50 protein-coding genes (2 of these 50 only partly in view) are annotated in these 57,671 nt (G+C 63.3%); 23 read left to right on the top strand and 27 right to left on the bottom strand.

The features are described from left to right. The 3 genes from M1D44_RS20735 to M1D44_RS20725 all read left to right on the top strand — a co-directional run. On the top strand, window positions 1-79 hold the 3' portion of the coding sequence (locus M1D44_RS20735; protein ID WP_316852315.1) for a hypothetical protein. It extends 299 nt beyond the left edge of the window; only the last 79 of its 378 coding nucleotides appear in the window; its start codon lies off the left edge, out of view; it ends in the stop codon at window positions 77-79. 428 nt (window positions 80-507) lie between these two features. After that, window positions 508-1,161 (top strand): hypothetical protein, encoded by a 654-nt coding sequence (locus M1D44_RS20730; RefSeq protein ID WP_316852314.1) that lies wholly within the window; start codon window positions 508-510, stop codon window positions 1,159-1,161. Window positions 1,162-1,375: 214 nt separating this feature from the next. Further along, window positions 1,376-1,828, top strand: coding sequence for a hypothetical protein (locus tag M1D44_RS20725; RefSeq protein WP_439004454.1), 453 nt, complete (start codon window positions 1,376-1,378; stop codon window positions 1,826-1,828). A 52-nt stretch (window positions 1,829-1,880) separates the two neighbouring features. Here the strand turns inward: M1D44_RS20725 and M1D44_RS20720 are convergent, their stop codons facing one another. From M1D44_RS20720 to M1D44_RS20705, 4 genes are read right to left on the bottom strand one after another with little or no spacing between them, the layout of a single operon-like run. Then, on the bottom strand, window positions 1,881-4,274 hold the full coding sequence (locus tag M1D44_RS20720) for an exo-beta-N-acetylmuramidase NamZ domain-containing protein (protein WP_316852312.1): 2,394 nt from the start codon (window positions 4,272-4,274) through the stop codon (window positions 1,881-1,883). Next, window positions 4,229-5,491: a putative glycoside hydrolase gene (locus M1D44_RS20715; RefSeq protein ID WP_439004455.1), complete on the bottom strand. Its 1,263-nt coding sequence runs from the start codon at window positions 5,489-5,491 to the stop codon at window positions 4,229-4,231. The genes M1D44_RS20720 and M1D44_RS20715 overlap by 46 nt, the downstream gene beginning before the upstream one ends. After that, complete coding sequence (locus M1D44_RS20710) at window positions 5,484-6,272, bottom strand: polysaccharide deacetylase family protein (RefSeq protein WP_316852310.1); 789 nt, start codon at window positions 6,270-6,272, stop codon at window positions 5,484-5,486. Before M1D44_RS20710 ends, M1D44_RS20715 begins: the two co-directional genes overlap by 8 nt. A 53-nt stretch (window positions 6,273-6,325) precedes the next feature. Next, complete coding sequence (locus tag M1D44_RS20705) at window positions 6,326-6,919, bottom strand: rhomboid family intramembrane serine protease (RefSeq protein WP_316852309.1); 594 nt, start codon at window positions 6,917-6,919, stop codon at window positions 6,326-6,328. A gap of 180 nt (window positions 6,920-7,099) precedes the next feature. Between M1D44_RS20705 and polX the strand changes: the two genes are divergently transcribed. Both polX and M1D44_RS20695 read left to right on the top strand, forming a co-directional pair. Further along, entirely contained in the window at window positions 7,100-8,848 is a 1,749-nt protein-coding gene (gene polX, locus M1D44_RS20700) for a DNA polymerase/3'-5' exonuclease PolX (RefSeq protein WP_439004456.1), read from the top strand. A 119-nt stretch (window positions 8,849-8,967) separates the two neighbouring features. After that, a complete protein-coding gene (locus M1D44_RS20695; protein ID WP_235193258.1) occupies window positions 8,968-9,327 on the top strand; it encodes an HPF/RaiA family ribosome-associated protein in 360 nt (119 codons plus the stop codon). 23 nt (window positions 9,328-9,350) lie between these two features. Here M1D44_RS20695 and phbB read toward each other — a convergent pair whose 3' ends face one another. Genes phbB through M1D44_RS20675 form a run of 4 tightly spaced genes read right to left on the bottom strand, consistent with a single transcriptional unit; the run spans window position 9,351 to window position 12,358 of the window. Next, the gene (phbB, locus tag M1D44_RS20690) at window positions 9,351-10,097 is read right to left on the bottom strand and encodes an acetoacetyl-CoA reductase (RefSeq protein ID WP_112187810.1); all 747 of its coding nucleotides are present in this window, start codon (window positions 10,095-10,097) and stop codon (window positions 9,351-9,353) included. A 7-nt stretch (window positions 10,098-10,104) separates the two neighbouring features. Beyond that, on the bottom strand, window positions 10,105-10,611 hold the full coding sequence (locus tag M1D44_RS20685) for a hypothetical protein (protein WP_024978925.1): 507 nt from the start codon (window positions 10,609-10,611) through the stop codon (window positions 10,105-10,107). A gap of 8 nt (window positions 10,612-10,619) precedes the next feature. Continuing rightward, on the bottom strand, window positions 10,620-11,276 hold the full coding sequence (locus M1D44_RS20680; protein WP_316852307.1) for a nitroreductase family protein: 657 nt from the start codon (window positions 11,274-11,276) through the stop codon (window positions 10,620-10,622). Between the two features lie 44 nt (window positions 11,277-11,320). Then, on the bottom strand, window positions 11,321-12,358 hold the full coding sequence (locus M1D44_RS20675; protein WP_316852306.1) for a zinc-dependent alcohol dehydrogenase family protein: 1,038 nt from the start codon (window positions 12,356-12,358) through the stop codon (window positions 11,321-11,323). Between the two features lie 127 nt (window positions 12,359-12,485). Between M1D44_RS20675 and M1D44_RS20670 the strand changes: the two genes are divergently transcribed. The 5 genes from M1D44_RS20670 to M1D44_RS20650 all read left to right on the top strand — a co-directional run bounded on the left by M1D44_RS20670 (window position 12,486) and on the right by M1D44_RS20650 (window position 16,569). Next, window positions 12,486-14,036 carry a bifunctional aminoglycoside phosphotransferase/ATP-binding protein gene (locus M1D44_RS20670; protein WP_316852689.1) on the top strand — a complete coding sequence of 517 codons (1,551 nt, stop codon included), beginning with the start codon at window positions 12,486-12,488 and terminating at the stop codon, window positions 14,034-14,036. Window positions 14,037-14,160: 124 nt separating this feature from the next. Continuing rightward, entirely contained in the window at window positions 14,161-14,709 is a 549-nt protein-coding gene (locus M1D44_RS20665) for a hypothetical protein (protein ID WP_316852305.1), read from the top strand. A 22-nt stretch (window positions 14,710-14,731) separates the two neighbouring features. Further along, complete coding sequence (locus M1D44_RS20660; RefSeq protein WP_112187801.1) at window positions 14,732-15,196, top strand: CBS domain-containing protein; 465 nt, start codon at window positions 14,732-14,734, stop codon at window positions 15,194-15,196. Window positions 15,197-15,230: 34 nt separating this feature from the next. Next, window positions 15,231-15,914: a dienelactone hydrolase family protein gene (locus M1D44_RS20655; RefSeq protein ID WP_316852304.1), complete on the top strand. Its 684-nt coding sequence runs from the start codon at window positions 15,231-15,233 to the stop codon at window positions 15,912-15,914. A 4-nt stretch (window positions 15,915-15,918) separates the two neighbouring features. Beyond that, entirely contained in the window at window positions 15,919-16,569 is a 651-nt protein-coding gene (locus M1D44_RS20650) for a phosphoribosyltransferase (RefSeq protein ID WP_024978932.1), read from the top strand. Between the two features lie 31 nt (window positions 16,570-16,600). On the opposite strand, the gene mgtA is transcribed toward M1D44_RS20650, so the two are convergent. From mgtA to M1D44_RS20615, 7 genes are all read right to left on the bottom strand, one after another. Then, window positions 16,601-19,207 carry a magnesium-translocating P-type ATPase gene (mgtA, locus tag M1D44_RS20645; protein ID WP_316852303.1) on the bottom strand — a complete coding sequence of 869 codons (2,607 nt, stop codon included), beginning with the start codon at window positions 19,205-19,207 and terminating at the stop codon, window positions 16,601-16,603. A gap of 73 nt (window positions 19,208-19,280) precedes the next feature. Then, window positions 19,281-20,771: an efflux transporter outer membrane subunit gene (locus tag M1D44_RS20640; protein WP_316852302.1), complete on the bottom strand. Its 1,491-nt coding sequence runs from the start codon at window positions 20,769-20,771 to the stop codon at window positions 19,281-19,283. Then, window positions 20,768-21,853, bottom strand: a complete 1,086-nt coding sequence (locus M1D44_RS20635; RefSeq protein ID WP_024978935.1) for an HlyD family secretion protein — start codon at window positions 21,851-21,853, stop codon at window positions 20,768-20,770. The genes M1D44_RS20640 and M1D44_RS20635 overlap by 4 nt, the downstream gene beginning before the upstream one ends. Then, the gene (locus M1D44_RS20630) at window positions 21,850-22,548 is read right to left on the bottom strand and encodes an ABC transporter ATP-binding protein (protein ID WP_428984237.1); all 699 of its coding nucleotides are present in this window, start codon (window positions 22,546-22,548) and stop codon (window positions 21,850-21,852) included. Before M1D44_RS20630 ends, M1D44_RS20635 begins: the two co-directional genes overlap by 4 nt. A 2-nt stretch (window positions 22,549-22,550) precedes the next feature. Then, entirely contained in the window at window positions 22,551-23,687 is a 1,137-nt protein-coding gene (locus M1D44_RS20625; RefSeq protein ID WP_316683034.1) for an ABC transporter permease, read from the bottom strand. A gap of 144 nt (window positions 23,688-23,831) precedes the next feature. Continuing rightward, window positions 23,832-24,479, bottom strand: a complete 648-nt coding sequence (locus M1D44_RS20620) for a response regulator (protein WP_024978938.1) — start codon at window positions 24,477-24,479, stop codon at window positions 23,832-23,834. Then, window positions 24,476-25,822 (bottom strand): PAS domain-containing sensor histidine kinase, encoded by a 1,347-nt coding sequence (locus M1D44_RS20615; RefSeq protein ID WP_024978939.1) that lies wholly within the window; start codon window positions 25,820-25,822, stop codon window positions 24,476-24,478. The genes M1D44_RS20620 and M1D44_RS20615 overlap by 4 nt, the downstream gene beginning before the upstream one ends. Before the next feature lie 295 nt (window positions 25,823-26,117). Between M1D44_RS20615 and M1D44_RS20610 the strand changes: the two genes are divergently transcribed. Then, window positions 26,118-26,918 carry a helix-turn-helix domain-containing protein gene (locus M1D44_RS20610; protein ID WP_024978940.1) on the top strand — a complete coding sequence of 267 codons (801 nt, stop codon included), beginning with the start codon at window positions 26,118-26,120 and terminating at the stop codon, window positions 26,916-26,918. 85 nt (window positions 26,919-27,003) lie between these two features. On the opposite strand, the gene M1D44_RS20605 is transcribed toward M1D44_RS20610, so the two are convergent. The 6 genes from M1D44_RS20605 to M1D44_RS20580 are packed head-to-tail and all read right to left on the bottom strand — an operon-like array spanning window position 27,004 to window position 30,734. Then, on the bottom strand, window positions 27,004-27,651 hold the full coding sequence (locus M1D44_RS20605; RefSeq protein ID WP_024978941.1) for a BON domain-containing protein: 648 nt from the start codon (window positions 27,649-27,651) through the stop codon (window positions 27,004-27,006). A gap of 30 nt (window positions 27,652-27,681) precedes the next feature. Beyond that, window positions 27,682-28,044: a TraR/DksA family transcriptional regulator gene (locus M1D44_RS20600; protein WP_112187788.1), complete on the bottom strand. Its 363-nt coding sequence runs from the start codon at window positions 28,042-28,044 to the stop codon at window positions 27,682-27,684. 46 nt (window positions 28,045-28,090) lie between these two features. Next, window positions 28,091-28,621 (bottom strand): flavodoxin family protein, encoded by a 531-nt coding sequence (locus tag M1D44_RS20595; protein WP_024978943.1) that lies wholly within the window; start codon window positions 28,619-28,621, stop codon window positions 28,091-28,093. 45 nt (window positions 28,622-28,666) lie between these two features. Beyond that, window positions 28,667-29,320 (bottom strand): BON domain-containing protein, encoded by a 654-nt coding sequence (locus M1D44_RS20590; protein WP_024978944.1) that lies wholly within the window; start codon window positions 29,318-29,320, stop codon window positions 28,667-28,669. A gap of 33 nt (window positions 29,321-29,353) precedes the next feature. Next, entirely contained in the window at window positions 29,354-30,193 is an 840-nt protein-coding gene (locus tag M1D44_RS20585) for a universal stress protein (protein ID WP_024978945.1), read from the bottom strand. Between the two features lie 40 nt (window positions 30,194-30,233). Next, window positions 30,234-30,734 (bottom strand): universal stress protein, encoded by a 501-nt coding sequence (locus tag M1D44_RS20580; protein WP_024978946.1) that lies wholly within the window; start codon window positions 30,732-30,734, stop codon window positions 30,234-30,236. A 285-nt stretch (window positions 30,735-31,019) separates the two neighbouring features. Here M1D44_RS20580 and M1D44_RS20575 point away from each other — a divergent pair, with 285 nt between their 5' ends. Continuing rightward, complete coding sequence (locus tag M1D44_RS20575; RefSeq protein WP_024978947.1) at window positions 31,020-31,487, top strand: CBS domain-containing protein; 468 nt, start codon at window positions 31,020-31,022, stop codon at window positions 31,485-31,487. Window positions 31,488-31,539: 52 nt separating this feature from the next. Here M1D44_RS20575 and M1D44_RS20570 read toward each other — a convergent pair whose 3' ends face one another. Further along, on the bottom strand, window positions 31,540-32,766 hold the full coding sequence (locus tag M1D44_RS20570; RefSeq protein WP_024978948.1) for an MgtC/SapB family protein: 1,227 nt from the start codon (window positions 32,764-32,766) through the stop codon (window positions 31,540-31,542). Window positions 32,767-32,918: 152 nt separating this feature from the next. Here M1D44_RS20570 and M1D44_RS20565 point away from each other — a divergent pair, with 152 nt between their 5' ends. The 6 genes from M1D44_RS20565 to fliD all read left to right on the top strand — a co-directional run bounded on the left by M1D44_RS20565 (window position 32,919) and on the right by fliD (window position 44,240). Next, window positions 32,919-33,929, top strand: a complete 1,011-nt coding sequence (locus M1D44_RS20565) for a zinc-dependent alcohol dehydrogenase family protein (protein ID WP_316852301.1) — start codon at window positions 32,919-32,921, stop codon at window positions 33,927-33,929. A gap of 81 nt (window positions 33,930-34,010) precedes the next feature. Further along, the gene (locus M1D44_RS20560) at window positions 34,011-34,466 is read left to right on the top strand and encodes a universal stress protein (protein WP_024978950.1); all 456 of its coding nucleotides are present in this window, start codon (window positions 34,011-34,013) and stop codon (window positions 34,464-34,466) included. 244 nt (window positions 34,467-34,710) lie between these two features. Then, window positions 34,711-34,944: a hypothetical protein gene (locus M1D44_RS20555; protein WP_316852300.1), complete on the top strand. Its 234-nt coding sequence runs from the start codon at window positions 34,711-34,713 to the stop codon at window positions 34,942-34,944. Window positions 34,945-35,021: 77 nt separating this feature from the next. Further along, entirely contained in the window at window positions 35,022-35,915 is an 894-nt protein-coding gene (locus M1D44_RS20550) for a class II glutamine amidotransferase (protein ID WP_024978952.1), read from the top strand. 243 nt (window positions 35,916-36,158) lie between these two features. Further along, the gene (gene uvrA, locus M1D44_RS20545; protein ID WP_316852299.1) at window positions 36,159-42,008 is read left to right on the top strand and encodes an excinuclease ABC subunit UvrA; all 5,850 of its coding nucleotides are present in this window, start codon (window positions 36,159-36,161) and stop codon (window positions 42,006-42,008) included. Window positions 42,009-42,203: 195 nt separating this feature from the next. Continuing rightward, window positions 42,204-44,240 carry a flagellar filament capping protein FliD gene (gene fliD / locus M1D44_RS20540; RefSeq protein ID WP_316852298.1) on the top strand — a complete coding sequence of 679 codons (2,037 nt, stop codon included), beginning with the start codon at window positions 42,204-42,206 and terminating at the stop codon, window positions 44,238-44,240. A 49-nt stretch (window positions 44,241-44,289) separates the two neighbouring features. Here fliD and M1D44_RS20535 read toward each other — a convergent pair whose 3' ends face one another. From M1D44_RS20535 to M1D44_RS20515, 5 genes are all read right to left on the bottom strand, one after another. After that, window positions 44,290-44,565: a hypothetical protein gene (locus tag M1D44_RS20535; protein WP_112187778.1), complete on the bottom strand. Its 276-nt coding sequence runs from the start codon at window positions 44,563-44,565 to the stop codon at window positions 44,290-44,292. A 97-nt stretch (window positions 44,566-44,662) separates the two neighbouring features. Continuing rightward, window positions 44,663-45,598, bottom strand: a complete 936-nt coding sequence (locus M1D44_RS20530) for a hypothetical protein (RefSeq protein WP_316852297.1) — start codon at window positions 45,596-45,598, stop codon at window positions 44,663-44,665. After that, window positions 45,595-46,644 carry a DUF2515 family protein gene (locus tag M1D44_RS20525; RefSeq protein ID WP_316852296.1) on the bottom strand — a complete coding sequence of 350 codons (1,050 nt, stop codon included), beginning with the start codon at window positions 46,642-46,644 and terminating at the stop codon, window positions 45,595-45,597. The genes M1D44_RS20530 and M1D44_RS20525 overlap by 4 nt, the downstream gene beginning before the upstream one ends. A gap of 25 nt (window positions 46,645-46,669) precedes the next feature. Continuing rightward, on the bottom strand, window positions 46,670-49,735 hold the full coding sequence (locus tag M1D44_RS20520; RefSeq protein WP_316852295.1) for a type VI secretion system Vgr family protein: 3,066 nt from the start codon (window positions 49,733-49,735) through the stop codon (window positions 46,670-46,672). Window positions 49,736-49,884: 149 nt separating this feature from the next. After that, entirely contained in the window at window positions 49,885-50,643 is a 759-nt protein-coding gene (locus tag M1D44_RS20515) for a hypothetical protein (protein ID WP_316852294.1), read from the bottom strand. 261 nt (window positions 50,644-50,904) lie between these two features. Between M1D44_RS20515 and M1D44_RS20510 the strand changes: the two genes are divergently transcribed. The 5 genes in view from M1D44_RS20510 to tagF are tightly spaced (at most 52 nt apart) and all read left to right on the top strand, a layout consistent with a single transcriptional unit that may run on beyond the window. Beyond that, window positions 50,905-51,762, top strand: a complete 858-nt coding sequence (locus M1D44_RS20510; protein WP_316852293.1) for a M15 family metallopeptidase — start codon at window positions 50,905-50,907, stop codon at window positions 51,760-51,762. A 25-nt stretch (window positions 51,763-51,787) separates the two neighbouring features. Further along, window positions 51,788-52,057, top strand: coding sequence for a PAAR domain-containing protein (locus M1D44_RS20505; protein WP_024978961.1), 270 nt, complete (start codon window positions 51,788-51,790; stop codon window positions 52,055-52,057). 11 nt (window positions 52,058-52,068) lie between these two features. After that, a complete protein-coding gene (locus tag M1D44_RS20500; RefSeq protein ID WP_316852292.1) occupies window positions 52,069-53,553 on the top strand; it encodes a hypothetical protein in 1,485 nt (494 codons plus the stop codon). A gap of 52 nt (window positions 53,554-53,605) precedes the next feature. Continuing rightward, the gene (gene tssM, locus M1D44_RS20495; protein ID WP_316852291.1) at window positions 53,606-57,565 is read left to right on the top strand and encodes a type VI secretion system membrane subunit TssM; all 3,960 of its coding nucleotides are present in this window, start codon (window positions 53,606-53,608) and stop codon (window positions 57,563-57,565) included. Then, window positions 57,562-57,671 carry the 5' end (the start) of a type VI secretion system-associated protein TagF gene (tagF, locus tag M1D44_RS20490; protein ID WP_024978964.1) on the top strand. 886 nt of this gene lie beyond the right edge of the window, so the window shows 110 of its 996 coding nt (coding positions 1-110); the start codon lies at window positions 57,562-57,564; its stop codon lies off the right edge, out of view. The genes tssM and tagF overlap by 4 nt, the downstream gene beginning before the upstream one ends.

Raw genomic sequence — 57,671 nt, 5'->3', positions numbered from 1 at the left:
CATGACGGTTACGGTGGAAACCATCACCAATCCGCTGCGAGCGTATTCCCCCGCCATGCCACCCCAACACGTCGGATAACCCGGAGCGCGCAAACATGCGTACGACCTATTTCTGTGCGACCGATTGCCCGTGCCCGCATATCGCCGTCGACCCGGCCTGCCGCGAGTCAGTGGAAGAGATTCTCCGGGCGTATGCAGCGCTCTTCTGGTTCAACCTCTACCTCAGGTGCCCTGACTTCTCCACCGGAGATGGCATGTTTCCGCGGGAGCCAGACGTTCGCCAGAGATATCTGGCTGTGCATTCGAAAGTCTTTACACACTGGGCCACGGCAGCCAATCGCATGGGCATCACCACCGCGAGGTTTCGTGACGTCTGCGCGAACGTGCGCGCGGCATGGATTGGACCAGACGACCCGCTGCGCGCATGCCGTTCCCGAGCCGACGTTCTGTCCGACCACCCAGAGTTGGATCTGGACTAGGCGCCGACCGGCCTGCTCAGCAGATGCGATGAGGGCACTGTTCTCGGAAGAAGGTCTTTGGCTCAGGCAGCCAACCGCCTCAGGAAAGCCGCCCAATCTGCGGCATACGGCAAGCCGCTCCAGAGACTTGCGTCAGGTCAACTCCGGCAATAACGAAGTGCCTACCCTGCAGTCATGTCAACCGGAGATCGTGATGCCACAGCCTACTGATGCAGCCCGTAACTTCGCCTGCGCGACCCTGCGCAATGCCAGCCGCGCGGCCGAGTTCTTTGTCGATAGCCAGCTTCATCTCGCGCGCCTTCGCGTCAAGATGGCGGAAACCGCGCTGCAGAATCTGTCCCAGCTGGAGGGCCAGTTGGACACAGTCAAAGACTGGAGCACACTGGCCTCGGCGCAGAGCGCCTATATGAAGCTCCAAGCCGACCAAAGCGCAAATGCAGTTCGGCAGTGGGCCGACTTCCTCAATGACACACAGCGCTCTTATCTGCGCCAAGCGACGGACTGGAACGATCAGTTCCAACATCGTCCCGGAACGACTGCAACTCCTGCACAACTGTTGATCGCGTCCCTGGACTCTTGGCAGACGTTGGTCAACACCTTCAACGTGATAGCCGCGTCGGCTACGCAAGCCCGATCAACGTCACAACCACAAACGACGCCCAAGAGCGCGCGAGGCGCATGAGGGCTGTCCTGGCGAATGGAAATACGCCCGCCCAAAGCATGTGCCATGCAGGCGTCGACGAAAGAGCACGGCTTGATTCCTGTCAACGAGCGTCTCTGGCAGCTATCTATTCTTGAAATAGCCATCGAGCAAGCACGTGGTGGATGGAACAGGTTCTTTGATCCAACGGTTGGACTTGATTTGTTTGCAGGAGCACAAAATGCGCGGAAAACTCATGATGACTTTGCTCGTTGTCGCGGCAGCTTCCACGTCGGCGTACGCACAAAGTAAGCCCGACACAGCACCGAACAGCGACGGACAAAGGGCCGGCAAGGTGGATCCCTACACGGATGGCGCCAAACAGGCCAAGCCCGACCCGTACACGGAAGGGTCGAGGAGCGGCAAGTTTGATCCCTACACGGAAGGCGCAAAGGGCAAACGCGACGCATATACCGACGGCGCCAAGCAAGCCAAACGCGACCCGTACACGGAAGGATCAAGGCGCGGCAAGTTTGACCCCTACACGGAAGGCGCAAAGAGCAAACGTGACCCCTATACGGACGGGGGCAAACAAGCCAAGCGCGACCCGTACACAGAAGGATCAAGGAGCGGCAAGTTTGATCCGTACACCGAAGGCGCAAAGGGCAAACGTGACCCATACACGGATGGCGGCAATAAGACGAAGTAGCAGCGTCTGGTATTGCCTTGTCGAATTCCGTCGATGCGCGTAGCTGCCATCGTCAATACAGCAGATACGCCGCTCGCTCGGGAAGAAAGGCATCGGTCTGTGCAATGTAGGCGTGCTCGATCGCGTCGAGCGAAACACCATCACGCAGCATCGCCCAGACCGTCTCCGAGCCAACCGAAGTGCGGATCGCCTCCAGTTTGAAATGCTGTGGATAGCGCTGCGACAGCACCCGGGCCAGCGCTAATCCGATGCGACCCGGGCGCGTGAGCGCAGACGTGCGGTGGATCGCCACACCCGAGCACGAGCGGCCATGGTATGGCCCCTCCGCGGGAACAAAATGGACGGGCGTATAGGTGGCACCGGTATCCAGCGCATTGAGTTCTCGCGCGACCTCAGCGCCATCCATCCACGGTGCCCCGACCATGCCAAACGGCGCCGACGTGCCTCTGCCCACGCTGACACTTGCGCCCTCGATCAGCCCCACATCCGGATATCGCTCCAAGGCAGCGAAGTCACGCAGGTTTGGCGATGGCGGAACCCAACCCAGCCCGGTATTGGCAAAGCGCATTGCGCGGTCGTACTGCTCCATGGCCACGACATGCAGTGCTGCGCCGATGTGCAGCTCGTCGTTCAGCAACCTGGCAAGCTCGCCGATTGTCATGCCGTGCACAAGCGGCAGAGGCACGTAGTTCGTCAATGAGCGGTTCGCCGTATCTGATACCGGCCCACCCACGAGATCACCGCCTATCGGGTTGGGACGGTCCAGCACCAGCACTGGGATGTGGGCCTTCGCCGCGGCTTCCAGCGTCGCCCCCAGGGTGGCAAGGTAGGTAAAGAAGCGTACGCCCGCGTCCTGGAGGTCAAACACCAGGACGTCGATATCGGCCAGCGCGCTGCGTGGTATGTCCTTGCTGTTGCCGTAGAGGCTATGGACGACCACGTTGGAGCGTGTATCGATCGTGTCACCAAAGCGCGCATCGAGATCGGTGCCGATGCCATGCTCTGGCGCAAAGATGGCGCTCAGCCGCACATCGGGTGCCTGACTCAGTACATCGACAGTCCGCCGCCCCTGCGCGTCAAAGCCACTGTGGTTCGTGACCAAGCCGACCCGTTTTCCGACAAGCGGTGCGAAGCCGTTGGCCTCCAACACGTCGATACCGGATCGCACTGGTCCGACCGCCATGGGTAAGCGGCGTCCGGCACTGATCACTGCATCAGCCATGGTCGGGGCGCGCACCGAGATCTGTTCGCCGGAGAGCAGCGGCGCCGTGCTCGATACCAGATTCAGCACGGCTTCACGCAACGGCGTGGCGTTACCCCGCTCGTCCGGATACAGCCGGCTCGTGAGCACAATCACGAATCGGCGCGTGACCAAGTCGATCCATAACCCAGTTCCGGTATAGCCCAAGTGCTGGACGAGTCCGACACGCGGCGCGCGATAGCGGTTGGGGATCAACGGCGCCTGGACTTCCCATCCCAGCGTGCGCGTCCCCTCCACTGCAGTCGAACCGTCCGGCGTCAACAGCAGGGCAACGTTGTCCGGCTGCAAGATACGGCGATCCCCAACGCGGCCCCCGTTGAGGAGCATCCTGGCGAACTGCGCGAGATCATCCGCCGTAGAGAACAAGCCCGCGTTGCCGGCGACACCGCCCAGCGCCGCGGCCGTCGGATCATGCACTTTGCCGCGAAGCCATCGCCCGTTGCGAATGATGGTCGGCGCAATGCGCGTGATCGCCTTGCGGCTCGGACGGAACGCGGTGTCGCGCATGCCAAGCGGTCGAAAGATGTTCTGCGCACACCATGCGTCAAGCCCGATCCCACTGACACGCTGGACGATCTCGCCCAAGGTGACATAGTTGAGATCGCTGTAGATGACACGTTGCCCTGGCTCTGCAATCGGCGGCATGATCCCGATGGCGTGAAGCACCGTGGCGGGGCCCCGGAGTTCGGATCGGGCAGCCAGGCCGGGAGGCAGGCCTGAGGTGTGCGTTAGCAACTGCCGTATTGTGATGCGCGCCTTCCCTCCGTCCGCGAAGGCTGGCCAGTACCGGCTGGCAGGCGCATCCAGGTCCAAACGTCCGCGCTCTGCCAACTGCAACACCGCCGTGGAAGTGGCCACTGCCTTGGTAAGGGATGCCAGATCGAAGATCGTGTCTTCGGTCAGCGGCTCAGCGGCGCGTCCGACGGACCTCTGACCCAGCGCGATACGTTCGCGCACCCCGCTGGCATCACCGACGGCCACCACTGCCCCGGCCACATTGGCATCTGCAATCTGCGCGGCCAGCACGGCTTCCAGCTCTCGCATGGGCACAGGCGTGCCCAGCGGCCCTGGCGCGTTGATGGTGGGCTCGGCGCGCCCGCTTTGCATGCAGGCAAACAGCACCGCAGCCAGCACCGCGGCTATCGCGGCAAATTGGCTGGATCGTAACGATTGCGCGCATTCCATAACATCCACCCGTTGGTATCTTCCGCATCGGCAGCGTCGACTTGGGCGCGGATCATCTCGGCATTGAACTCACGACGATCAAAAGCATAGTCCCGGAACGCCTGGAGCCATGGCCGGAACCTCACCCCCGGCAAACCTGTACGCCGCTTCGCTTCAGCCAGAGAGTGCGAGACGATCTCGCCGGGATTCTCGGTGGGTTTTCTGACGCCCGGCAAGCCCCAAGTGAAACCGGACGGATAGAGCATGGGCGAGATGTAGTCGACCACAGCACCCAATGTGTTGATCTGCTGGCCGATCGCCGTGTCGTCGGTGTTCCAGCAGACGTAGCCGAAAATATCCGCTGCCAGGTAAATGTTGTACGGCCGCAGCCGCTCTCTCGCCTGCGCAAGAAAACCTGTCACGGCCGCAACCCGGTGTGCTTGCGTGTTGGCCTGATGGAACTGCAAGCCATTGGCGTCCGGAAAACGCAGGTAGTCGAACTGGATTTCGTCGAACCCGAGTCTTGCAGCCTCTTCCGCCACGTCAAGTGTGTTGGCCCAGGCGGCTTCGACACCGGGGTCGATCCATTGTTGATCTTCACGATCGTGCCAGACCGCTCCATCTCGATCTCGCACGGCCCATTCGGGGTGCACCCGGGCCAACGGGTCGTCCTTGAAGACAACGATGCGCGCAATCAGATACAGGCCACGTAGACGAAGTTGCCGAATCACGGCGGCGAACTGGTTGAAGCGGGCTGCACCGTTTTTCTGTTCGCGGGCCGCGCCTACTGCCACACGGGCCGCGCTCGGGTAAGGTGTATCGCCCCGGTCGCCCTTCATGTCGATCACCAGCGCGTTGATGGCCGTCTCGCCCTGAAGTGCGACAGCCGCATCGCGCAAGGATCGGTTGGATACGCCCTGTACCGACAGATAGACCGCCCGGGGCTTGATCTGCTTGAGCACGATCTCGCCTGCGGCCTGCGCGCCGCCAAGCACCCGCTCGGCACGTGCGTAGCCGGGAGCGCGGACACTGAGCGTCGCGCGTGCATCCACTGCCGATGTCGGAATGGCGGCCAGGCCAGCAGCATCGGTCGTTCCGCTCTGCCCCTGAACGAATGTGATCGCGCCTTCCACAGGACGGTGGGTCTGTGCGTCTACCACCCTGACCTCGGTTGCGCCGGCAAGCGGCGCGCAACAGAGCCACGCCGCTGCAAGCCAGTGGCGCAGGCGGCTATTCATGATTGCCCCCGGCTGCATTGAGAATGTTCGTCATGCATCGCGCTCCACAGCCATCGGTGATCAGGTATCGGGGCAGTGCGAGGGCGGGTTGCTTCGCCCGCAACGGTTGCGCGTCCAGCGTGAAGGCTGCGGTATAGCCCTCCTCTTGCGCGATGCGTTCCAACTCAGCATCGTGGATGCCGAAAGGCCAAGCAAGCAAATGCACCGGAACGCCGATCTCCGTTTCGATGCGCACCTTTGCACGGCGCAACTGATCGTGGGCGAACTTGACGAAATCATCGGCGCTGCGGTGCATCCGTTCCACCCGGAAGTTCGGATGCCAGTAGGTATGAGACTGCACGTCAAACTGGCCGGTGCGGGCCAGCTCTCGCAACTGTGGCCAGGTCATCGCGTATGCGGCATTTGAGATGGCAGACGGGTACACAAATAGCGTTACGGGAATGCGCCGGCCGCGCAGCGCGGGCCACAACGTCTCGTAGACAGACCGATGGCCGTCGTCCACCGTAATGGCCACAGCCTTCGCCGGCAGTGCATCGTGCTCGCCCTCTTGCCAGCGCAGGATGTCTGCGAGCGAAACGATGCGATAACCAGCCGCCTCGATCGCCTGTAGATGCGCTTCGAATGTCTGCATCCGAACCGTCATGGTGCTATCCACCGTCGATGCAAAGCGGTGATAGACGAGCACCACCACATGTGGCTCCACGGCCGCCATATCTGCGTTGGCACTAGGGCACGCAAACATCAGAAGCGCCCAGCACAACGAGAAGACCCAGGTGTTCATCAGCCGCAGCTCCGAAGGAATATGGATAGTGCGCCTCGCCCGCCCCGCCCGGCCTATGATTCGCGGGGTGTGCCGTGCAGCCAATGCCAGAGCAGCACTCCGCTGCCCGCCATGCCGCCCAGATGGGCAAAGTGCGCGACATCGACTTCGGTTCCACTCACGCCCAGCGTCAGTTCCACGATCGCATAGAGCGTCGCAAACACCCACGCAGGCATCGGGATGGGTGGGATCAACGGAACAATCATGCGATTGGGAAACAGGACGGCGAAAGCGAGAAGCAATCCGAATACGCCACCGGAAGCGCCAATGACCGGACCCGCCGGCAGAACGCTGAAGGCGGTAAAAGCGATTTGGGCGAACGCCGCGCTCAAGATGCTGGATACGTAGAGCAGCCAAGTCCGAGGCGTGCCCACGGTGCGTTCCACGTCGCGCCCGAACATGTAGAGGCCGAACATGTTGAGCGCCAGATGCGCCCCGTTCGCATGCAGGAAAGCGTATGTCAGCGGTTGCCACGGCATGAATCCGCTGCGCAGGCCGGCCCCTGATATGCCGAGCGGCCAGAGCGCAAAGGTACGCAGCAGCGCGTCTCCCGCAAAGAGCTCTGCACCGAACACGGCCACGTTGATGAGGATGAGCAGCTTGATCATGAAGGCACCCCTGATCTCTGCCCACGATACGGCCGCGCGCGTTGGCCGGATTGATCTCGCGCAAGCCGGTTCGACAGTGTGTCGTGATCCGGCAAAGCCACGCATTCCGTTTGATGTGCCGCAAGGCCCTGGTATGGCCAGATGAAACGATGGAGCTACGAGCACACAAGAGGATGTCCCATGCCATTGGCCGCTTCCTATCAGTACCCCGCGAATCAGGCCATCGCCGCGATCTTTAACGAAATCGCTGATTTGCTGGAGGTTGAGGAGGCCAACCCGTTTCGGGTGCGCGCTTACCGGAATGCTGCCCGCATGGTCGAAGGCATGACGGAAGGCGTTGACGCCATGCTGTCACGCGGCGCCGACTTGACCGCCTTGCCCGGTGTCGGGGTCGACCTCGCGGCAAAGATGCGCGAGATCGTCGAAACGGGAAGCTGCGCCATGCTCACGCGCGTGCGCACCGAGGTTCCATCGTACGTACTTCAACTGCTCCAATTGCCCGGCCTTGGCCCAAAGCGGGCCCGTGCGCTGCAACACGAACTGGGCATCACATCGTTGGACGAGTTGGCTCGGGCTGCGGCGGCGCACCGCATTCGCGAACTGCATGGCTTCGGCGCCCGAAGCGAACTGCGGTTGCTCGAAACCCTCAACGCGCGTCTGGCACGCGATCGCCGTTATGGCTTGGCAATCGCCAAGCCATGTGCCGACGCATTGACGCATTACCTGCTGGCAAGCGGCCTGGTCGACCAACTCGTCGTGGCCGGCAGCTACCGCAGAGGGCGAGACACCGTGGGGGACCTTGATCTGCTCATCACGGGAAGAAAGCGCGCGCAGATCGTTGAGCATCTCGTGCACTACAACGAGGTTGCCACTCGGATTTCTGCGGGGCCCACCCGCGCCAGCGTCGTCCTGAAAAATGGCATGCAGGTGGACTTGCGCGTGGTGCGGCCCGACGCTTTCGGCGCGGCGCTTGTGTATTCCACCGGCTCGAAGGCCCATAACATCGCGCTGCGCAAACTTGCACAGACCCAGGGGCTGAAGATCAACGAGTACGGTGTTTTCCGAGGAAAGGAGCGTATCGCCGGCCAGACGGAGGCATCGGTCTACCGCGCAGTCGGGTTGCCCTGGATCTGCCCCGAGCTGCGCGAAGACCACGGGGAGATCGCGGCCGCGCAGTCCGGCTTGCTGCCATCCCTCCTTGAGCAGAGCGACATCAAGGGGGATCTTCATGTCCACACATCCGCCAGCGACGGCACCGCCAGCCTCGAAGCCATGGCAGCGCAAGCGCGTCTGCTGGGCTATCAATACCTGGCAGTGACCGACCATTCGCCGCGCATTGCCGTGACACACGGGCTTACGGCAGATCGCCTGGCCGCACAAGCCGATGCCATCGACCGGTTCAACGCCGAGCACAAGGGTTGGCCCGTGCTGCTCAAGGGGGTTGAAGTCGACATCCTGGAGGACGGGGCACTGGACCTGCCCGACTCGGTGCTGGGGCGCCTGGACCTTGTTGTGGGCGCCATCCACAGCCATTTCAGTCTGCCGGTCGATCAACAGACCTCGCGCATTCTCCGTGCGCTCGACCATCCCCACTTCAGCATCCTTGCCCACCCGCTGGGCCGCCTGATCGGCGAGCGCAACGCCTGCAATGTTGACCTCAAGCGGGTTCTGACAGCCATCGCACAGCGCGGCTGCTACGTTGAGGCCAATGCCCAACCCACGCGACTGGATTTGTCCGACATTGGATGCCGCCTGGCAAAGGCGGAAGGTGTGCTCGTGAGCATTGCGTCTGACGCGCACAGCCCCGCCGATCTGATGAACCTGCCCCTTGGTGTCACGCAAGCTCGCCGCGCATGGCTGGGGCAAGCGGACGTACTCAATGCGCACGCGCTCGACACCCTGCTGCCGTTGTTGAAGCGAACCATGTGATGACCGCATGCGCACACCACCTCGGACAGTCTGTATTTGCACCGCAACATGCCGTACGCCGTGCCCCTCGGGTTGATCCGAGTCAAGGTGCCGGAAATCGTGCGGTCAAGAATGGACACATGAATTTCCACATCAGTCACCAGACCAACCGGAGCCAAACCATGAGCGTCCCAGTCGACATTTCTTTCCAGGGTATTCCGCATTCCAAGGCCGTCGAAGAAGCGGTTATCAACCATGCAGACCGCTTGAAGCGTATTCATGCCGATCTGATGCGCTGCCGCGTCAGCCTTGCCGTCGGCGCCAAGCATCAGCACCAGGGCAAGCCGTTCGACGTCAACGTCCACGTGTTCACACCGCATCAGACGCATGTTTCGAGCAACACCTCCAACGAGGACCCATACGTCGCACTTCACGAGGCCTTCTCGCACGTGGAACGAATGCTCGTGGAAGCCAGTAGCAAACGCTCGTCACAGTCTTGAGGCGTCGTGGGCATGCACGCGCACTATTGCATGTGCATGCCACCATTCACGGCCAGGTTGGCACCGGTAACGTAGGCCGCGTCCTCGCCGCACAGAAAGGCCACCAAGGCAGCCACTTCTTCCGGCCGGCCGAGGCGGCCCACCGGAATCTGCGGAAGAATCCGCTCTTGCATGATCTCGTGGGGAATATCGCGCGTCATTCGCGTGGCGAGATAACCGGGCGAAATCGTGTTGACGGTCACGCCCTTTGCGGCGCACTCAAGTGCCAGCGCCTTGGTGAACCCATGTATGCCAGCCTTGGCCGCCGCGTAGTTCGTCTGCCCGAATGCGCCCCGCGATCCGTTGACCGACGAGATGTTGATGATGCGGCCCCAACCGCGCTCGATCATGCCTTCGTATAGCGGCTTGGTCATGTTGAAGACGGAGTCGAGATCGGTGGCCAGCACGTTCCGCCAGGCATCCAGCGTCATGCGCTTGAAGGTCGTATCCTGGGTGATACCGGCGTTGTTCACCAGAATGTCGACCGGGCCCACCATGGAGAGCACATCCGATGCGCACCGCTGGCAAGCGTCGTAGTCAGCCACATCCACCGCGAACGTCTGAAACAGACGCCCCTGGGCATGCTGTTCCGCCATCCATGCGGTCACATGCGTATTGCCCAACGAATGCGTTACCACAACCCGATGCCCTTGCGCGTGAAGACGGATGGCAATGGCCTCGCCCAACCCGCCCATACCACCGGTGACGAGCGCAATGCGTTGTGTTGTCATGACGGCCTCATCGCGTCGTCGGACGTGCGCCAGTGCGAGGGCAATCGCGCTTGCACAGCAGCCACCGGTCTGTTTCCGGTTCGATACGCAACCGCACAACGGTATCGACCGGCTGTGCGCCGGCGCGAATGCTCAGGGTCTGCATCACACCCCGATACGCGGCCGTTATCTGATAGTGCCCGCGAGGCAACCGCATATACAACAGGGGGCCCTCCGTGCGCACGCGCAAACGGAGCTTGCCGCGATCATCGGCAACCGAAACATCCACATCCGACAACGCCTCGCCGGTTCTGGCCGACACCACGTTCAGCCGCACATTGAAACGACGTGCCATCGCGTGCATGGTGTCGCGCTCGTCGCTCCCCACGCCACCTGACACATAGGCGATCTCGTTCTGTACGCGGACCTCCGGCGCTGCCGCAGCATCCGGCCCGACTGCACCAGCGTGCGCGCTGGCGGCCAAAACCAACGCGGCGAGAATGCCGTGTGGCAAAAAACGACCTGCTTGGCTCATCTCATACCTCACTGATCAGCGTCCGGGTGGCCAACCGTCTGCGCCAGCACCGGAACCTCGTCTTCATTGAGTGACAAGGCTTCTGCCAGCAGACGCTGATTGAGCCAGCCACGCACCACACAGCCGAGCCCGGCCGAAGCACAGTAAAGCGACACGTTTTGCGAGATCGCTCCTGCGGCGACGCCGGAAAAGGTTTCGCGCACCGCTTCGGGCATCTGGTCTGCACGAGCATGGTTCACCACGTACACCAGATCCAGCGGCGCCTTGCCGACAAAATCCTGGTACCCCGTCAGGTTGCGCGCGTCCACGGCGTGCTTGAGCCGCAAGCGGTGCGCCACAGGCTCGTATTCGTAGACGCCTTCCGGCAGAGCGACGTAGATGTCGATCTCGTTCAGGCCATGCGCTGAAGGCGCGGTGCGCCCGCCTGTTTCCGGCCGGTTGATGCCGTTCGCCGCCCATAGCAATTCGCTCAGTTGCTGCCGCGACAGTGGCGTGGGCGCGAATTCCCGCACGCTTTTCCGCTTGGTCAGCGCGGCAGTCAACGTGTTGCCGCCATCCAGTAGCGGCGGCGCCAGCGGAATGGTTGCCGGTGGTGCCGCGTGGGACGTTGGCTGCAGCAGTAGATGTTGCACAGGGTCATAAGACAGGAGCATCGCCTTGCTCATGGCATCCACCTCACAAAACTGAAAATCCATCGGACATGTGCCGCCTAGGCGGAGATGATCACCTTGAGTGCCTGCGTCTTCGCGGCGTTGCGGAACGTATCGTAGGCAGTGAGGATGTCATCGAGCTTGAACCGATGCGTAATGAGCTGCCCTGGCAGAAGCTTCCCCGCGCGCACCGTTTTCAGAAGCATCGGTGTGCTGACCGTATCCACGAGCCTTGTTGTGATGGCGATGTTCTGGCTCCACAACATTTCCAGATGCAGGTCTGCCTTGACGCCATGCACCCCAATGTTCGCAATCACCCCGCCCGGCGCAACCAGTTGCTGGCAGAGTTCGAACGTCGCGGGCACGCCCACTGCCTCGATCGCACAATCGACCCCCACGCCATCCGTCAGCCGCTTCACGGCGGCAACGGCGTCTTCACTGGAGACGTTGATGCAGGCCGTTGCACCCAGCCGGCCGGCTACTTCCAGCCGCGCCATGTTCGTGTCGATCATGATGATCTGCGCCGGCGAGTAGAACTGCGCCGTCAGCAACGAGGCCAGCCCGATGGGGCCTGCACCGACAATTGCCACGCTGTTGCCGGGCTGGACGCGGCCATTCAGTACGCCGCATTCGAATCCAGTCGGAAAGATGTCAGACAGCATCACCAGCGCCTCTTCATCAACGCCAGGCGGCAGTTTGTAAAGGCTGGTCTCGGCGTGCGGAATCCTGACGTACTCGGCCTGCACGCCGTCGATGCGATTGCCCAGGATCCAGCCGCCCGTCTCGCAGTGCGAGTACATGCCGCGCCGGCAGTTCGCACATTTTCCGCAAGACGAGATGCACGAGATCAGCACATGATCACCGGGCTGGAGCGATGTCACGGCAGCGCCCACGGACTCCACCACGCCCACGCCCTCGTGGCCCAGCGTGCGCCCCGGCTCGCAGGTCGGCACGTCGCCCTTGATGATGTGCAGATCGGTACCGCAAATAGTCGTCAACGTGACGCGCACTACCGCGTCGCCGGGCGCCTGCAATTCCGGTTTCGGCTTGTCGGCCAGGGTGATCTTGCCGGGCCCTTCGTAGACGAGTGCTTTCATGGGAATCACCAACGAGGACGATGACTCCATGCTAGGCAACCGCCCTGCGCGGACGTTGATCTACGTCAGGGCGCATGGCAGCAACCGCGCGATATTGACCTTCTATATCCGGAGGCGAAACCCGCGTATGGCCGAACAAGCGCCCACCAATCCATGCACGCAGCCAGCGGAGGCCTTGGTCACTCGCATGCTTGAGGCGGCAGCGTATCCGCACCCCGCTGCGGAGTTGCAGATGATCGAAACCCATCTGTCGTGGGTCTTCCTGGCCGGAGAATTTGCGTACAAGGTGCGCAAGCCGATCAAGCTGGACTTCGTCGATTTTTCGACGCTCCGTGCGCGGCAAACCGATTGCGAGGAGGAATGCCGTCTCAACCGCCGCCTCGCCCCAGCGCTATACCTTGGCGTGGTGCCCATTTCGCACGATCCGGCCACGGGCGCAATCTACGTCGATGGACAAGGCACGCCTTGTGAGTACGCGGTCCGCATGCGCCGGTTTGCCCAGCAGGACGTACTGAGTGCATTGGCCCATGCCGGGCGACTGCGCCCGGAAGAGATCGACGCGCTGGCCGACCTGATCGCAGACTTCCACGCAACCGCGCCTGTCTGCGGCCCCGTTTCAGACGACGGAACCCCCTCAAGCATTCGGCGCACGCTTGAGGACTGCGCAGCGGGGGTGATTGCCCTCAGCACTGAACCCCCGATTGCGGCGGCCACGGTAGCGCTGCTTCGCAAGCATGCAGACCGCCTCGAAGAGACATTCGCATCACGTCGGCGCGGCCGCCACATCCGCGAATGCCACGGCGATCTGCACCTGGGCAACATCGTGTTGATCGGTGGCCAGCCGACGCCGTTCGACTGTCTGGAATTCTCGCCCTCGCTCCGGTGGATCGACACCATGTACGACACCGCCTTTCTGTTCATGGATTTGCTCGCCGCGGGCCTGCATAGGCTGGCGTATCGGCTGATCAACCGTTATCTCGAACGATGTGGTGACTATGCCGGGTTGGCGGTACTGCCTTTCTACGCATCGATGCGCGCACTCGTGCGTGCTCGTGTGCTGCTGGAGCGCGCTCATCAGTTGGACGGAACCCCCGATCTGGCAGCAAAGCTGCGCGGCGAGGCACGCCGCATGCTCGACCTGTCTCGGGAGCTGCTCTGCCGAAACGACGCCTGCATTCTTCTCATGCATGGCCTTTCCGGCAGCGGAAAATCCACCCGCGCCGCACAGCTTGCCGAAGCAGAAGGGATGATCCGCGTGCGCTCCGACGTCGAGCGCCAACGCGCCCGGTATGTCGCCGCCGTCGATCGCTACCTGCCGCGCGCAGTCGAACGTACCTATCAGCGTCTGGCCGCCGTCTGCAAGCTGGGGGTAAGCGCCGGTTTTCCGATGATTGCCGACGCCACGTTTCTGGCCGAGCGCCAGCGCAGACGTTTCTTCTCTCTGGCCCACCGATTGGGCGTGGCCGTTGCCATCGCGGACTGCGTTGCCGACGTCGACACGCTGCGTATGCGTATCCGCAATCGCATGCGGGGCGGACTCGACGCCTCGGAAGCAGACCTGCACGTGCTGGACGCGCAGATCGCCACACAACAGCCGCTCAGCGTGGAGGAGCGGGCACATGTGATCCCTGGCGAGATCTCCAACGTGGTGCCCTACATCAGAGGCAGAGAGCAGTGATTTCGCTTGGGCAGGCCAGGCAACCAAGTGCCTTGAGACCAAGCACCGTGGCAATGGTATTTCACGCGCGGCCGCCAATTTGCGCCATATCAACGCACACAACTGCAGAGTGCCTACGCTGCATATGAATACCTTATTCGGCGGCCCGGCTCACCTGCCCGCCAAGACCCCACCGGAGATCACAATGCAACAACCTGCTGATATGGCATGCAATCTGGCATGCGCTGTCATGCGCGACATGAGCCGCACCGCCAGCTTCATGCTCGAGGCACAAATTGACCTGTCACGCTTGCGCCTGAAGCTGGCCGAGGCTGCGCTGGAAGACGTGCGTGAGATGGAACATGAATTGAGCGGCACGCATGACTGGACATCGCTGGCCACTGCACAAAGCATCTTCATGAAGATGCAATCAAGCCACGGTGCTAACGCTCTAAAGACGTGGGCCGAGTTCACGAACAAGCTGCAGGCCGCCTATTTGCGTCGGTTGACGGAGTGGACGCAGCAGATGCAGCCTCCCGAAGCGCAAACCTCTTCCTCACAGTTGTTTGCCGCGTCCTCCGATTCGCTGAAAGCCTTCTTTGACAGCTTCAACCTCATGGCCCCGCCAGCCTCCGAGGCGAAGAAGAACGGACTGGCACGATCCACCACGACAAGAGCTGAGAAGACCGCCTGATCAACAGGCCAAGGAGCCCGTCATGCGAGTTCAGGACGTCTATTCACACAATGCAGTCCATATTCCGCTCTCGTGCACGCTTCAGGAGGCGGCACAGCAGATGCGCCAGAAGCATGTCGGTGCGCTGGTCGTGACGGAGAACACCCCTTCCGGACCCCGCGCGATCGGCGTCGTCACGGATCGCGACATCGTGCTTGATGCGGTTGCGGTTGGCGTCAGCCCCTCCCAGACCTGTGTGGCCGATGTGATGAGCCGGGGCATCTCCAACGTACCGCTCGATGCCAGCCTCAGCGACGCGTTGCAGGAAATGCTCTCATGCGGCGTGCGGCGTGTTGGTGTGACGTCCGACGGCGCGCTGGTTGGAGTGCTGTCTCTGGACGACGTGCTGAGCGCAATGGCCACTGAATGGAGCCTGATCGCCCGCCTCGTCCATAACGAGCGTGAACGCGAGACTACCGGCAGCGTCCAGCCGCCGCTGAGCGTCTAAATCGGCTGCCACTCCACTTCAGGAAAACCTCCCCATGAATCCCGAGCCGCTTTCTCTCAGCATGGACATCGTGGCGGACGATGCCGTGCTGGAAGGCACCCTGTACTGCCCCGGCAACGCGGCGGGCCTGGTGATCTTTGCACATGGCAGCGGAAGCTCGCGGCTCAGTCCACGGAACCAGTACGTTGCGGATCAGCTCCACGCCGCAGGCCTAGGCACGCTGCTATTCGATCTGTTGAGCGCCGAAGAGGCATCGCACGCCTCGTGCCGGTTCGATATCGACCTTCTGGCGCGGCGTCTGCATACAGCCACGCACGCGGTAGGCAACATCGCTCGCAAACGCGGGTTGCGGCTGGGGTACTTCGGCGCGAGCACGGGGGCCGCAGCCGCGATTCTGGCGGCTGCCGAGCCGGACGAAGCCGACCCAATCGAAGCGGTCGTCAGCCGCGGTGGTCGCCCTGATCTTGCCGGCCAACGCGCGCTGGGCAAACTCGCCTGCCCAACCCTGCTGATCGTTGGCGCAGCCGATCTGGACGTGCTCGATCTCAACCGGCAAGCCCTGAGCCAGATGCATTGTGAGAAAGCCCTGGAGACGGTGCCCCATGCAACGCACCTTTTTGAAGAGGAAGGCGCGCTCGAGCAGGTGGCCGAGCTGGCGCGGGCATGGTTTGTCCGCCACCTGAGTGCAACCACCCAACCCCACAGACACGCGAGGTAGCCCCATGCGATTCAAAGATCGATTGGATGCGGCGCGTATGCTCGCGCAGGCACTGGAGAAGTACAAGGACATGCACCCTTTGGTGCTGGCCATTCCAAGGGGTGCGGTTCCCATGGGCGCTCTCATCGCAACCGCGCTTGGCGGTCAGCTCGATGTGGTGCTGGTTCGCAAGCTCGGCGCACCGTTCAACCCCGAACTGGCCGTCGGCTCTGTGGAAGAAGGCGGCTGGACCTACATCGCACCCTATGCAGGACGCATTGGTGCAGATACGACATACCTCGAACAGGAAAGCGCAGAACAGATGGACGTCATCCGCCGGCGCCGTGCGCTCTATACCCCGAACCGCGGTCCGTATGACGTAGGAGGACGCGTTGTGATCGTGGTCGACGACGGGCTGGCGACCGGAGCTTCCATGAAGGCGGCACTCCACGCCATACGGCAGCGTCATCCGCAACGCCTCATCTGCGCGGTTCCCGTGGCGGCACCGGATAGCCTGGACGACATTCGACCGCTGGCCGATGAGATCGTCTGCCTCTACGCGCCGCAGGGTTTTCGCGCGGTCGGCTTGTATTACACCGACTTTCCTCAGGTCGAGGATGCCGAGGTGTGTGCCGCGCTGGCCGCGGGTCCGCAATCCGAACGCCGGGCTGGCTGACGCCGCCTCTACAGGCGCGCCACGCCCGGATTCAATCCAGACCGTATCTGCGCACGTACCAGGCTTTCATCACGTAGGCAAACAACCCATAGGTCAGTACGATCGCTGCCAGGCCGGGCCAGTACGCCGCCGGCAGCGGCACAAAGCCGAAGAGCGCCCCGACCGATGTCAACGGCATGGCGACGCCCACGCAGGCAATGGCGATGCTGGTCAGTACCAGTGCAGTACTCGCCCGGCTTTGCACGAACGGCACCTTCCCTGTGCGGATGATATGGATGATGAGCGTTTGCGTGAGCAGCGATTCAACAAACCACCCGGACTGGAAGAGCGCCGGATCCGCCCACGCGTGAAAGACACCCAGCAGCAGCGCGTAGGTCGCAAAATCAAACAACGAACTGACCGGCCCCATGTACAGCATGAACTTCAGAATGCTGCCGATCTCCCACCGTCGTGGTTTGACCAGGTACTCGTCGTCCACGTTGTCGGTCGGGATGGCGGTTTGCGAGAAGTCGTAGAGCAGGTTGTTGAGCAGCACCTGCACTGGTGCCATTGGCAGAAAGGGCAGAAACAGGCTTGCGCCCAGCACGCTGAACATGTTTCCGAAGTTTGAGCTGGCGCCCATCTTGATGTACTTGACGATGTTGCCGAACACCTTGCGCCCTTCCGTCACGCCCTCGCCCAGCACCGCCAGGCTTTTCTCCAGCAGGATGATGTCGGCGGACTCCTTGGCAATATCGACCGCGCTATCCACGGAGATGCCAACATCCGCGGCTTTGAGCGCCGGCCCATCGTTAATGCCGTCACCCATGAAGCCCACGACGTGACCTCTGCGGTGCAGTGCCTCGACAATGGCCGCCTTCTGCGCGGGCGACACCTTGGCGAACACCGATGCGCGTTCGGCCATGTCGGCCATCTGGTCAGGTGACATGGCAGCCAGCTCGGTGCCAAGCACAACCGGTTCCACGGCCAGACCGACCTCGCGACAGATCTTGCGCGCAACAATGGCGTTGTCCCCGGTCAGGATCTTGACTGCCACGCCGCTTGCCTTCAATGCGGCAATGGCAGGCGCGGCCGTATCACGCGGCGGGTCGAGAAAGGCGATATACCCCAGCAACGTCAACCCTGACTCGTCTGCCACGGCGTACTGGCTTTGCTCGGGTGGCATCTCCTTGTACGCAACAGCCACGACACGGAAACCGTCCGCATTCAGGTTCTCCGCCAACTGCCGCGTATCTTGGAGGTGGCTTGCCTCCAGCGGGCCTGCCTCATCGCCGCTCACATAACGCGCGCTGACGGCCAGCACTTCTTCCACCGCACCCTTGCAGATCAGCACGTGCGTGCCGTCGTCCTGCGCCAGCACAACCGACATGCGCCGGCGCTCGAAGTCAAACGGCAGCTCATCGATTTTCTGGAAACGCGCATGCACATCCAGACGCTGCTCCAGCTCCACGTGCTTGAGCACGGCCACGTCCAGCAGGTTCTTCAAGCCCGACTGATAGAAGCTGTTAAGAAATGCGTACTCCAGCACCTGGTCGGATTCTTCGCCGCGCAAGTCGAGGTGATGCTTGAGGATGATGCGGTCTTGCGTAAGCGTGCCGGTCTTGTCGGTGCACAGCACGTCCATCGCGCCGAAATTCTGGATGGCGTTGAGCCGCTTGACGATGACCTTTTTGCGCGACATGGCGATGGCGCCCTTGGCCAGATTGACCGTGACGATCATCGGCAACATCTCGGGCGTCAGGCCAACGGCCACCGCCACCGCAAACAACAGCGCCTCAAACCAGTTGCCCTTGGTCAATCCATTGATGAGAAAGACCGTGGGCGCCATCACCAGGATCAGCGTCAGCATCAGCCATGTGAATCGGGTAATGCCGCGATCAAAGCTGGTCTGCACGCGCTGCCCGGCAATCAGGTTGGCCACATGACCAAAGGCGGTGCGGTGCCCGGTGGTCAAGACAACGGCCGTGGCGTAGCCGCTCACCACTGCGCTGCCCATGAAGCACAGGTTGGGCCGGTCGAAATCCGCCGCAGGATGGCTGTCGGAAGACTGCGCGTGCTTTTCCTGTGGCATGGCTTCGCCAGTCAGTGCCGACTGGTTGACGAACACATCCTTCGCACTGAGCAACCGCAAGTCGGCCGGGATCATGTCACCGGCGGAAAGCTGAACGATATCGCCTGGCACCAGTTGCTCGATCGGGATTTCCTGGCTCGCTTCGGCACCATCGGAACCGATGCGCCGTACCGTTGCCGTTGTATGCACCATGCGACGCAGCGCCTCCGCCGCCCGGTTCGAGCGGTGCTCTTGCAGAAAGCCCAGCACAACACTCAGCACCACCATGACGGCAATCAGCACGGCCGCCCGTACATCGCCCAACACCGCCGAGACGCCCGCCAGCGAGATCAGCAGCAGATTCAGCGGATTGACCGATCGGCGCACCAACTCAATCAGCACAGCTTCGTGATGGCCGTTGGCCACGCGGTTGAACCCGTATTCGCGCAGGCGCTGTGCAGCGGCTTCCTGCGTCAGGCCCTGCGTCTGGGTCTGAAGCCGGTCCAGCACGTCCTGTGAGGCAAGCGCCGACCACATTGAGAGATCGTCGGCGGGCGAATGCGGAAACGGCACGGACGTGATATGCATAGGAAATTGCGAGCAAACCGCATGGATGTGCAAACCATTAGAGCGCAGGACGCGCGTCAGGCCTTGACGCAACTCAACGGCCATCGTTGCCTGGGCGGCTGTCGTGCGTGCCCGCCACCGGGGGTTCAATGCCGGCGCCACGCCAGCCGCCGCCCAGCGCAAGGAACAGCGCCACGGTGTCTTGCAGCCGCTGTGCACGCACCTGCAGCGTGCCGAGCACGGCTTGCTGATACTGCAGGTCAGCACTGAGCACCTGCAGATAGCCAGCAACACCAGCACGGTAGTCTGCGTTGATCTCTTCCAGCGCGGCACTTGCCGCCGCCTGCGCGCGCAACTGTGCGTCAAGCTGCACTGCATCGTGTTCAAGCGCACGCAGCACATCGGCCACCTGCTCAAATGAAGCGAGCACCACCTGCCGATAGCCGGCATCGGCAGCCTGCAATGCCTGCCGGGATGCGGAACGGCGGAAATACAGGGTACCGCCTTCAAATAGTGGGGCGACAAGGTTTGCCCCCACGCTCCAGGCGCCGGCTTTCGCACCGAACAGATCGGCGCTACGGCCGCTCATCCGGGCGTAGTCTGCGCTCAGGGTCAGGCTTGGCAGCATCGCCGCCGTTGCAACACCCACCTCTGCGCTGGCTTGGTGCAGGCGCGCCTGTGCGGCCAGAACGTCGGGCCGCTGGCGCACCAGTTCAGAGGGCACCAGCCTGGGCAGGTCCGCCGGCAGTTGCAGCCCGTTGAGCGCAACGTCTACGGCGTCTGCCTCGGAAGGAAATCGGCCGGCCAACACCGCTTGCAGATGCGCAGCCTGGTCACGCTTCTGCTCCAGCGTCGGCAGCGATGCTTCCAACGACGCCAATTGCGCAGCAAGGCTCAACTCGCTGGCATGCGCCATGACGCCGGCTTCGACCTGTGCGTGTGCAATCTCCACTTGCTCGCGCACCACGGCAATCAGGCTGCGCGTGGTGTCGATCTGCGCCTGATAGGCGGCATGCGCGATCACGGCGTTCACCAGATTGCCGGTCAGCGCAAGGTAGGCGGCGGCAACCGCGTACCTTTGCCCTTCCGCTTGCGCCGCCAGTGATTCCACCGCACGCCGATTGCCGCCAAAGATATCGACCGCGTAACTGATGGATGCCCCCAGTGTCCACAGCGTAAAAAGGCTTGGCGCGCCGGTCTGCCCGAGCCTGGCGGGCACCGCTGCCTGACGTGACACATCGGCTGATCCAGCCACCTGCGGGTAGAACACTCCCGCGCCAGCTCGCAACAGGTCTTGCGCGGCGCGCAGGTTGGCTTCTGCCTGCTGCAGGCTCGGGTTGGCCGTAACAGCCGCTTCCATGGCCTGATCAAGCGCGGGACTGCCGAGGGCGCGCCACCAGTCTGCAGCAGGCACTGCTGCCGCCGTGAAGCGTTGCGCAACGCCGTCTGCAGAGGCCGCCTGCGCAGGATCGCCGTCACGAAGATAGCGATCGACGCCAGGTGCCAGCGGTGCGTGGAAATCTGGCCCGACCGCGCAGCCCCAGACCACAACCGCTGCGGCTAGCGCCCCCGCCGCCGCTTTCACGACGCCCCCTGCAGATAGACGTCGACCAGTTGGCCGGGATAGACGGCGAGCTTGTCTGGCTGCTTGAAGCGGAAAAGCAACGGCAGCACGCGCACATCCACGCGTTCGGAGCGCTGGTCGGACAACTGCACCTTGGGCGACACGTACGGCTGCACGCGCACAAATTCCAGCGGCACGCTGACATCGGTGCCGCGCACAAACATGCGTGCCTGTACTGCACCGGGCGGAAGGCGGTGTACCAGGATCTCGTCCACATACACACGCACGGCCAGCTTGTTCTGACCGGTGCTCATCGTGACCAGTGGCACGTTGGCCCGTGTGTAGGCGTCATAGGTGCCCTGCGGCGATACATAGCTGCCCATTGCCGTGTTCACGGACATGACAACACCATCCACCGGTGCCCGTACGGCGTATTTTTCGAGCAATGCCGCCGCCGCTGCCGCGCCCTTCTGCAAGGCGTCGCGCTGTTTTTGCAGCGTGCGGATGTCGTAGCTCCAGGCGCCGGCGCGCGTCAGGTCGTACTGACGCTGGGCAACTGCAAGATTGCCGTGCGCCACCCGTACCGCGTTGGCAGCGTTGTCCATTGCATCGCGACTGACTGCCTTGGGATTGAGCCGGGCGGCCGCTTCAAGCTTGTCCAACTGATCCTGCACGGTGCGCAAGCCGGCATCTGCGGCGCTCACCTGCGCACGGGTGACCTCCAGCGCTTCCTTGCGCGGTTGGGCGAGCAGCGCGTTCAACTGGGCGTCGACGGCATCCGCTTGCGACTGCTGCTGTGCCGTCAGCGCGCGTTGCACGGAATCCTCGATCTGGATCAGCACATCGCCGCGCTTGACTGCCTGCCCTTCCTGCACGGCGATACGGGCGACGGTGCCCGACACTTCGGCATACAGGTTCAGGTTGGCACCACTGGGCTGATCGCTTTCGACAATGCCGTTGGCGTAGATGCCCGTCGCGTACGGATTCGCCGCCGGTTGGAAGACAGGCGGCAGCGGCGGCCTCTGCCGTGCGTAGTAAATGGCCGCCCCCAACCCTGCCAGCGCGCCGATCACAGAGAGCACAAACAACCATCGGATCTTCATCGCATCTCTCCGTGTTCAATGCGGCTCAGCTTGCCATCCTCCATGTCGAGGATGCGGCTGGCCATGTCGAGGATGCGCGCGTCGTGCGTCACGATCACGATGCAGCGGTGCGCATTCAGGATCTCCGTCTTCACGAACTGCATGATGGAGCGGCCGGTGTCGCCATCCAGCGATGCGGTGGGTTCATCCAGGATCAGGATGTCGGGCTGAGTGACGATGGCACGTGCAATGGCCACGCGCTGCTGCTCTCCACCGCTGAGCTTGACCGGCGGCAACTGCGCGCGGTTCTTCAGCCCAACCACATCGAGGTAGTGCATGGCCTGTTCGAGTGCCGTATCCCACGCGACGTGCCGCAGGATCAGCGGGATGGCGACGTTCTCGACCGTGGTGAGGCGCGGGAACAAGTGGTAGTCCTGGAACACGAAGCCAATCTTGCCCAGACGGAAATCGGCCAGTGCGTCGGCACCCAGGCTCCAGATGTCGACCCCATCCACCACCGCGCGGCCGCCGTCGGGGCGCAGAATGCCGGAGATCACGCTCAACAGTGTGGTCTTGCCACTGCCCGAGGGCCCGACGATGAACAGCATCTCGTTGAATTCGGCCTCGAAACTGACCTGCATGAGCGCACGGGTACGCGCCTCGCCCTCGCCAAACCATTTATCGAGTGCCTGCGCGGCAATGGCAACATTGGCCACGATCAACCCCGGAAGATGTCGAAGGGCTCGATGCGCAGGACCTTGCGCACCCCGATGTAGCCCGATATGCCGGCAATCACCACCACCATGGCCAGCGCCAGCATCAGATTGGTGAACGTGATCATGGCCGCATAGTCGGGAATGCGAAGACGCACCAGCGCGATCGACGCGGCACATAGGCCGATGCCCAACCCGTAGCCAACCAACGCCACGAACGTGGCCTGGAAGACGATCATCGTGACCAGCTCGCGCCCCTTGGCCCCGATGGCCTTGAGTGCGCCGAAGCGCTCCAGGTTTTCCAGGATGAAGGTGTAGAAGGTCTGCCCCGATATGGACAACCCCACCACAAAGCTGATCACCGTCATCAGCAGGATGTTGGTGCCAAGCCCGGTCTGGAAGGTATAGAAGCGAGAAATGCGGGTGATGAACTCTTCTTTGGTCACGGCGCGATAACCTAGCCGGTCTACCGCACGTTCGATCGCTGCAATGTCGGCCTCGGTCTTGGGCTCAATCAGGATGTATGACATCGTGTAGCGCGTACCGGGCAGATATTGCACAGCGCGGCGATACGTTGTGTACAGGGTGGGCACGCCAAACAATCCGCTTGTTGCCACCTCGCCAATGCCGACGATCACCCCTCGATGGTCGTTGACTTCGAATTCCGTGCCGATATGTGGGTTTTCGAGCTTCCCGAACTCGGCGTCCTGGATGACGATGAAGGCGTTCTCGCCGTACAGATCCTGGATACGGCCACTGAGCATGCGAGGGCGGCCGAACAGGCTGGTGTCGTCGATGCCGACCACGGTCACGGGCTGATAGGCTCCGCTGTTCAGACGCACAAGTGCGCCGCCTGAATACAGCGGTACGGCAAATTTCACGCCGTGAATGCTGCGTACCGCATCAAGAACGTAATCCGGCATGCCGATGGAATTGGCCACGGTGTTGACAGCCGGATCCATGACCCACATGCGAGCGCCGATGTTGTACACGGCAGACGAAGACCGATTGAGCACGCCCGCAAACAGCGACGTCATCTCGATCATCAGAAACACCGCAAACGTAATGCCGACCAGCAAACCGCTCAACTTGGCCTTGTCATTGACCAGCAGCTTGTAGGCGAGTTTGAGAATGGCTTGCACATGGCCCCCAGGCCATGCATGGCAGACAGGGATACGCCCCGGGCGTGATATCGACCGGCCGATGCATGTGCATCAACGATAGCGATTCGGGCGCGGCGGCCTTTGACGTGTCGCAAGACCGCGCTGGGTCCTGCGGGGATTGCGCTACAGCGTATCGTCGTCGGAGAACAAGCGATGACGTATTGCGTAACGCACAAGGGCAGCTTCGCTAGAGAGCTGCAGCTTGTCCATCAACCGCATCTTGTAGGTGCTGATGGTCTTGGCGCTCACACACAGGCTTGTGGCGATTTCGGTCAAGGGCTCGCCGCGCACCAGCCGGCGATAGACCTCCATTTCACGGTCGGACAGGCGCGTGTGGGCGGCCTCATCACTGGGCTCGCCCAGGCTGTGGGCGAGCTTCTCCGCCATGGGCGGACTGACATAGGTGCCGCCGCTCGCCACTTTCTGCAGCGCACTGACCAGTTCCGTCGCGGCGCTTTCCTTCGTCAGATAACCGGCCGCCCCAGCACGGAAGGCGCGCGCTACATACTGCTCTTCAGCATGCATGGTCAGCACCAGCACGCGCACCCTGGGGTGATCATCGTGCAGCTGGCGGAGCAGCTCCAGCCCGCTGCGCCCCGGCATCGAAAGATCGAGCACGATCACCTGCGGTTGATGGTCGCGCACCAGTTGCACCACCTGCGTACCGTCAGAGGCTTCACATGCGACTTCAAAATCCCCCGCGCGCTCCAGGATATGACGCACGCCATCGCGCATCACGGCATGATCGTCGGCGATCATCACGCGAATCATGTCCGTGCCTCCTCAATGGCTTCGTGAACGGCGGGAAAGCTCACACTCAAGCGAAAGCCGCCCCCAGGCACGTGCGTGATCGTTGCCTGCCCGCCCAGTAACCGGGCCCGTTCGCGGATGCCAAGCAACCCCAGCGGCTTGCGTTCACCCACCGCCGGAGGCGCCCCACTCCAGCCATGCCCATTGTCTTGAATGGACAACTCCAGCACGTCCTCCTGCTGCGAGAACTCGATCTCAACGCGAGTGGCATCGGCGTGGCGCACGACATTGTTGAGCGCCTCCTGCACGATCCGAAAGACCGAGATGGCTGCGCGCTCGTTCATTGCCAGTTCTTGTGCATGCACAGTCACGACCAGGCCAAAGCGTTGGCGAAAATTCTTGGCCATCCACTCGATGGAAGGCACAAGCCCCAGCTCGTCGAGCAACGGCGGCCGAAGATCCGCCGAGATCTGCCGCACGGCAACAATCGTCTCGTCAATCACATGTTGCATCGCCTGGGTCTGGTCGATCAGCGCCTTGTCGCTCCGTGCGGCCTGCAGATCCGCCGCCAGCAGCGAAATGTCCATCTTGAGCGCACTCAGGCGTTGCCCCAGATCGTCGTGCAGTTCACGGGCGATGCGGTGCCGCTCCTCTTCCCGCGTTGCCAGAACGCTGTCCGACAGATGCTGCAGCTCTTCCTGAGAGCGCCGCAGCGCCGCTTCCGCGCGGGCACGCTCCGTGGTATCGCGCAGCATCACCGTGAAAAGCTTGCCTCCGTTCACCTCGATCTGCGAAATCGACGCTTCGATCGGGAACTCTCGCCCATCGGTGTGCAGGGCAAACAGCGGGCGCTGCTTACCCATCTGGCGTTCCGACACGCCCGTCACCCCGAAGCGCCTTACGTGCGCTTCGTGCGCGCCGCGAAACCGCTCGGGAATAAAGTCTGACAGTGGCCGACCGATGGCCTGGCGAGCTGAACAACCGAACAGTGTTTCGGCCATGGGATTGAACAGCACGACGCGCTGGCTGTCATCGACTGAAATGATGGCTTCCATGGACGAGCGGATGATGCCGGCCAACCGGGCTTCGCTCTTTTCAAGGTACGACAGATCGCGGGCGACGGCGGCTCGCAACTTCCGTAGCCGCAGCCAATAGAACACCAGTGCGATCACGGCAGAAATACTTGCCGAGGCTAGCAAAACAAAGGGAGCGTCCCCGGCGTTGAGGGCAAATGCCAGCCGGGCAACCGACGCGGCCAGCAGCAAAATGGCCAGCCCACCCACCACAAGTTCGGCTGAGGTGGATTGCAACTGCAGCCGCCGCCTGTGCGTCGCCTTCGAGGATTGAGCGTCTTTCTCCGCCACCGGACACCATCAAAAGGTCGGGATGCAATCAACATAGCCCATTCCTAAGGCTGGAGATACTAGCCGTGTGAAGGAGACGCCCCCCGGAAAACCCTGCCGCCGCTGTCAGGGAACCCTGACAACGGCATGGCACATCCCGACGACCATCTCAGCACTGCCTGATTTCGTGCAAACCCGGCACCTCCGATACTGAGCGTACGGACACCGGACCCTGGTGGAACGCTGTGACCGGATACCCACCATCTCACCGAGGATGTGTGGTTCAAACACTACAGACGCCTTCCGGAGCCGCCCCATGATTCCGCGCACGATAGAGTCCCCTGCACCCGTCGAAACCCGCCATCCTGCTTCACTTCCTCAGCTCAGGCTCGTGCGCGACGCAACACAGGTCCGCCAGACAACGCCACTGATCCCCAGCAGCCAGTGCGCCAATTGCATGATGCACTGGGCCTGCATCGCGAGCGCTGTACCATCCGCGCAACGCGAACAGCTGGACCAGATGGTGCACACCTGGCGCAAGATCGCCAAGGGCGAAGCACTCTTCCGCGCGGGCGACATCTTCCACGCGCTGTATTCCATCCGGTCGGGATCGTTCAAAACCGTGGTATCGCACCCCAACGGCGCAAATCACGTCACCGGATTCCAACTGTCGGGCGAAACGCTTGGGCTCGACGGCATTGCCGCCGATCGCCACACCTGTGATGCGATTGCCCTGGAAGACAGCACGGTCTGCTCCATGCCTTTCCATTGCGTTGAGGACCTGTGCCAGGACATCCGCCCACTGCAACATCGCCTTCACCAACTGATGGCCGAAGAGATCGTGCGCGAGTCGGGCCTCATGCTGCTGCTCGCCGGGCTAAGCGCGGAAGCGCGTGTTGCCACCTTCCTGCTGAATCTCTCCACGCGCATGCAGGACCGCGGATACTCCGCTTTGAGCTTCACGCTGCGCATGACCCGCGAAGAAATCGGCAGCTACCTTGGCATGCAGCTTGAGACTGTCAGCCGAGCGCTGTCGAGGTTCCAGCGCGAAGGCTGGATCGTGGTGAGCGGCAAGAACATCGAGCTGACCGACAAGGCCGCCCTGATGGAGCTTTGATCGCTCTGCCTGCCCCTCAAAAAAAACATGCCGCCCCGCTTTTTCTGGCGGGGCGGCGTGTTTTCTTTCCTGCATATTTCCAACCTTACGGCGCGATCTGGAGATGATCGATGACTTCCGTCACGCCAGGTGCGGACCATGCCGCCCCCTTGGCCGCGCGCCGCTCCGCTGCGGAACCGATGTGGCCGCTGAGCGTAACCGTCCCGCCCTGAACAGAGACGCGGATGTGGTCGGCCTCGCGCGCGGCATGCCGCTTGAGCGCCGCACCAATCTGCTCGGCAACATTGGCCGGCGCCACACGCGCTTTGATCCGCAGCCGGTTGATCAGCCCAGCGACACCGCGCAACGATCCCACCGCATGCGCCGCCTGTTCGCTCTGATATGGCCAGTCCACCTCACCCGAGAGCGTCACCCAGCCATTTTCGACCAGCACCTCAATGCGGTTGGACGGTAGGCTGACCTGCCATTCCAGCGCGGCACGGGCCGCTTGGGCAACGTCGGCGTCCGTGTGTGCTCCCGGCAGACGGACTTCGATTTTCTGCACGACTCCACGCACACCAGCAACACGCTCGGCCGCATGCTCTGCAGCGAGCTTCTCCATGTAGCTGTGCACGTGGCCGGTCAGTGTCACCACGCCGTTTTCCACTTCCACACCAATCGCCGCGGCATCCACCGCAGGTTCCCAAACCAGTTCGTCGTTGACGTCCTGCTTGATACCCAGATCGCTTTTCATACCTCGCTCCTGCTAGATAGAGTCGCCTGGCTATGCCCAGTGGCGTTCACGCGCCGTTTGGCAAGACAGACAGCGCATGGCTGTCGGCTGGGCTTGCAGGCGTAGAAACGGAATCGCTTCGCCACAATCGACGCAGATGCCGTAGCTGTGCTGCTGCATACGCTCGCGTGCAGCATTCAGTTGCTCAAGCTCCCTTCGGTAACGCACAAGCATGACGTCGTTCGTTTGGTCCCCCGCCTCTTCATCGGCAAGATCCGCGTTCTCGAACGGCGCTTCACGGGGCATCGGCACAACGGATGCGCCCAGCGCCGATAGTTGGCGCTGCACGCGTGCTTCCTGTTCGTCGAGCAAGCTCCTCAGCCGTTTCCATTGCGCCTCGGTAAAGCGGGTCATGCCGAGTCTCCTTCTGTTGATTCAGCGTCGCACCGTGTGTTCGGCTTCACGCTTCCGTTGGCGAGAGCCAGGCCGGACGCTGCCTCGATTGCTCCCACCGGCCGGCCGCCTTCACCTGATCGATAAAGCCCGCCATCTCCTCCTGCGATAACCCGCTGAGCACGTCGCGCTGGAACAGCGCCAGCACCGGCGCGGGAATGGTGGCGGTGATCCGCATGATTTCTTCGACCGCACGGAATGCCCCGCGCGCCGCCATGACGCAAATCACGGACAGGTGCGTGGACCCGGGCAATTGGTCAGCCAGGAAGTCCCGCATGGGCGAAGCCAGGTGGCCCATCCAGATGGGTGCGATCACGATGACGTGTTCGACTTCATCAAGGGACGGACCTTCATAGCGATACTTGGCGCGCGCATGGAATACCGTTTCGATAACACAGCGCGCATCTCCCAAGAAGCCGGCACGCGGATGCTCGTCCGTCACCTCGGCAAGCTGCCATCCGCTTTGCGCAGCCATCTGTTCGGCCACCTGACGTGCCGTGCCGGTGCGCGAGTAGTACACGATCAGCTTCTTTTCCATCTCGTACTCCAGGGATTTCGAAAGCAGTGGAACGGGCAATTGCCTCTAGGAAACAACCCACATCTGATCGACAACGGCACGCACCCCCGGCGCGTCCCATGCGGCTTCGCGAGCCGCACGGCACTCGTTGAGGTTGCGCAGCGGCCCATACAAGGTCACCGTCCCGTCCGCCACGGAAACACTGAGGCGCGAGGCGTCGACCACCGCCAGGCGTTGCAGCGCCCTCGCAATGCGATCACTCAGATCCGCCGGGCCGGAGGCAGGGCGCAATGTCAGCGCATTGGCCACGGACTTCACGCCGTGGACTCTGCGCACCGTGTCTAGCGCCGCACGGCGCTGGAAGTCCTGGTCGACTTCACCGCGCAGCGTCACGGCCCCGTCTTCGACGGTGATCTGTACTGCACCGGACGGCACCGATGCATTCCAATGCAACGCACTGCTGATTGCCTGCGCAATCTCGTCATCCGGGCGTTCCATATCCGGCGGCATCCGCACATCCACGTGGATGACAAGGGCGGTCACACCGGCAACGCGCCGGATCGCCTCTTCCGCGGCATGCTTGTCAGCGAACGTGTCGACGCCGCCGGAGAGCGTGACGACGCCGTCCTTGGCCTGCACTGCAAAGCGACTGGCATCCACCGCCGGGTCCCATTGCAGTTCTTCTTCGACATCGTGCTTAAGCTGGATATCGTTTTTCATGGCGACCTTCTCTGGTTCAATTGAGGTCGAAGCTCAGTGCGACATCAGCACCGGCACGGTCATCGTCTTCAGCAGGGTGCGTGTCACCCCGCCCAGCACGAGTTCGCGCAGGCGGCTGTGCCCGTAGGCTCCCATCACGATCAGATCGGCATTGAAATCGGCCGCTCGCGAGAGCAGCAACTCACCTACGGCGGTGTCGGAATCTGCACAGTCGGTCTCTTCCACCGTTGTGTGAATGCCGCGCGCGTTCAACGCACGCGCCACCTGACCCACCGTGGTTTCTTCGGCCCAGTGCTTCGGCTGCGTGCTCGTGATCTGCAGCACGTGCACATTTGCGCCCGTCATCATTGGCATGGCGTCGTGCAGCGCACGGGCCGATTCGCGACCGCCGCTCCAGGCCACCAGAACGCGCTGCGGCAATGCCGTGAAGTTGCCCGCGTACGGCACAACCAGCACCGGGCGGCCCGACTCCAGGATCAGGGTTTCCACAAAGTCGCCGGCGATAAATTCATCCGGGTCATCGTGGTTCCGTTGTCCGACGACGAGAAGATCGGTCTCCCGCGCTTCGCGCAGCACGAGTGCCACGGGGTCGCCTTCCACGGCACGCCACTCCGTTTCCACCCCAAGGCGCTCTGTCGCCTGGCGAAAGCGCGCTTGTACGGTATCGCGGATGCCGTCGCGCCGGATGCGGTCTTCCTCCAGATAGCGCGCAGCGTTCTCCATCATGTAGAACCAGCTGAGGCTTGGCGCAAAGCTCGCATAGATGCCGACGAGTTTGGCGCCGTGCGCCTGCGCGTACTGGGCCGCAAGGTTGAGGCGGTGCATGGCGCGTTCGCTGCGATCCAGATGCACCATCACACTGGCATAGCTCATGGTCAGATCCCGATGTTGTGTCAGAGGACGAGCTACCCGGCTAGGCAATGACGGCATTGCTTAGCGGTTCGGTCGCCGCGTGCGGTGTTTCCGTGGGCAACGCGCGGACGAGCAGCACCGGCAGCGTGCTCCGGCGTACAACGCTCTCGGCCACGCTGCCCAGAAGCAAACGCTGGAAGCCGCGACGCCCGTGCGTGCCCAGCACCAGGGCTTGCGCACCCACGTTGTGGGCCGCCTGTTCAAGGGCAGTGCCGATATCGAAGGTTCCGATGGGGTCGTCCACCACCACGCTGTGGACGTGCACACCTGCCTTTTCGGCCTTGGCCCGCGCGTCGGCAACGATTTGATTGCCTTGTTTGACCAATGCCTCGGTAAAGGCGCCGACATCGATATAGCCAACGTCGTACATCAGATACGAGTTGTCGATCACGTGGGCGATGACCAGCTCAGAGCCGAGTTTTTGCGCAAGCTGGATTGCCTCGTCCAGCGCGCGATCTCCCGTAGGGCTGCCATCCACCGCCACCAGAATCCTGTCGTACATGATCTGCCTCCGTCGAATCCGTCGTCCGCCCCAAACGGGGTTGCTGGATTCCATGTTGGACCACCAAGCGGATCACCCCTTGATTTACATCAGCGTTTGGCTCACCGGATGCGCCGGCCATGCCACTTGATCTGCCTCAAGAGCTTGCGTCCAACGCTCGATAGACTCGTTCGCTATCGACTGCCTCCTGCTGCAGTCACGGAAAGCTCACGGCACCTTGTGCGGGATCAACCTCCGACACCTTCCCGTTCTTATAGTGAAAACGTACGCGCATCGGAGTTCAGCATGAGGGTCGACGAGATTTGTTCCCACCGCATCGTCCACGTTCAGGCAACGGCAACGCTGCAACAAGCTGCCCGGTTGATGCGGGACGAAAGCGCCCGGGCGTTGCTTGTCACGGAACACACCGCTGGCGGTTCGCGGGTGGTGGGCATCGTGACAGACCGCGACATGGTGGTGCACGGCATTGCCAGCCGCAGTGATTGCACCCAGACCGCCGTCTCGGAAGTCATGACGCGCGGTCTTCTGACCATCCACAATGACGCCGTGATCAGTGAAGCCTTGCGCTCGATGCTGAGCCACGGCCTGCACCGTCTGGCCGTGGTCGATCGCCAGCAACGGCTGGTCGGCATGCTCAGCCTGGACGACACCATCCGCGCGATGGGCGGCGAATGGACCTTGCTGGCCGGCATTCTCGGTCGCGAGAACGCGACCGGCTCCCGCCAGCATGCGCCGTCCGATTTGATTCTCTGAGTCTTCCCCTCTGGTGACGGGTCTGATCCGCATGTGCATTAGCCAAAATTGACTAGGCGACAAACCAGAACACCGCCCAGCAGGACAAAAGCATGGTCAGCAGACCTGCGGTGACCCTGCTGGCAAAGGCACGCCCACCGCTGATGGCCACGACAACCTTCGAGAACGTGTTGGCCGTCAGCGCGAGCATCACCAGCGTGCCTGCCGTAGATATCTGCAGCGTATGACCAGCAACCTGCGTTGCAATGGATGCAGTCGCGGCATGCACATCGGCAAATGAGCCAAACACGGTGACAGCCACCACCGCTGCTGTCCCGAACCATGTGCGAGCGGCGGCGGCGGCAAGCAGCAAGGCCGCCGTCCACAACGCAAAACCGATCGCGACCCTCCAATTGATGGATGACGCTGAACTCTCCGGCGCCTCCTGAAGCGGCTCGCTGCCGCGCCATATCCATAGAGCAGACCATGCCACGGTCGCTATCATGCCCACCGCCAGCGGCGCCGCCAGCACGCGCAGCAAGTCGATGCTGATGGCGGCAATCAGCAGCAGCATCTGCACCATCGTGGCGACGTTGGACAGCAGCGCTGCGGCAACCGCACCGTCAATGGGTCGATGGTCCTTCCGGACCCGCGACGCCATCGCCGTGATCGTTGCCACACTCGATGCAAACCCACTGAACAGGCCGGCCAGCGGCAAACCGATGCGCTCTCCAAACCATCGCGCCGCAAAATGGCCTGTGTTACCGGTCAGCATGACAAGCAGCACAACCAGCCACAGCGTATGCGGGTTCCAGGCGTTCAGCGGCCCTATGTTCCGGTCGGGAACCGCGGGCCAGATCAGCAATGCCGCGACGGCGAGGATCAGCAGATCGGCGAGTTCACGCTGGGTGATGACCGTGCGGGCAAACCGATGCAAACCCGCTTTGGCATAGAGCAGGACCAGAAGTACCGTACCTAGGCCAGCCGTCATTTCGGGCTCGCTCACGGCATAGGCGCCTAACAGCGTGGTCGCCACCAGTGCGAGTTCCGTCGTCACGCCAGGATCAACATTGGCCGAATGGTGATAACCCACCGCCGCCAACACCGCGACCGTCAGCAACACAATCGGCAAGGCAAACGGCACCGGCAGGCTTGCCGCAATGGCGCCTGCCAGCGACCCAATCGCAAAGGTTCGCATGCCTGCCGGCAGCTCTGCGCTGCCGGTGTGACTACGCTCGCGCTCAAGGCCGATCGCCAGGCCCACGCCCAAGGCAACCGAGAAGGACAGTAGTGAAGTCATTCAGTGGAGCCGGATGGCCGTTGCATTGCACCCATTCAGTATTGCGCGTGGCAACGCTTTCCGATTGATCTGGCGCAGTCGATGGTCGACTGCCGGGGCGGAGTTCCGCAGGGCTGATCCATACTGACCAGACATGCCAGACGGAGACAGCGATGTCTGAATCGATGCAGGCCATGGTGATGGAAGGCGCCGGAAAGCCATTGATTTGGCGTGAAGTGCCCAGGCCCACACCTGGACCGGGCGAGGTGCGGATCGCCGTGTCGGTGTGTGGTGTGTGTCGTACCGACCTCCATATCGTGGACGGCGAACTGACCGCCCCGAAACCATCCCTCATTCCCGGTCACGAAATCGTAGGCATCGTCGAGTCGTGCGGCGAGGGCGTGACGACGCCCGCCCGAGGCGAGCGCGTGGGCGTGCCGTGGCTCGGCTGGACATGCGGCGTCTGCCCGTACTGCCTGCACGGGCGCGAAAACCTGTGCGACCACCCTGCCTTCACCGGATACACGCGCGATGGCGGGTATGCGCAATACGTCGTCTGCGACGCGCGATACTGCCTGCCGATTCCGGCGCGGTACGACGATGCCCACGCGGCGCCCCTGCTCTGTGCCGGCCTGATCGGCTACCGCACGCTGCGCATGGCTGGCGATGCGCGCCGGATCGGCATCTACGGCTTTGGTGCTGCGGCCCACCTCATCACGCAGATTGCCGTGGCAGAGCAGCGCGAAGTCTTTGCCTTCACCCGGGCTGGCGACACTGCGGCTCAGCAACTTGCGCTGGACACCGGTGCCAAGTGGGCCGGTGCCAGCGACGGCCCTGCACCGGAGCCGCTCGACGCCGCGTTGATCTTCGCGCCCATCGGCGCGCTCGTGCCGCAGGCGCTGCAGGCCGTGGTCAAGGGCGGCTCGGTGGTCTGCGGTGGCATTCACATGAGCGACATCCCCGCGTTTCCGTACCGGTTGCTATGGGAAGAACGCAAGCTGGTCTCGGTGGCAAACCTGACGCGGGCGGATGGGCTCGCGCTCATGCGCATCGCAGCGGAAGTCCCCTTGCGGGTTCACGTCACGCCCTATCGGCTGCAAGACGCCAACACCGCCTTGGAAGACCTCCGCGCCGGGCGGGTGGCCGGCGCAGCCGTCCTGCAGGTGTCTTCGGAAAACATTTGACACGTATCAACAGCCCAGGCGCCACGCTGTCTACGCTGAATTACACGCGGTGCCCTACTGCGCAACGCCTTGGAGACCACCATGTATCAGCGAATCCTGCTCGCCATCGACGGCAGCCACGCGTCCTATCTCGCGCTGCACCAGGCTATTGTGGTCAGCAAGGCGACGGGCGCGGAAGTCGAGGCCCTATTCGTTGCCGATAGCAGCGACATCACCTTCGACATGGTTGGAGTTGACTCGATTGCCTACGCCAACCAGGTGGTCGGCTACGGCCGTGACACGCTTGCCGAGGTATCGAAGAAGCTGGACGCGGCTGGCGTCAAGCATTCGACCAAATTGCTCGAAAACTCCATTGCGCCGGGGCAAATTTCCGCAACGATTGTCGGGGAAGCCAACGAGACCGGAGCCGACCTGATCGTGCTCGGCACGCATGGCCGGCGTGGACTCAAGCATCTGGTGCTCGGCAGCGTGGCCGAGGGCGTGGTGCGCAAGACCAACAAGCCGGTACTGATGGTGCGTAGCGAGGTCGACGAGTAAGAGGCAGCGAGCAGCGCGGCCTACCGATCCTCTCCTGCGAGAGGGGCACACCCTGACGCCGCCCGCCTGGAAACCCCGGACGGGCGGCGAAGTCTTTCTGGAAACCGGGCCTGTCGCGCGGCAGCTAGTGCATTCAAGCGCACTCAATTCTCTGCCCCCCTCCCCGTCCGGACCGGCCCTCCGCCCGCCGGACCAAGCCGCGACAGTGCAAAACGCAGCCGCGCCGGAACGCGAGCCAATGGTGATGCGTTTTGACGACAGTGTTGCCGCGCTGAACGTGCACGTCTGGGTCACGACCGAGCACTTCTGCGACATGCCGGTGGCGCTGTCCCTGCCAGTCCGCACCACCCTCGCAGATGCCCAGTGCGCTGCGCTCATGCGGGTTCGCGAGCTGAATATCGTGCAAGCCGCCGCCCAAAGAAACGAGGGCGGACGCATCTGTCAAGGCCGCAAAACCGCCCGGACCATGGCTGGATGAGGGTTGGGATTTTCTTGTGCATTCGCAAACGCATTGCATAGACTCACCTTTCAAGGCATCCCTATAGGCAATGCATCATGTGTCGCTGGCTGGCGTATTCAGGCAACCCCATTCAGATGGAGACAGTGCTGTTCCGGCCGCGGCACTCGTTGATCGACCAGAGTCTGCGCTCCCGCCTCGGCGGCGAGACGACCACCAACGGCGACGGTTTCGGCATCGGGTGGTACGGCCGCTACTCAGAAGTGCCCTTCCGATATCGTTGCCTGCACCCCGCGTGGAACGACACCAACCTGCGTGAAGCCGCTCGCGCCATCCGGTCTTCGATGTTCATTGCCCACGTGCGCGCGGCAACGGACACGCCCGCCCAAGAGACGAACTGCCATCCGTTCCGCTACGGCCGGTGGCTTTTTGCGCACAACGGGCTGATCCGCGAATATCCGTTGCTCCGCCGCGCGCTGATGATGGAAGTGGCGCCCGAGCTGTTTCGCTGGATCGAGGGTTCGACCGATTCCGAGATCATGTTTTTCCTGGCGCTCTCGTTCGGGCTGGACCGCGACCCACGCGGCGCCCTGGAACAGATGGTCGGGTTGATCGAAGACATCGGCCGCCGCCACGGCGTCGAATACCCATTGAACATGACGGTCTGTGCAACGGACGGCGTTCAGATTGTGGCCGCGCGCTATTCCAGCGAGGGCGAATCACGCTCCCTCTTTCACAGCACATCTTTCAAGCACCTGCACCAGCTCTATCCTGACAGCGCCGCAATTGAAGACGCAGGCGACGGGGCATTTCTTGTGCTGTCAGAGCCGCTTGTCGACCTGCCCGGCGCTTGGGCGGAGATCCCCGAAGAGACTGTCGTCATCGTCAAGGGCGGTGTGGTCGAACACCACCGTTTTGTGCCGCGCAAGCCCGGTCCCACGGGTTTTGACCTGCCCGCCAACCAAGCCACTTACGGACGCGAGGCAGGCTGATCGCGCTCCCGCCGGGGTGATACCAGCATCACCCCGTCCTTTTTTCCCCTCCGCTGAAACCTCCTGACAAAACGCTGTCAGGAGCCCTGCGTTACGCTCGCGTCCGCGTCATGTTTCGTAGGCGAACCGGATCTTCATAATCCGCTACAGTTTACGGCTCGAATTCTGATTGCCGGCGCGGCTGCCATCGGTTCATCCGCGCCGGCATTCCCCCTTACCTCCAAGCTCCAAGGAACGCCCTCCATGTCCTCCGGTGTCATTCGCCTGCGCGGAGCCCGTCAGCACAATCTCAAAAACCTCGATCTGGACCTGCGCACGGGCGAAATGACCGTCGTGACCGGCCCGTCGGGGTCCGGCAAATCCAGCCTCGTTTTCGACACGCTCTACGCCGAAGGCCAGCGCCGCTACGTCGAGACCTTCAGCGCCTATGCGCGCCAGTTCCTCGACCGCATGGACCGACCGCAGGTCGAGCACGTTGAAGGCGTGCCGCCCGCCATCGCCATCGACCAGACCAACCCGGTGCGCAGCTCGCGCTCGACGGTCGGCACGATGACGGAGCTGAACGATCACCTGAAGCTGCTGTTTGCCCGCGCCGCACAACTGTTCGACCGCGACACCGCGCTGCCGGTGCGGCACGACACGCCGGAAACCATCTATGACGAGCTGCTCTCGCGCACGCGGGAGGGCGATCCGCGCCTGGTGGTGACGTTTCCCGTGGAGCTGCCGGCCAATACCAGCCCGGAAGAAGTCACGCAGTGGCTGTCGGTCAGCGGCTATACACGCGTGCAGGCCGAGCGCGTGGTCGAGTCTTCCACCGGCAAACGCAAGCTGCTCGACGTGGTGGCCGACCGCTTCCGCCTGCAGGGCACCGAGCGTGTCCGCGCGCTGGAGGCCATTGAGTCGTCGCTCAAGCGTGGCGGCGGCCGCGTGAGCGTGTATGTCTTGCCGGCCGACGAGGCGTCGCAACCCGTCATCTGGCGCTTTTCCACGGGCCTGCACTGCCCGGAAAGCGACCTGCGCTACGCAGACCCGCAACCCGCCCTTTTCTCGTTCAATTCCGCTTACGGCGCGTGCGATGCCTGCCGTGGTTTCGGCCGCGTGATCGGCGTCGATCTGGGGCTGGTGATTCCCGACGAGCGCAAGACCCTGCGCGACGGCGCCATCAAGCCGATGCAGACGCCGGCGTGGAAAGAGTGCCAGGACGATCTGATGCGCTACGCGGCCGCAGCCGACATCCCGCGCGGCACGCCGTGGGCAGAGATGACCGAAGCCCAGCGCAACTGGGTCATCAATGGAGACCCGGCCTTCAAACGTGGCGGCTGGAACAAGCAGTGGTACGGCGTGCGCCGCTTCTTCGACTACCTGGAGTCGAAGGCGTACAAGATGCACATCCGCGTGCTGCTCTCCAAGTACCGCAGCTACACGACGTGCGAAACCTGCGGCGGTGCGCGCCTGAAAACCGAGTCGATGCAGTGGCGCCTGGGCACCAAGGAAAACGCCGACGCCGTGCTCGCACCCGAACACCGCTTCATGCCGCGCGGCGTAGCCTGGAGCCGCGCCCAGCTCGAAGCCCTGCCCGGCCTGACCGTGCACGACCTGATGCTGCTGCCCATTGAGCGCATCCGCCGCTTCTTTGACGAACTGACGCTGCCCTCAACGCTGCTCGACGACGCGCTCAAGCTGCTGCTCGACGAAGTTCGCACGCGCCTGGCGTATCTGTGCGATGTCGGCATCGGCTATCTGACGCTCGACCGCCAGAGCCGCACGCTCTCTGGCGGCGAAGTGCAGCGGATCAACCTGACGACGGCGCTCGGCACATCGCTCGTCAACACGCTGTTCGTGCTGGACGAACCGAGCATCGGCCTGCACCCGCGCGATCTGGACCGCATTGTCCAAGCCATGCAACGCCTGCGCGACGCGGGCAATACGCTGGTGGTGGTTGAGCACGATCCGTCCGTGATGCTGGCTGCAGACCGCCTGATCGACATGGGGCCCGGCCCCGGCGAGCGTGGCGGCAACATCGTCTTCGACGGAACGCCGGCGGCCATCCGCCAGGCCGATACGCTCACGGGCGCCTATCTGTCCGGACAGCGGCGCGTGGCCGACGCAACGGATTGGCAAGCGCGCCCCGTCAACGACGCCACGCCGCGTCTGGTGCTGGAAGGTGCGGCCGAACACAACCTGCGCGATGTCACGGTCGAGATTCCGCTGCAGCGCCTGGTGTGCGTGACCGGCGTGTCCGGCTCGGGCAAATCGACGTTGATCCAGGACGTCCTGCACCCCGGGCTGGCACGCCACTTTGGCAAGGCTACCGAATCGCCAGGCGCATTCCGCGCCCTGCGCGGCGCCGATCAGATCAGCGACGTGGTGTTCGTCGACCAATCCCCGATCGGCAAGACCGCGCGCTCGAACCCGGCCAGCTACGTGGGCGCGTTCGATGAAATCCGCAAGCTGTTCGCCAAGGCGCCGATGGCGCTGCAGCGCGGCTACACGGCCGGCACGTTCAGCTTCAACTCGGGCGACGGCCGTTGCCCGACCTGCGGCGGCTCGGGTTTCGAGCACGTCGAGATGCAGTTCCTCTCCGACATCTACCTGCGCTGCCCGGATTGCGACGGCACGCGTTATCGCGCCGAAATCCTGGAAGTGAAGATCCCGCGCGCGGGGCGCTCGCTATCGGTGGCCGATGTGCTGGAGCTGACGGTAAGCGAAGCCGCCAGCATGTTCGCTGATGACGCCGACGTGCTGCGCGTGCTGCAACCCATCGTTGACGTGGGCCTGGAGTACGTGAAGCTGGGCCAGCCGGTGCCGACGCTCTCCGGCGGCGAGGCACAACGCCTGAAGTTGGCGGGCTTCCTGGCCGAAGCGGCGCAAGCCGCCCAGGCGGCGGCTCGCAAGCGCGTCAAGCAGGATGTGCCCGCCAATGCCGGCCGCCTGTTCATGTTCGACGAACCGACCACGGGCCTGCACTTTGACGACATCGCCAAGCTGATGCGTGCCTTCGGCAAGCTGCTCGAAGCGGGGCATTCGCTGATCGTGATCGAGCACAACCTCGACGTGATCCGCGCGGCGGACTGGATCATCGATCTCGGCCCCGAGGGCGGCGACGCAGGCGGCCTGCTCGTGTGCGCCGGCACGCCCGCGCAGGTGAAGGGCTGCGCTGAATCGCACACCGGTGTGGCGCTCAAGCAGTACGAAGCCAGCATCGGCCAGCCGGAGGCAGCCGAAGGTGTGCCGTTGCAGACCGCGTTGGCTGAACGCCGCGCAAAACGCGCCGCCTTGGCCGAAGTCCAGGGCGAAAACGTGGTGCGCATCGTTCACGCACGCGAGCACAACCTGAAAGGCCTGAACGTCGATATTCCGCACGGCAAGTTCAACGTGGTGACGGGCGTGTCGGGCTCGGGCAAGTCGACACTGGCGTTCGACATCCTGTTCCACGAGGGGCAGCGCCGCTATCTGGAATCGCTCAACGCCTATGCACGCTCCATCGTGCAGCCGGCGGGGCGACCGGAAGTCGATGCGGTCTACGGCATTCCGCCCACGGTGGCCATTGAGCAGCGCTTGTCGCGTGGCGGCCGCAAGAGCACGGTGGCGACAACGTCCGAGGTGTGGCACTTCCTGCGTCTGCTGTATGTGAAGCTGGGCGTGCAGCACTGCATCCACGACGGCACGCCGGTATCAGCGCAAAGCCCGGAGGCGATCTTTGCCCAGCTCATGCGCGACCATCGCGGCCAGCACATTGGCCTGCTCGCGCCGTTGGTCGTGAACCGCAAGGGCGTCTATACCGACCTTGCCAAATGGGCCAAGGCGCGCGGCTATACACATCTGCGCGTCGATGGCGAGTTCCTGAGCGTCGACCCATGGCCACGCCTGGATCGCTTCCGCGAGCACACGCTGGAACTGCCCGTGGGCGACATCGTTGTCTCGCCGGAAAACGAAGCCGCGCTGCGTGCATTGCTGGAGCAGGCGCTGGAATACGGCAAGGGCATCATGCACGTGCTCGCGCCGCTCGATGGCCTGCAACACGCCATGCGCAACGGCGGCACGGCGCACGTCGGCAATGTGAAGGTGTTTTCGACCAAGCGCGCGTGCTCGACCTGCGGCACCAGCTACCCCGAGCTGGACCCGCGCATGTTCTCGTACAACAGCAAGCATGGCTGGTGCACGAGCTGCGTCGGTACCGGATTGGCGCTCACGCGCGAACAGCGTGCCGCGTTTGATGACACCGTGCTCGGCGGTGACGATCGCGGCCGCGAGCAGACGTTGCCGTCGGAGGAGGTCGATCCGGACGGCATGACCGACCTGCCCTGCCCGGATTGCCACGGCACGCGCCTGAATCCGACTGCGCGCGCTGTCACCTTTGCCGCCAAACCCATCGTCGACATTGCGCAGTGGACGGTCAGCCAGACCCGCCGCTGGGTCGAGGGCCTGGACCTGACAGGCCGCGATGCCGACATCGCCCGCGACGTGGTGGCCGAGATTCACAGCCGCCTGTCGTTCCTGGAAGAGGTCGGCCTGGGCTACCTGAGCCTGGACCGCGCCGCGCCGAGCCTGTCGGGCGGTGAAGCGCAGCGTATCCGCCTGGCTGCGCAACTCGGCAGCAACCTGCAAGGCGTCTGCTACGTGCTGGATGAGCCGACCATCGGCCTGCACCCGCGCGACAACCGGATCCTGCTCGACGCGCTGCGCAAGCTGGGCGACAAGGGCAACACGCTGGTGGTGGTTGAGCACGATGAAGACACCATCCGCCGGGCCGATCACATCATCGACATTGGCCCGGGCGCCGGCAAGCGCGGCGGCACGCTGGTTGCACAAGGCGGCGTGGCGGACCTGGCAGCCCAGCCGGATTCGCTCACCGGCCGGTTCCTGTCGCAGCCGATCGAGCATCCGCTGCAGCCGCGCCGTCAGGTGGTCGCACCGCGTGCTGGCGTGCAGGCGGTGCCCGAGCAATGGCTGACGGTGCATGGCGCCAAGCTGCACAACCTGCGCAACGTGACGGCGACGATGCCGCTGTCACGCCTGGTGGCCATTACAGGCGTATCGGGCTCCGGCAAATCGACGCTGGCTCGCGATGTTTTGATGACGAACCTGCTCGATGCGGTCGGCCGTTCGGTGCTGTCTTCGCCGGCCACGCGCCGCGCGCGCAAGGCCGCACAGGCCGAGACGCCTGAGGCGAAGATGCCGCGCAAGCTCGACGTGAAACACGACTGGCACGGCTGCGACAGCGTCACCGGCTGGGAAACCATCGACCGCGTGCTCGAAGTCGACCAGACCCCGATCGGCAAGACGCCGCGCTCCTGCCCGGCCACCTACATCGGCGTGTGGGACACCATCCGCAAGCTCTTTGCCGATACGCTGGAGGCCCGTGCGCGCGGCTATACCGCCTCGCGCTTCTCGTTCAACACCGGCGACGGCCGTTGCCCCGCCTGCGAAGGCCAGGGCGTACGCACCATCGCCATGAGCTTCCTGCCCGACGTGAAGGTCGGCTGCGACGTCTGCCACGGCCAACGCTTCAACGCCGAGACGCTTGCCGTCACCTGGCGCGGCAAGAACATCGGCGATGTGCTCACCATGGAAATCGACGAAGCGGTCGAGTTCTTTGGCGCGATGAACAGCATCGCCCATCCGCTGCAACTGATGAAGGACGTCGGCCTCGGCTACCTGACGCTCGGCCAGCCTTCGCCCACGCTGTCCGGCGGCGAGGCGCAGCGCATCAAGCTCGTCACCGAGTTGTCCAAGGTGCGCGATGACCTGACCCGCCGTGGCCAGAAGGCACCCCACACGCTGTACGTGCTGGACGAGCCGACCGTGGGCCTGCACATGGCCGACGTGGCCAAGCTGATCCGGGTGCTGCATCGCCTTGCAGATGGCGGCCACAGCGTGATCGTGATCGAGCACGACCTCGACGTGATTGCCGAAGCGGACTGGATCCTCGATCTCGGCCCCGAAGGCGGCGATGAGGGCGGCACGATCGTGGCGGCGTGCGGGCCGGAGGCGTTGACGCGCGTAGCGGCCAGCCATACCGGCGCGGCTTTGGTGCCGGTGCTGGCGCGCGGCAAGCAGGTCGACCCAAGCAAGGAAGGCGAAACGGTCTAGCGTGGCGCGCGACGGTCTCCGGGCAGATGGAGACCGTCAGCGCGGTGCACCGCTCGGTGTGGCGCGGGCAATTCTTTCGCTTTCCTGAGCAAACCGGCAAAAAAGCCTGCCCGAGCAGGGTTTGCCCTAAAGAACCGGGCTGCGCTGCCGTCACATTGTGGAGATTGTGAAGAAAGCGTTTGCGCGCGTCCGACCATGGCCACTTCGTCCACAAGCAACAACTACATTCCGCCGATCTCGGTTCCGGGCATCGGTACGAACATCGACGTCAACAGCCTTGTCACGAAGCTGATCCAGGCGGAAAGCAAGGGCATGACGCTGCGGCAGACGCAGCAGAAGGCTTTTCAGACGCAGTTGTCGGCGGTCGGCTCGCTCAAAAGCGCGTTGGCGACCTTCCAGACAGCGATGGCGGCCCTGAACAACCCGGACACGTTCACCGGCAACAAGGCCAGCGGGCACGACACGTCAATCCTCACGGCTTCGCTGTCCAACACGGCGCCCGCCGGCACGTATCAAGTCAACGTGACGCAGCTTGCGCAGGCGCAGGTGCTGTCGGCCAACGGGCAGGCATCCAGCAAGACGCCCATTGGCGGCGGCACGCCCACCACCCTCACGTTTTCATTCGGTAACGTCTCGGGCGGCAGCTTTGCCAACGGCAAATACACCGGCGCCACGTTCACGCAAAACGGCAACCAGGCCGGCGGCTCGATCACCATCGACCCGTCGAACAACACGCTCGCGGGCATCCGCGACGCCATCAACAGCGCCAACGTGGGCGTCTCGGCCAGCATCGTCAACGACGGCAGCAATTCGCCCTATCGGCTGGTGCTGACGTCCACCGCAGGCGGCGCCAATTCGGAGATGAAGATTTCCGTCTCCGGCGACCCTGCTCTGCAATCGCTGCTGAGCCACGACCCGGCCGGCACGCAGAACATGACCGAGGTCGCCACGGGCCGCAACGCCATGGCCACCGTCAACGGCATCAGCGTGCAGAGCGCCACCAACACGCTGACGGACGTGGTGGACGGAACGTCGTTCACGCTGGCCAAGACGGGCAGCACGACCGTCACGGTCGGCAGCGACGCCGGCCAGGCCAGCCAGTCGGTGCTCAACTTCGTCAAGGCGTACAACGCGCTGCGCATCCAGCTCAACGCGCTGACCAAGTTCGACACGGCCAACGCCGCCAACAACGGCGCGCTGGCTGGCGACGTCAGCACCAAGATGATGATCAACCAGCTGACCGACGTGCTGGGCCAGGGCATCGGCAACGGCGCGTTCCAGTCGCTCGGCAGTATTGGCGTGACGATGGACAAGGAAGGCACGCTGTCGATTGACGACCCCAAGCTGACCGCCGCGCTGAAGAAATCGCCCGGCCAGGTGGCGGCGCTGTTTGCCGGCACGGGCACGGCAACGGATTCGCTGCTGAAGGTCTCGTCGTTTTCAACGACCACGCAGGCCGGCAGCTATGCCATCAACGTCACGCAACTGGCCACGCAGGGCGCATTGAAAGGCTCGGCGGCCGCCAACACGACCATCCAGAGCGGCGTGAACGACAGCCTGTCGGTCACGCTCAGCGGCATTACGACCAACATCAAGGTGCCGGCGGGCAGCTACACCCCGTCGAGCCTGGCCGCGCAGATCCAGAGTCAGATCAACGCATCGCCTGACCTGCAGAGAGCGAAGGTGGAAATCGCCATCGGCGCCGATGCCAACGGCGTGCTGACGTTGACCGACAAGCAATACGGATCGGTATCCACGGTGTCTGTGTCGGGCAATGGCGCAGCGTCGCTGCTCGGCGGCAGCCCGACGGCCACCGGCGGGCGCGATGTGCAAGGCACCATCAACGGCGCTGCCGCCACGGGTTCGGGCCAGAACCTGTACGGCGCCAGCGGCTCCGCAGTAGATGGCCTGACGGTGCAAGTCACGGGCGGTGCGTTGGGCGACCGCGGCACCGTCACCGTGCAGCGCGGCTACGCGGCGCAACTGCACACCGTGTCGGGCAACTTGTTGTCGAGCAACGGCATGGTGCAGAACGCCACCGACGCCATCAACAGCTCCATCACCTCGATCGGCAACCAGATCGACCGGATGCAGAAGCAGCTCGATGCCAAGCAGGCGCTGTATTACGCGCAGTTCAATGCGCTGTCGAAGGTGGTGGCCAGCATGACGAACACAAGCAACTACCTGACGACGCAGTTGGCGCTATTGCAGAAGCAGCGGACGGCGGGCTGATCGCGCTGACCGCACCTTGAGTGCGCATCCGCCGCAGCCATTTGCATGGTTACTGCTGCGGCTTTCCCCACAACGGATTCTTGTTGTCCGAACCCAGCACCTGGGCGAGTACTTCCGCATCGCCGTCACGTGCTGACGGAGCGCTCTTACGCGCGCGGGCGACCTTGGCTCGCTTACCGTGCTTCTTGGCGTGCACGGTTTTCTTGATTCCGCTTTGCGGGGCATTGCCCGGGGCCGGCACGGTGGAGGTGTGCTGGGCGCAGATGCCTGCGCTCATCCAGGCGGTGGTTAGGAGGGCTGCGGCGAGTTTGTATTGCAGGTTCATGTGAGAGAGTTGACTGACTTAGGAAGTGGAAATGCGAGCGCATGAGGCATACCGTGTCACCGCGCGCGAGTGACCTGCAAGCATCCGCGCCCGACCATCATTTCGCGCCAGTCTTCGCGGGCGGCGAGATGGGCTGATCACCGGATGTCTCGTCCGGGTTGTGGTAGCTGGTGTCAATGCTGTAGCCCTGAGCCTTCAGCTTTTGCTCGGAGCTGGCACGCTCGGCACGCATCTGGCGTTGCAGGCCGGGAAAGAGGTCGCGCCAGTGTGGGCGGTCCTGCTCATTGAACGCATTGCGCCAGAAGTTGGCGTAGCCCTCTAGCTTGATCTTGACGAAGTACGCGCCCGGCTCATCCACCTTCATGCGCGTCGAGTCTCTGGACATCTGTATGTCCATATAAACCCCGTTGAGATAAAAGCGCCACGAGGTCATGTCGGGCAGTTTCATCCAGTCTTCCAGGCCCGGCACATAGCCCGGGTCCAGTGAATCCACCCCTTGGTCTTTCACGAGCCGATAGCGGAAGGCTTCAGCACCTGCCAACCGCGGATTCTCCGGGTATATCCACCGCTTCCAGCCAGCCTGCTGGATACGCTTGAGCATTTCGTAGAACTGCAGGCGCGCCTGGTCGTGCGTAACGTTGTTTCGCGGCGGAATGCCCAGGCTGATGCTGTAGTCATAGATGCCTTCTTCAGCGTGGGCCTTGTCGAACGAACCCGACACACCCAAGGCGGTGTCCAGGCGCACCTCGCTCTTTTGGTTCTTGATGACGACCGTACCTTGCGAGCTGTCGGGCCAATCCACCGCATAGAAGGTCACGCCGTAGGCCTGCTCATTCTTGTTGTCAACATCCACGGCCTTGCCATAGCGGCCAATGAGCGCCTGCGGCGACTCGCCTATCTCAATCTCAATACTTTGCGGCATCACTATTTTGCTGGATGACTTGCTGGTGGAGGAAGGCTGGCACCCCATGAGCAGGAGCGCGGCCAGCGTTGCGAGAAGGCACGAAACCGTGCGGCGTGTTCGAACCATCATCGTGCAGGGGCTGTTTCGTCGGGATAGCGCACGCTGTCGGGCGTGCCAACCCAGCCGGCCATGGTCGAGAGTTGCGCTTCCATTCCGCGCGGGTCCTTAATCATCAGGCCGTGGAACTTGTCTGCAACCAGGCCAATCCACTTCATGCGGCTATCGTAGTTTTCCAGTTTCGTGTTCTCTGGAGCGACGTCCTCAAACGCCGGCAAGTCGGTATCGCACGCTGCCACGAAAGCCACTTTGAGCTTGGGCGCCATCCAACTGGTGGCGATGCCTACCGCATGACCCCACGTCCATTTACCGACATCGGCGCCGCCTCGCTGTACTTTTACCCACCAAGCGAAATCCGAATCCTTGTAGATCAGCGGCTGCAAGATGTTCCCTTGTTCATGGCGGGCCAGCGCCATGAGATTCTTGAACTGGAAATCTCGCCGCTTCACGTCGCTCGTGGCTCCGTCAAACTCTTTGACTTTATCGAACGCCTCTTTGACCTCTGGCGTCCACCGCAGGTTCTTGATCTTAGGCAGCGCCTCGCCAGCCCACGGCATCTTGTGCAACTGCTCCTTGACCTTGTCCACGTAGGTGTCCACGTCGCGCTTTTGCAAGCAGGTGTCGAACGAGTCGGCATCGAAGTTGTGATACCAGTGCCATGCAGCAATATCGTTGAACAGCCAGAAGTTACCCTTGCCTAACCCCGTACGCACGGTATCGCCCACCGCCCGGGTCGACAACTGCAGGGTCTCCAACGAGCATGCCACTGTTTTGCTGGCAAAGGCACCGAGCGCCATCCAGTAGTAGCGTCCCTTTTTTCTTGGGTCTCCATGCTCCTCCTGCTCAAGGTAGAGGCGTGCATAGGTGGCGGCGATACGCCGAGCCCGGGCCGGAAAAAAGTTGATAAGGCGGTTGCTTTTCTCGCCCTTGCGGTTAGACAGCCGCAGATAGCAAAACTGTTGTGCCAGCGACCACATCGTCGGGCATTGACAGTTCACATCGACGCAGCTGTCTGGTCGATCGTTGGTGATAGCGGTGACGGTTGTTTCATCGCTCATGGCTCGCGCTTGATGTCCTTGTAGCTTATGTCGTGCTGACGTCTTGTTCGGGGCCGCCAGTGTGAGCATGCTCATCCACCTCGGTCTCGTGCCACAACAGCGAGAAACGTAGCTGCTGCGGAGCCTCCGTACCGATGCGGGGGGTGCCGCCCGTATTGGATTGCGTCTTGGATTCGTGCCCGTCGCCCTGCGCAGCTGTGATCTGGTATGGCGTAGGCCGCATCGGTTTGCCGTTCGGGGTCAGCAGACGGAAGGTTTCATCATAGAGCCCGAACGATGTCGTCGGGAACCCTGCAGCGGTAACGGTTTTGCTCACCGGCCCCTGAAACTGTCGCTGCGCCGCCTTATACGTAATCGGCCCCGCACACTCCACGGTGATGTTCCCACCTTCGAGCGTGATCGACGCCCCGCCGGCAGTGGCGATGCGAATGCGCTTGGCGGCCGCAAAATCCACATTCATATTGGCCGACACCAGCTTCAGGTCCTGCTTGGCCATCAGCTTGAGCACGTCGTGCTGGGCTTGCACGTCGATGTTGTCTTGCCCGGCCGTCAGTTGCAGGCCGATGTTGTTGTCGCCCGCCTTTGACAAACCGGCAGCCACGCCGATCGCGTGGCCGGCGTGCATGCGTGCCTGCTTGCCGACGGCGAGGTTGGTGTCTTGGCCGCTGCCCAGCGCGATGCTTTCGCCGTTGGCGAGCTGCAGGTCTTGCCCGGCCACCATGACGAGGCCCGCTCGGCCTGCAAGATGCGCGATGGCTTCGCCCTGATGCGGCACCTTGCCTTGCGTGGCCGTGTTGCCTGCGCTGGCGTCTTGCTTGGCAGCGTCGAGCGCCTTGCCGTCGACCATGCCGGCCACCGCCTTGGCTTGCTTGACAAGCGGGGCATCGTCGTTCTTGGCGGTGTCGAGTGCGGCAGTCTGGTGCGTGACCGCGCCTTGGCCCAACGATGACGTCAATTCCTTGGCTTGCTTGATCAGCGCAATGCCTGCCACGTTGTCGCCGGTGGGCACGGCTTTGCCGTTACTGGCATCGCGGTAGGTGGTCAGCAGGAGGCCGGCCTGACCGCGCACGGCGGCGTGGCCATCGGTGCGCAACTCGAATCCCTGGCCACGGAAGCTGCCGCGCCGGTTGTCTTGTTGATGGACGAGATGGCCGAGGTTGAGTTGGCTGAATTGCTGCGTGGTAGCGAGCTGCGTACGCAACTGGCCGTCGCTGTCGTCAAAGACGAGGTGGTTGTAGCCGCTGCCGCCGTGTTCCGCGCTCTTGAAGCCGGTGTGGGCGGCGGCGTTGCGGTGGCCTTCGGCCTCCGTGCCCATGCCGTGCCACGCCGGGCTGTGGCCGCCGGCCACGTTTCCTTGTGCGCTTGCGGCGCTGTCGCTGCCTTGCTTGTAAAGGGCTGTGCTGTCGCTTTGGTCAGATGCACCCTGCCCGCCCGGCGTGGGTGCAATGCCGGCCTCGCCCTGGCCGTTGTACAACGAGCCGATCACGACGGGCTGGTCGATGTCGTCTTCGCTGAACTTGACGAGCACTTCCTGCCCGATGCGCGGCAGCCATTGCCAGCCCATGCCGGAACCTGCTTGCCGCTGCGCAACGCGCACCCAGCGGGTGCTGCGGTCATCCGCACGCTCGCCTTGTTGCCAAGGGAAGCGCACGCGGATTTCACCTGCGGGGGTGGCGTGGTGTTCGCCCTCTCCGCCTGCCTGCGTCTGGCCGTCCGGGCCGACCACGATGGCGCTGTGCACGCCTTGCGCGGTGGGTGCCGCGTAGAGGCGGCCGCAATCGGGTTCTGTCACAGCGGGGCGCCAGGGCCGACGAGCGTCGCTTGCGCGGAACATTCCGGCGTAGCCATGCGTGCGTGCCGCCTTCATCAGATCGCCAGTTGGGGCGTTGCGCTCGACGGGGCCTTCTGCTTCCTGAAAACCGAAGACGCCAGGGCCAGACTCCGGCGCGCTGGGCGGCGTATCGAATTCCAGCGCGGCGTCGAGCCCGCCCAAACGCTGGCTGAGCGCGTTGTGCGTATCGACGGTCAGGTTGTTGATGCCGCAGTGCTCGACCAGATCCATCAACAGCGGATAGGCGCCTTCCACGTCTTGCGGCAGGTGCGGGCAATCCACCACCTGCAGGCGCGTGCCGCTGCGCAGCGTGCGCACCGTGCCACGCCCCGAGAACAGCAGCGCGCGCGCCTCCAGGCTTTCCATGACCTGTTCGGCAATGCGCTGGGCGTTGGCGGAATCGGGTGCGAGCGACGGGCTGATCGACAGATACGCATCCGGGCTGCCCGCGCTGGTGGCGAAGCGCGCGGGTGCATGGGCACGGGCGTTCTGCTTGCCTTCCGGGTCCCACGCGGCCACCGCCACGCCACTTACGGTGGTGCGGCTATGGCAAGCGAGTTGCTGGATCGCGTCGCGCTCTTCCAGGCTGTGCGCGCGGTGGAAGCGGATACCGTCCGCCGCTGCCGATTCCGCGTCTTCCTGCAGTTGTGTGCTGTCGGCGAAGATCACGAGCGTGTGGCCGCCGTGCGCCTGATCGTCTTCCACCGTGGTGAAACCGAGCCCCGCTTCGGCCAGCAGGCGCGTGACGAAGTGATAGTCGGTCTCGCGAAACTGGGCGATGTGCGTGCGTGTACCGAAGTCGGCCATGCGTGCTTCGGCACCGGCCGCATAGCGCCACGAGGCATATGGCTCGTACGGCGACAACATCTGTTCAATGATGTCCGGCAGCGGCCGGTTCTGGAACACCTGGCTGTGGCGCTGCTGCGTGGTCAACCAGAACCAGGGCACCACGGTCAGGCGATAGCGCGTAAGGCTGCCATCCGCGCCAAGTTTCTCGGCCAAGCGGATCAGGCCTGTGCGCTTGGTCTGCGTTCCGTCGGCCAGCGTCGTGACCAACGTGACGCGCTGTCCCAGCAACGATTTGAGCGCGATGCGCGCATTGGCGCTGACGGCCACCACGCGCCATTCAAACAGCTCGGACAGCGCCTCCCGACCGAGCCACGCTTCCACCGCAAGGTCCGCAAGCGGCCCATCGCCTTCCAGCGTATACAGGCGGCGTGTTGGTGCGAAGAGGTTCTGAAGAAGGGTCGTGGCGTCCATTCGCTGTCCGATGCTGCAACGCGTGGCGTATCACGGGGCGATTTCGTGAAACCAGCGCGGGCATTTACGAGGCAGCGCAATGTCGAGCATTGCAACCGCCTCCGCTCAATTGCCTGGTTGTAAAAATAACCAACCAGGCAGTCGGGCGGCTATTGCCCTTTGTAAGTGGTTGGATTGGCTGCCTTATTGGCAGCATTCTGCGGCGCAAGCAATGCCGCCAGCAGATCGGCGTCAGGATCATCGGGGGCCAATCCGCCTTTTCGATTCTTGGCGGCTTTGGAGGTTGATTGCGCCCTGGGCTTTGTTGGCTGCTGCAGCGCCTTAAATGGCGTATTGGTCGATTTGGCCACCAGCTTGGCGGTTGCCGTCTTGCCTTCGTCGGTATTCGCCGGGGTGCTTGAAGACTTTGCCGCCAGGGTGTGCGTGGCCGGCGTCTCGTCATGCGCTTCCTTGGCGGGCACGCTTGCAACCGACGCCTTGTCGCTCTTCTCGGTTGCGCCGTCTTCGCCCGCCGGAACGTTGACGATGGTGGCGGCCTGCACTTCCGCCACGGGCTCGCTTGCAGAAGCGACAGGCGCCGCAGCGGCCGTGCGAGCGGTTTCCGCGGCCGCCGCTTGCGTGGCTGCAGGTGGTTGAGCAGCCGCTGGCGCGGCTTGTTCAGCCACCTGGGCGGGGGCAGGTTCGCCGCTCGGGTTCAGCACGATCCATGCGCCGATACCGGCGGCGAGCACGACGACCGCCGCGGCAACGCCATAGCGCTGCCCCGACTTTTTCGGTGCCTTGCCGCTGGCCGCGACGCGGCCTTCCAGGCTCGCCAGAATGCGCGTATGCCCGGCCTCATCGGTCTCGGATTCAGAATTGAAGAGCGTTGGGGGCCCTTCTTGTTTCAAATCGCCGTTATTACTCATCACGGGTCCAGAATTGAAATAGAATGCGCGGCGAACGTATGGATTACAAACAAGCGCCGATTCCGGTGGTGGCTGCTGATTCTAAGTCTGGCCTTGCTGAAAGACAAATGATTGACGTAGGTTGCAGTATTTTCTTTATCGTTTCTTAATATTTCTGCGTGGCGAGCGCTTGATTATTACCGTTTATTAATAATTTAGACCTCTAAATACAGATATAAATCTGAATGAATTGACGTAGGCGCCCACGCTCCGCAGGTTGGTATGGTTTTTGTCGCTCTTGTTCTCTACTTCGTTGCCATGGTGGTAGTGGCTGCCGTGCTACTGCTGCCGTCGGTACGGCAGCGCTGCGCGGCGTTGCTGCGTGCGCAGTGGCGGCGCGTGAGCACGGGGGCTGCGGTAGTGGGTGCGCGCTCGGCAGGGTCGTTGCGCGAGTCGGTGGACAACGCGACGTCGGGGGTGTCGGCGTTCAAGCAGTTCGTGGTACGGCGGCGGACGTTGCTGCTCGGTGCGCTGGGTGTGTTGTCGGTGCCGCCCATGCTGGCGCTGGCGCTGCGCGAGCAGCAGTCGTTCGAGTTCGATGACGACCAGGTGCGCGAGCCGGATCCGCACATCTCGGCGTTGCTCAATGGCGAACGGCTGATCCCGCCGCCGCCCTTGCCGCCCGAGGTATTCACCACGCGTGAAGTGGAGCAGGTCCGGCCGGCCATCCGCGATGCGAGCCGCGACTGGAATCTGCTCGATGCGGACTTCCGCCAGCGTTTGCTGCTCGTCTACAAGATCATGCGCGACGAACACGGTTACGAAATGGCGCTGCTCGAAGGCTACCGAAGCCCCGAGCGGCAAGTGAAGCTGGCGGCGATGGGCAGCAACGTCACGCAGGCCACGGCGTTCCAGAGCTATCACCAGTACGGTCTGGCGGCGGACAACGCGTTCTTCCGCGACGGCAAGCTGGTCATCAGCGAGAAAGACCCGTGGGCGATGCGCGGCTACGAGCTGTACGGCCAGACGGCGGAATCGGTCGGCCTCGTGTGGGGCGGCCGCTGGAAGATGATGGACCTGGGCCACGTGGAGCTGCGCCGCAAGGGCGTGCTCGGCAAACAGCCCGCACCAAGACAATAACGATAGGACACATGGAGAGCATGCAATGACACGGCCCTTCATCCTGCTGGGTGACAAGACGGACCACGGCGGCGTGGTGATCACCGCATCGGGCAACACAAGCACCGGCGGCAAGGGCATCGCCTGCGTGGGCGACAAGGTGACGTGCCCGCGGAACGGCCACGGCGGCACGACCGTCATCGTGACGGGCGACCCCAACGTCATCATCGACGGCAAGCAGGCGGCGCGCCATGGCGACAAGACCGCGTGCGGCGCCACGCTCCTGTCCAGCCAGGGCAACACCGGCAGCATCTGAACGCGCACGACATGGTTGCAAGACTCTTTCGGTCCGGGCTGACGCTGCTCGCTGTCTTCGTGGTGGTGTGGATTGCCGTCATTGTGTGGTGGCAGTCCGCCAACCGCATGCCGACCACCGCCGACATCCTCACCTACCTGCTGTTGCTGCCGGTGGGCATGATCGTCGGCTATTGGGTCATCAAGCGCGCGCTGGATGGCATTCGCTCCAATGTGGTCGCGGGCCGCGAGCTGGCAGCCGCCACACCGTCCGCAACAGGCGCTGATGCAAAGGCCGCCGACCCGCAAGATGCCACGCGCCAATGGCGCGCCGTGCTGCTGGCCAGTGCCCTGCGCGCGCCTGCGGGCAGTGATGCGGCATCGGTGGTGGACGCAGTGCAAGCCAACACGCAACCGGGCCTGACCGATGTCCAAGGCTTTGGTCAGCCGATCTTTGCTGCGCAAGTGGAAGGCGTCGACATCGAAGACCTGCGCGCCGAGCTAGCCGAGCACCATCCTGACGTCGACTGGCTGGACGAACGCCTGCGCGCCCTTTTGCTTGCAGGCCAGGTGGCCGAAGAGCTGGCCGCACGTGCCGTTGCGCAGATTCCGGAAACGACCGCCCCGGAAACCACGCGACTGATCATCACCGCCCTGCTCCCGCGCGACTGGACACCGCAGCATCAAGCCGCCGCCGATGGCTGGCTGCGCCAACGCATCGCGTTGATCTGGCCGGCAGACCGGTTGACGCTTGAGCCCATCGCCGCCAAGGGCGATGCCGACGCGCTGCTGCTGCTCGATCGCGCCACCCAAGGCGTGAACCGCGCCAACGATGAGCGCGTGCTGCGCATGGTGGTGGTGGCGGATTCACTCGTCGGCCCCAGCGCCGTCGAACAACTGATGCAGCAAGAGCAATTGTTCGAAGCCAATCGCCAACACGGCCGCGTGCCGGGCGAAGCCGCTGCGGGCGTGCTGCTGTGCGGGCCGGCCATGGCGCAAAGCCTGCTGCCGCCTGCGCTGGAAGGCGACGCCGCTGCAACGGAGTCGTTCACGATCACGCGCGCTGGTGTGGCGCGGCTTGAATCGCCGACGCCGGATCGCGGCCAGCCGCAACTGCAGGCGCTGGGTGATGCAGTTGGCCACGTGCTCGATACCTTGGCCGCCACACCGGTCAAGGCCAAGCAGGACACAGCGCCCGCTGAGAAAGCAGATACCGCCGAGGGCGATTCGGCTGCCGACCCCATCACCATTGCCGGCGTTGTCTCAGACACCGGCATGCACCCTGTGCGCACCGTCGAGGTGGCACGCGTGTTTTCCGAACGTTTTCCTGCGCTGGACCTGGCTGCGGATCTGCTGCCGGTTGGCACGCCGTGCGGCTATGTGGGCGCTGCGGGCCCGCTGCTCTCGGTGGTGGTGGCACACCAGTTGAGCCAGCAGACCGGCAAGCCGGTACTGGCCATTACCGCCAACGACATCCAGCAGCGCGGCGCCATCGCGGTGGTGCCCAGCCTGACGTGACCTTGTTCCTGATTTCGATTCCGATTCTGTCTGTTCCCGAGCCGAAGGCAACATGCAACGCTTCCTGAACTTCCTGACCAACTCACGCACGCTGTCCATTCTTGGCGTGATCGTGCTGACCATCTTCCTGCTCCTGATGGCGCAGACCTTTGAGGTTGGCCTGGTCTGGGTCGGCGTCGCGCTAGGCGTGCTGCTCGTGCTGTGGCTGCTGACGTATCTGTGGAAGCGCTGGCGTGCGCGTCAGGCCAGCAACAAGCTGGAGGGCGTGCTTGAACAAGCCGCCACCGACAAGGCGGCCACGCCAGACAAGCGTGAAGAAGTGGAAGCCCTGCGCGTGCGCCTGGCAGAAGCCGTCAAGACCATCAAGCGCTCCAAGCTCGGACAGATGTCCGGCAGCGCAGCGCTGTACGAGCTGCCCTGGTACATCGTGATCGGCAACCCGGCGGCGGGCAAGAGTACGGCCGTGCTCAACTCCGGCCTGCAGTTTCCGTTTGCCGACAAGGGCGGCGCTGTCATCCAGGGCATCGGCGGCACGCGTAACTGCGACTGGTTCTTCACCACCGAAGGCATCCTGCTCGACACGGCCGGCCGTTACTCGGTGCACGAAGAAGACCGCCGCGAATGGCTCGGCTTCCTGGACCTGCTCAAGCGCTATCGCCCCAAGGCGCCCATCAACGGCATCGTCGTAACGGTGAGCGTGTCGGAACTCACGCAAAACCGCCCCGAATTCGCCATCAACCTGGCCAAGAACCTGCGCCAGCGCGTGCAGGAACTGACCGAACGGCTGGAAGTGTTTGCCCCGGTGTACGTCATGTTCACCAAGGCCGACCTGATCACCGGCTTTACCGAATTCTTCGGCGACAGCGAGAAGCAGGAGCGCGACCGCGTATGGGGCGCCACCCTGCCCTTCGAGCCGGACTCGAAGCCGGACGTGGCGGCCGTGTTCGACCAGCGCTTTGATGAGCTGTGCGACGGGCTGAAGGAGATCAGCGTGGCGCAGATCGCGCTGCACCGGAACAACAAGCTCTCGCCGGGGCTGCTGAGCTTCCCGCTGGAGTTCGCATCGATCAAGCCGACGCTGCGTGCGTTCCTGATGACGCTGTTCGATGAGAATCCGTTCCAGTACAAGCCGGTATTCCGCGGCTTCTACTTCACCAGCGCGCTGCAGGAAGGTGCCACCAACAGCGTATCGGCCGAGCGCATTGCGCGCCGCTTTGGCCTGTCCACCGATGGCGCCGCGCGCACCCGCGAAGTGTTCTCCAAGAACGGCTTCTTCCTGCGCGACCTGTTCTCGAAGGTGATCTTTGCCGACAGGCAGACGGTGCGGCAGTTTGCCAGCCCCGCTAAGACGCGACTGCGCATCGCCACGTTCTTTGCGCTCGTGCTGGCACTGGGCGTGATGCTGGGCGGCTGGACGTGGTCGTACATGGGCAACCGCACGCTCACTGCCAACGTGCAGGCCGACCTCGACAAGATCGTCAAGATGCAGCAGAACCGGGGGGACCTGCAGGCCCGCCTGGAGGCACTCGACATCCTGCAAGACCGTATCGAACAGCTTGACCGGTATCGCACCGACCATCCGCTCGCGCTGTCGCTCGGCCTGTACCAGGGCGACACGCTCCAGCACAAACTGCTGGACGAGTACTACAACGGCCTGCGCCAGGTCATGCTGAAGCCAGTGGGCGGCGCAATCGAAACCTTCCTGGCAGAAGTCAACGCGCATCCGGACCAGTTGGCCCCGATGGTGCGGCCGCCGGAAACCGGTGCAGTGATGACCACGTCCGTGACGACGGCCACCGCCACCCTGGGTGGCGCATCGGGTGTGTCGGGCGCATCGGGTACGGTCGCCAGTGCGCCTGCCGCACCGAATCAAGCCACGGCTTCGACCGGCGCCAAGCGCTACACCGACGCCTCCCCCACCAACGTGGAAGACGGCTACAACGCGCTCAAAACGTACCTGATGCTATCGGACAAGCGCCACGTGGAAGTCGCACACTTGACCGATCAGATCACGCGCTTCTGGCGCGGTTGGCTGGAAGACAACCGGGGCAACATGCCGCGCGAGCAGATGATTCGCTCGGCGGAGCGCAACCTGTCGTTCTTCCTCGCCCGCGTAAACGACGACAACTGGCCGCTGCTGGAAGGCAACCTCTCGCTGGTCGACCAGACGCGTGAGAACCTGCGCCGCGTGGTGCGTGGCATGCCCGCACGCGAACGCGCCTATGCCGAGATCAAGGCACGCGCCTCCACGCGCTACGCTCCGATGACGGTCGCACGCATTGTTGGCGATACCGGCGCTGGCCTGGTGGCCGGCAGCTACGCCGTGCCCGGCACGTTCACCAAGGAAGCGTGGTTCGGCTACGTGCAACCCGCCATCAAGGAAGCCGCCAACAAGGAGCTGCAGACCAAGGACTGGGTGCTGAACGTTGCCGCGCGCGACGACCTCACGCTGGAAGGCAGCCCCGAGCAGATCCAAAAGGCGCTGGTCACGATGTACAAGACCGAATACGCGCGCGAATGGCAACGCTTCATGCAAGGCGTGGCGATCCAGGACTTCACCAGCTTCGATCAGGCCGTCACCGGCATGAACCTGCTGGGCGATCCGACCAACTCGCCGATCCGCAAGGTGCTCGACACCGCATACGAGCAGACGTCGTGGGACAACCCATCGATGTTCAATGCCGGTCTGAAGCAAGCCAAGACCGGCGTGCTGGGTTGGTTCAAGCAGCTGTTCGCGCGCCAGACGCCGTCGCAGGTGAACGTCAACGTGGACGTGGGCGGCAATGCTGAAGCCGGCGCCATTCCGATGGGCCCGGTGGGCAAGGAGTTCTCTGGGCTCGCGCGCGTGGTTGTCATGCGCGACGACAAATCGCTGCTGCGCGGCTACATGGATTCGCTCTCCAAGGTGCGCACGCGCTTCAACCAGATCAAGAACCAGGGTGACCCGGGGCCGGGTGCGCGCCAGTTGATGCAGCAAACACTGGATGGCAACGGCTCGGAACTGGCCGACACGCTCAAGTACGTGGATGAGCAGATGCTGACCGGCATGACCGACAGCGAGCGCGCCACGCTGCGTCCGCTGCTGGTGCGTCCGCTGCTGCAGTCGTATGCGGTGGCGATCCGCCCAGCCACGACCGAAGTCAACAAGGTGTGGAACGCGCAGGTGTATCAGCCGTTCGCCACCACGCTGGCAGACAAGTATCCGTTTGCGCCCAACGCCAAGATCGAGGCCAGCGCGGCTGAGATCGGCCAGGTGTTTGGCCCGGACGGCGCGATTGCCAAGTTCGCCAGCACGACGATCGGTCCGCTGTCGGTGCGCCGTGGCGACATGATCGCCTCCCGCACCTGGGGCGATCTCGGCATTGCCTTTGTGCCCGAGTTCACCACAGGCTTCACGCGTTGGATCGCGCCGCTCACGGGCGGTGCGGCCGGTGGTGCAGGCGGTGCGGCAGCCGCAGCACCGCAGACGGTGTTCCAGATCCTGCCGGTGCCATCGCAAGGCGCGACCGAGTACACGATCGAGATCGATGGCCAGCAACTGCGCTATCGCAACACGCCGCCGCAGTGGGCCAATTTCGTCTGGCCGAATCCGCAAGGCACGCCGGGCGCGCGCGTGACGGCCACCACGTTTGACGGCCGTACGGTGGAGTTGCTCAACGAGCCCGGCCGCTTTGGCCTGGAGCGCCTGATTGCCACGGCACAACGCAAGCGTCGTCCGGATGGCGCGTTCGATCTGTCCTGGACGAAGGACAACCTGACGGTATCGATCAGCCTGCGCATCATCAGCAGCCCGCAGACCGCCGGCACAACCGCATCGGATTCGCCGCAAGGCCAGGGCCTGCGCGGCCTGCGCCTGCCAACGTCGATTGCCGATGCATCGGCACCGCAGAACACGCTGACACCGCCCGCCCCGGCAGCGCCCGCAGGCACGCCGCCTGCGGCGCAAGCGGCGGTGTCAACGCAGGCCGCACGCCGCAGCATCACGGAAGAGCAAGGAGGGACGGCGCAATGAGCCAGACCCAGTTGCAGCTTTCGTACTTCGGGAAGCTTCCGTCGCGCGGTGATTTCGTCAAAAGCGCCAACAACGTCCAACTGCTCGACACGCTCGACCGCTGGCT

The organism is Ralstonia sp. SA306, assembly GCF_054792405.1.
The sequence above is the reverse complement of the archived record's forward strand: the minus strand, read 5'-3'. Positions and strand labels throughout refer to the sequence as shown.

Coding starts and splice junctions, on each gene's coding strand:
- M1D44_RS20550 (WP_024978952.1), top strand. CDS start 35,022: ATGTGTCGCTGGCTGGCGTATTCAGGCAACCCCATTCAGATGGAGACA.
- M1D44_RS20655 (WP_316852304.1), top strand. CDS start 15,231: ATGAATCCCGAGCCGCTTTCTCTCAGCATGGACATCGTGGCGGACGAT.
- M1D44_RS20590 (WP_024978944.1), bottom strand. CDS start 29,320: ATGAAAAACGATATCCAGCTTAAGCACGATGTCGAAGAAGAACTGCAA.
- M1D44_RS20650 (WP_024978932.1), top strand. CDS start 15,919: ATGCGATTCAAAGATCGATTGGATGCGGCGCGTATGCTCGCGCAGGCA.
- phbB (WP_112187810.1), bottom strand. CDS start 10,097: ATGACAACACAACGCATTGCGCTCGTCACCGGTGGTATGGGCGGGTTG.
- M1D44_RS20575 (WP_024978947.1), top strand. CDS start 31,020: ATGAGGGTCGACGAGATTTGTTCCCACCGCATCGTCCACGTTCAGGCA.
- M1D44_RS20610 (WP_024978940.1), top strand. CDS start 26,118: ATGATTCCGCGCACGATAGAGTCCCCTGCACCCGTCGAAACCCGCCAT.
- M1D44_RS20555 (WP_316852300.1), top strand. CDS start 34,711: ATGCGTTTTGACGACAGTGTTGCCGCGCTGAACGTGCACGTCTGGGTC.
- M1D44_RS20675 (WP_316852306.1), bottom strand. CDS start 12,358: ATGAAAGCACTCGTCTACGAAGGGCCCGGCAAGATCACCCTGGCCGAC.
- M1D44_RS20670 (WP_316852689.1), top strand. CDS start 12,486: ATGGCCGAACAAGCGCCCACCAATCCATGCACGCAGCCAGCGGAGGCC.
- polX (WP_439004456.1), top strand. CDS start 7,100: ATGCCATTGGCCGCTTCCTATCAGTACCCCGCGAATCAGGCCATCGCC.
- M1D44_RS20600 (WP_112187788.1), bottom strand. CDS start 28,044: ATGACCCGCTTTACCGAGGCGCAATGGAAACGGCTGAGGAGCTTGCTC.
- M1D44_RS20660 (WP_112187801.1), top strand. CDS start 14,732: ATGCGAGTTCAGGACGTCTATTCACACAATGCAGTCCATATTCCGCTC.
- M1D44_RS20530 (WP_316852297.1), bottom strand. CDS start 45,598: ATGATGGTTCGAACACGCCGCACGGTTTCGTGCCTTCTCGCAACGCTG.
- M1D44_RS20635 (WP_024978935.1), bottom strand. CDS start 21,853: ATGAAGATCCGATGGTTGTTTGTGCTCTCTGTGATCGGCGCGCTGGCA.
- M1D44_RS20565 (WP_316852301.1), top strand. CDS start 32,919: ATGTCTGAATCGATGCAGGCCATGGTGATGGAAGGCGCCGGAAAGCCA.
- M1D44_RS20725 (WP_439004454.1), top strand. CDS start 1,376: ATGATGACTTTGCTCGTTGTCGCGGCAGCTTCCACGTCGGCGTACGCA.
- M1D44_RS20620 (WP_024978938.1), bottom strand. CDS start 24,479: ATGATTCGCGTGATGATCGCCGACGATCATGCCGTGATGCGCGATGGC.
- M1D44_RS20585 (WP_024978945.1), bottom strand. CDS start 30,193: ATGAGCTATGCCAGTGTGATGGTGCATCTGGATCGCAGCGAACGCGCC.
- M1D44_RS20685 (WP_024978925.1), bottom strand. CDS start 10,611: ATGAGCCAAGCAGGTCGTTTTTTGCCACACGGCATTCTCGCCGCGTTG.
- M1D44_RS20715 (WP_439004455.1), bottom strand. CDS start 5,491: ATGAATAGCCGCCTGCGCCACTGGCTTGCAGCGGCGTGGCTCTGTTGC.
- fliD (WP_316852298.1), top strand. CDS start 42,204: ATGGCCACTTCGTCCACAAGCAACAACTACATTCCGCCGATCTCGGTT.
- M1D44_RS20535 (WP_112187778.1), bottom strand. CDS start 44,565: ATGAACCTGCAATACAAACTCGCCGCAGCCCTCCTAACCACCGCCTGG.
- M1D44_RS20560 (WP_024978950.1), top strand. CDS start 34,011: ATGTATCAGCGAATCCTGCTCGCCATCGACGGCAGCCACGCGTCCTAT.
- M1D44_RS20520 (WP_316852295.1), bottom strand. CDS start 49,735: ATGGACGCCACGACCCTTCTTCAGAACCTCTTCGCACCAACACGCCGC.
- M1D44_RS20515 (WP_316852294.1), bottom strand. CDS start 50,643: ATGAGTAATAACGGCGATTTGAAACAAGAAGGGCCCCCAACGCTCTTC.
- tssM (WP_316852291.1), top strand. CDS start 53,606: ATGCAACGCTTCCTGAACTTCCTGACCAACTCACGCACGCTGTCCATT.
- M1D44_RS20680 (WP_316852307.1), bottom strand. CDS start 11,276: ATGAGCAAGGCGATGCTCCTGTCTTATGACCCTGTGCAACATCTACTG.
- M1D44_RS20705 (WP_316852309.1), bottom strand. CDS start 6,919: ATGATCAAGCTGCTCATCCTCATCAACGTGGCCGTGTTCGGTGCAGAG.
- M1D44_RS20605 (WP_024978941.1), bottom strand. CDS start 27,651: ATGAAAAGCGATCTGGGTATCAAGCAGGACGTCAACGACGAACTGGTT.
- M1D44_RS20595 (WP_024978943.1), bottom strand. CDS start 28,621: ATGGAAAAGAAGCTGATCGTGTACTACTCGCGCACCGGCACGGCACGT.
- mgtA (WP_316852303.1), bottom strand. CDS start 19,207: ATGCATATCACGTCCGTGCCGTTTCCGCATTCGCCCGCCGACGATCTC.
- M1D44_RS20710 (WP_316852310.1), bottom strand. CDS start 6,272: ATGAACACCTGGGTCTTCTCGTTGTGCTGGGCGCTTCTGATGTTTGCG.
- M1D44_RS20665 (WP_316852305.1), top strand. CDS start 14,161: ATGAATACCTTATTCGGCGGCCCGGCTCACCTGCCCGCCAAGACCCCA.
- M1D44_RS20730 (WP_316852314.1), top strand. CDS start 508: ATGAGGGCACTGTTCTCGGAAGAAGGTCTTTGGCTCAGGCAGCCAACC.
- M1D44_RS20695 (WP_235193258.1), top strand. CDS start 8,968: ATGAATTTCCACATCAGTCACCAGACCAACCGGAGCCAAACCATGAGC.
- M1D44_RS20505 (WP_024978961.1), top strand. CDS start 51,788: ATGACACGGCCCTTCATCCTGCTGGGTGACAAGACGGACCACGGCGGC.
- M1D44_RS20510 (WP_316852293.1), top strand. CDS start 50,905: ATGGTTTTTGTCGCTCTTGTTCTCTACTTCGTTGCCATGGTGGTAGTG.
- M1D44_RS20525 (WP_316852296.1), bottom strand. CDS start 46,644: ATGAGCGATGAAACAACCGTCACCGCTATCACCAACGATCGACCAGAC.
- M1D44_RS20720 (WP_316852312.1), bottom strand. CDS start 4,274: ATGGAATGCGCGCAATCGTTACGATCCAGCCAATTTGCCGCGATAGCC.
- M1D44_RS20580 (WP_024978946.1), bottom strand. CDS start 30,734: ATGTACGACAGGATTCTGGTGGCGGTGGATGGCAGCCCTACGGGAGAT.
- M1D44_RS20500 (WP_316852292.1), top strand. CDS start 52,069: ATGGTTGCAAGACTCTTTCGGTCCGGGCTGACGCTGCTCGCTGTCTTC.
- uvrA (WP_316852299.1), top strand. CDS start 36,159: ATGTCCTCCGGTGTCATTCGCCTGCGCGGAGCCCGTCAGCACAATCTC.
- M1D44_RS20570 (WP_024978948.1), bottom strand. CDS start 32,766: ATGACTTCACTACTGTCCTTCTCGGTTGCCTTGGGCGTGGGCCTGGCG.